Origin of the sequence: Mesorhizobium sp. LSHC412B00, from assembly GCF_000503035.1 — a bacterium.
Lineage (GTDB): Bacteria > Pseudomonadota > Alphaproteobacteria > Rhizobiales > Rhizobiaceae > Mesorhizobium.
This window is the reverse complement of record NZ_AYWB01000008.1, coordinates 168,007-224,236: the sequence shown is the minus strand read 5'-3', so window position 1 is coordinate 224,236 and position 56,230 is coordinate 168,007. Positions and strand designations below refer to the sequence as shown.

Annotated in this window: 59 protein-coding genes (2 of these 59 running past the window's edge); 40 read left to right on the top strand and 19 right to left on the bottom strand. The window is 63.0% G+C overall.

From position 1 onward, the window contains the following. Positions 1-209, bottom strand: the start of a protein-coding gene (locus tag X757_RS147750) for a GntR family transcriptional regulator (protein WP_023726669.1). The gene continues 451 nt to the left of window position 1, outside the view; only the first 209 of its 660 coding nucleotides appear in the window; it begins with the start codon at positions 207-209; its stop codon lies off the left edge, out of view. A 23-nt stretch (positions 210-232) separates the two neighbouring features. Next, positions 233-1,117, bottom strand: a complete 885-nt coding sequence (locus X757_RS147755) for a dihydrodipicolinate synthase family protein (RefSeq protein WP_023726668.1) — start codon at positions 1,115-1,117, stop codon at positions 233-235. 237 nt (positions 1,118-1,354) lie between these two features. Here X757_RS147755 and X757_RS147760 point away from each other — a divergent pair, with 237 nt between their 5' ends. Continuing rightward, positions 1,355-2,497 (top strand): hypothetical protein, encoded by a 1,143-nt coding sequence (locus X757_RS147760; protein WP_023726667.1) that lies wholly within the window; start codon positions 1,355-1,357, stop codon positions 2,495-2,497. Positions 2,498-2,732: 235 nt separating this feature from the next. Here the strand turns inward: X757_RS147760 and dprA are convergent, their stop codons facing one another. From dprA to X757_RS147780, 4 genes are read right to left on the bottom strand one after another with little or no spacing between them, the layout of a single operon-like run. Next, complete coding sequence (dprA, locus tag X757_RS147765) at positions 2,733-3,860, bottom strand: DNA-processing protein DprA (protein WP_023726666.1); 1,128 nt, start codon at positions 3,858-3,860, stop codon at positions 2,733-2,735. After that, positions 3,857-4,462, bottom strand: a complete 606-nt coding sequence (plsY, locus tag X757_RS147770) for a glycerol-3-phosphate 1-O-acyltransferase PlsY (RefSeq protein ID WP_023726665.1) — start codon at positions 4,460-4,462, stop codon at positions 3,857-3,859. Before plsY ends, dprA begins: the two co-directional genes overlap by 4 nt. A gap of 56 nt (positions 4,463-4,518) precedes the next feature. After that, positions 4,519-5,805, bottom strand: a complete 1,287-nt coding sequence (locus X757_RS147775; RefSeq protein ID WP_023688600.1) for a dihydroorotase — start codon at positions 5,803-5,805, stop codon at positions 4,519-4,521. Continuing rightward, positions 5,802-6,764 carry an aspartate carbamoyltransferase catalytic subunit gene (locus tag X757_RS147780; protein ID WP_023696535.1) on the bottom strand — a complete coding sequence of 321 codons (963 nt, stop codon included), beginning with the start codon at positions 6,762-6,764 and terminating at the stop codon, positions 5,802-5,804. Before X757_RS147780 ends, X757_RS147775 begins: the two co-directional genes overlap by 4 nt. Positions 6,765-6,961: 197 nt before the next feature. On the opposite strand from X757_RS147780, the gene X757_RS147785 reads away from it, so the two are divergent. From X757_RS147785 to X757_RS1000000166675, 3 genes are all read left to right on the top strand, one after another. Beyond that, on the top strand, positions 6,962-8,590 hold the full coding sequence (locus X757_RS147785) for a DNA alkylation response protein (RefSeq protein WP_023700749.1): 1,629 nt from the start codon (positions 6,962-6,964) through the stop codon (positions 8,588-8,590). Between the two features lie 124 nt (positions 8,591-8,714). Beyond that, entirely contained in the window at positions 8,715-9,302 is a 588-nt protein-coding gene (locus X757_RS147790) for a hypothetical protein (protein ID WP_023726664.1), read from the top strand. After that, positions 9,302-9,643, top strand: coding sequence for a DUF6105 family protein (locus X757_RS1000000166675; protein WP_084629576.1), 342 nt, complete (start codon positions 9,302-9,304; stop codon positions 9,641-9,643). The genes X757_RS147790 and X757_RS1000000166675 overlap by 1 nt, the downstream gene beginning before the upstream one ends. Here X757_RS1000000166675 and ruvX read toward each other — a convergent pair. Further along, entirely contained in the window at positions 9,561-10,067 is a 507-nt protein-coding gene (gene ruvX, locus X757_RS147795) for a Holliday junction resolvase RuvX (RefSeq protein WP_023726663.1), read from the bottom strand. The genes X757_RS1000000166675 and ruvX overlap by 83 nt on opposite strands. Before the next feature lie 165 nt (positions 10,068-10,232). Between ruvX and X757_RS0134190 the strand changes: the two genes are divergently transcribed. The 7 genes from X757_RS0134190 to X757_RS147825 all read left to right on the top strand — a co-directional run bounded on the left by X757_RS0134190 (position 10,233) and on the right by X757_RS147825 (position 15,164). Next, positions 10,233-10,940 carry a metal-dependent hydrolase gene (locus X757_RS0134190; RefSeq protein WP_023684673.1) on the top strand — a complete coding sequence of 236 codons (708 nt, stop codon included), beginning with the start codon at positions 10,233-10,235 and terminating at the stop codon, positions 10,938-10,940. Positions 10,941-10,984: 44 nt separating this feature from the next. After that, positions 10,985-11,401, top strand: coding sequence for a hypothetical protein (locus X757_RS147800; protein WP_023726662.1), 417 nt, complete (start codon positions 10,985-10,987; stop codon positions 11,399-11,401). A 110-nt stretch (positions 11,402-11,511) separates the two neighbouring features. After that, positions 11,512-11,799, top strand: coding sequence for an Asp-tRNA(Asn)/Glu-tRNA(Gln) amidotransferase subunit GatC (gatC, locus tag X757_RS147805; protein ID WP_023670999.1), 288 nt, complete (start codon positions 11,512-11,514; stop codon positions 11,797-11,799). A gap of 7 nt (positions 11,800-11,806) precedes the next feature. Next, positions 11,807-12,262: a GNAT family N-acetyltransferase gene (locus tag X757_RS147810; RefSeq protein WP_023726661.1), complete on the top strand. Its 456-nt coding sequence runs from the start codon at positions 11,807-11,809 to the stop codon at positions 12,260-12,262. Beyond that, a complete protein-coding gene (locus X757_RS147815; protein ID WP_023726660.1) occupies positions 12,262-13,827 on the top strand; it encodes an amidase in 1,566 nt (521 codons plus the stop codon). The genes X757_RS147810 and X757_RS147815 overlap by 1 nt, the downstream gene beginning before the upstream one ends. Before the next feature lies 1 nt (position 13,828). After that, the gene (locus tag X757_RS147820) at positions 13,829-14,359 is read left to right on the top strand and encodes a hypothetical protein (RefSeq protein ID WP_023671002.1); all 531 of its coding nucleotides are present in this window, start codon (positions 13,829-13,831) and stop codon (positions 14,357-14,359) included. A 7-nt stretch (positions 14,360-14,366) separates the two neighbouring features. Continuing rightward, positions 14,367-15,164, top strand: a complete 798-nt coding sequence (locus X757_RS147825; protein ID WP_023688591.1) for a YdcF family protein — start codon at positions 14,367-14,369, stop codon at positions 15,162-15,164. On the opposite strand, the gene X757_RS147830 is transcribed toward X757_RS147825, so the two are convergent. Next, positions 15,113-15,856: a DUF599 domain-containing protein gene (locus X757_RS147830; RefSeq protein WP_023671004.1), complete on the bottom strand. Its 744-nt coding sequence runs from the start codon at positions 15,854-15,856 to the stop codon at positions 15,113-15,115. The two genes, X757_RS147825 and X757_RS147830, sit on opposite strands and share 52 nt — an antisense overlap. Positions 15,857-16,127: 271 nt before the next feature. On the opposite strand from X757_RS147830, the gene X757_RS147835 reads away from it, so the two are divergent. The 4 genes from X757_RS147835 to X757_RS147850 all read left to right on the top strand — a co-directional run bounded on the left by X757_RS147835 (position 16,128) and on the right by X757_RS147850 (position 19,580). Beyond that, on the top strand, positions 16,128-17,531 hold the full coding sequence (locus X757_RS147835; protein WP_023726659.1) for an L-serine ammonia-lyase: 1,404 nt from the start codon (positions 16,128-16,130) through the stop codon (positions 17,529-17,531). Between the two features lie 78 nt (positions 17,532-17,609). After that, positions 17,610-18,047, top strand: a complete 438-nt coding sequence (locus tag X757_RS147840) for a DUF1489 family protein (RefSeq protein WP_023671006.1) — start codon at positions 17,610-17,612, stop codon at positions 18,045-18,047. 103 nt (positions 18,048-18,150) lie between these two features. Beyond that, positions 18,151-18,882, top strand: a complete 732-nt coding sequence (locus tag X757_RS147845) for a hypothetical protein (RefSeq protein ID WP_023671007.1) — start codon at positions 18,151-18,153, stop codon at positions 18,880-18,882. Next, positions 18,882-19,580, top strand: coding sequence for a DnaJ domain-containing protein (locus tag X757_RS147850; RefSeq protein WP_023671008.1), 699 nt, complete (start codon positions 18,882-18,884; stop codon positions 19,578-19,580). The genes X757_RS147845 and X757_RS147850 overlap by 1 nt, the downstream gene beginning before the upstream one ends. A 46-nt stretch (positions 19,581-19,626) precedes the next feature. Here X757_RS147850 and X757_RS147855 read toward each other — a convergent pair whose 3' ends face one another. Further along, a complete protein-coding gene (locus tag X757_RS147855; RefSeq protein ID WP_373432842.1) occupies positions 19,627-21,021 on the bottom strand; it encodes an SPOR domain-containing protein in 1,395 nt (464 codons plus the stop codon). Positions 21,022-21,089: 68 nt separating this feature from the next. On the opposite strand from X757_RS147855, the gene X757_RS0134185 reads away from it, so the two are divergent. From X757_RS0134185 to clpA, 4 genes are all read left to right on the top strand, one after another. Then, positions 21,090-21,365 (top strand): hypothetical protein, encoded by a 276-nt coding sequence (locus X757_RS0134185; RefSeq protein WP_023726657.1) that lies wholly within the window; start codon positions 21,090-21,092, stop codon positions 21,363-21,365. Beyond that, complete coding sequence (locus X757_RS147860; RefSeq protein WP_023671011.1) at positions 21,362-21,691, top strand: phasin family protein; 330 nt, start codon at positions 21,362-21,364, stop codon at positions 21,689-21,691. Before X757_RS0134185 ends, X757_RS147860 begins: the two co-directional genes overlap by 4 nt. Before the next feature lie 276 nt (positions 21,692-21,967). Further along, positions 21,968-22,294, top strand: coding sequence for an ATP-dependent Clp protease adapter ClpS (gene clpS, locus X757_RS147865; protein WP_023671012.1), 327 nt, complete (start codon positions 21,968-21,970; stop codon positions 22,292-22,294). A gap of 6 nt (positions 22,295-22,300) precedes the next feature. Then, complete coding sequence (gene clpA / locus X757_RS147870; RefSeq protein ID WP_023726656.1) at positions 22,301-24,790, top strand: ATP-dependent Clp protease ATP-binding subunit ClpA; 2,490 nt, start codon at positions 22,301-22,303, stop codon at positions 24,788-24,790. Between the two features lie 103 nt (positions 24,791-24,893). Here the strand turns inward: clpA and X757_RS1000000165775 are convergent, their stop codons facing one another. The 5 genes from X757_RS1000000165775 to X757_RS147890 all read right to left on the bottom strand — a co-directional run bounded on the left by X757_RS1000000165775 (position 24,894) and on the right by X757_RS147890 (position 28,570). After that, a complete protein-coding gene (locus tag X757_RS1000000165775; RefSeq protein ID WP_245275075.1) occupies positions 24,894-25,451 on the bottom strand; it encodes a phosphatase PAP2 family protein in 558 nt (185 codons plus the stop codon). A gap of 116 nt (positions 25,452-25,567) precedes the next feature. Continuing rightward, on the bottom strand, positions 25,568-25,996 hold the full coding sequence (locus X757_RS147875; protein WP_023726654.1) for an HIT family protein: 429 nt from the start codon (positions 25,994-25,996) through the stop codon (positions 25,568-25,570). A gap of 96 nt (positions 25,997-26,092) precedes the next feature. After that, on the bottom strand, positions 26,093-27,307 hold the full coding sequence (locus X757_RS147880; RefSeq protein WP_023726653.1) for a GNAT family N-acetyltransferase: 1,215 nt from the start codon (positions 27,305-27,307) through the stop codon (positions 26,093-26,095). A gap of 55 nt (positions 27,308-27,362) precedes the next feature. Beyond that, positions 27,363-28,091, bottom strand: coding sequence for a glycerophosphodiester phosphodiesterase (locus X757_RS147885; protein ID WP_023700734.1), 729 nt, complete (start codon positions 28,089-28,091; stop codon positions 27,363-27,365). A gap of 14 nt (positions 28,092-28,105) precedes the next feature. After that, positions 28,106-28,570: a RidA family protein gene (locus X757_RS147890; protein WP_023700733.1), complete on the bottom strand. Its 465-nt coding sequence runs from the start codon at positions 28,568-28,570 to the stop codon at positions 28,106-28,108. 138 nt (positions 28,571-28,708) lie between these two features. Between X757_RS147890 and X757_RS147895 the strand changes: the two genes are divergently transcribed. The 5 genes from X757_RS147895 (at position 28,709) to tsf (ending at position 32,464) form a co-directional block, all read left to right on the top strand. Then, entirely contained in the window at positions 28,709-29,539 is an 831-nt protein-coding gene (locus X757_RS147895; RefSeq protein ID WP_023671019.1) for a cell envelope integrity EipB family protein, read from the top strand. A 43-nt stretch (positions 29,540-29,582) separates the two neighbouring features. Continuing rightward, positions 29,583-29,861 (top strand): DUF4031 domain-containing protein, encoded by a 279-nt coding sequence (locus X757_RS147900; protein WP_023671020.1) that lies wholly within the window; start codon positions 29,583-29,585, stop codon positions 29,859-29,861. Further along, the gene (locus tag X757_RS147905) at positions 29,858-30,469 is read left to right on the top strand and encodes a LysE family translocator (protein ID WP_023726652.1); all 612 of its coding nucleotides are present in this window, start codon (positions 29,858-29,860) and stop codon (positions 30,467-30,469) included. The genes X757_RS147900 and X757_RS147905 overlap by 4 nt, the downstream gene beginning before the upstream one ends. A gap of 177 nt (positions 30,470-30,646) precedes the next feature. After that, a complete protein-coding gene (gene rpsB, locus X757_RS147910; RefSeq protein ID WP_023671022.1) occupies positions 30,647-31,435 on the top strand; it encodes a 30S ribosomal protein S2 in 789 nt (262 codons plus the stop codon). Positions 31,436-31,543: 108 nt separating this feature from the next. Continuing rightward, entirely contained in the window at positions 31,544-32,464 is a 921-nt protein-coding gene (gene tsf / locus X757_RS147915; RefSeq protein WP_023706229.1) for a translation elongation factor Ts, read from the top strand. A 33-nt stretch (positions 32,465-32,497) separates the two neighbouring features. Here the strand turns inward: tsf and X757_RS147920 are convergent, their stop codons facing one another. Beyond that, positions 32,498-33,424: a LysR substrate-binding domain-containing protein gene (locus X757_RS147920; RefSeq protein WP_023706230.1), complete on the bottom strand. Its 927-nt coding sequence runs from the start codon at positions 33,422-33,424 to the stop codon at positions 32,498-32,500. A 99-nt stretch (positions 33,425-33,523) separates the two neighbouring features. Here X757_RS147920 and X757_RS147925 point away from each other — a divergent pair, with 99 nt between their 5' ends. From X757_RS147925 to lpxB, 13 genes are all read left to right on the top strand, one after another. After that, on the top strand, positions 33,524-34,051 hold the full coding sequence (locus X757_RS147925) for a nuclear transport factor 2 family protein (RefSeq protein ID WP_023671025.1): 528 nt from the start codon (positions 33,524-33,526) through the stop codon (positions 34,049-34,051). Between the two features lie 34 nt (positions 34,052-34,085). After that, entirely contained in the window at positions 34,086-35,195 is a 1,110-nt protein-coding gene (locus tag X757_RS147930; protein WP_023726651.1) for an aldo/keto reductase, read from the top strand. A gap of 150 nt (positions 35,196-35,345) precedes the next feature. Beyond that, on the top strand, positions 35,346-36,068 hold the full coding sequence (pyrH, locus tag X757_RS147935; RefSeq protein ID WP_023671026.1) for a UMP kinase: 723 nt from the start codon (positions 35,346-35,348) through the stop codon (positions 36,066-36,068). 99 nt (positions 36,069-36,167) lie between these two features. Further along, positions 36,168-36,722 carry a ribosome recycling factor gene (gene frr / locus X757_RS147940; protein ID WP_023671027.1) on the top strand — a complete coding sequence of 185 codons (555 nt, stop codon included), beginning with the start codon at positions 36,168-36,170 and terminating at the stop codon, positions 36,720-36,722. Positions 36,723-36,753: 31 nt separating this feature from the next. Further along, on the top strand, positions 36,754-37,476 hold the full coding sequence (locus X757_RS0134180; protein ID WP_023748403.1) for an isoprenyl transferase: 723 nt from the start codon (positions 36,754-36,756) through the stop codon (positions 37,474-37,476). An 11-nt stretch (positions 37,477-37,487) separates the two neighbouring features. After that, on the top strand, positions 37,488-38,303 hold the full coding sequence (locus X757_RS147945; protein ID WP_023696555.1) for a phosphatidate cytidylyltransferase: 816 nt from the start codon (positions 37,488-37,490) through the stop codon (positions 38,301-38,303). 104 nt (positions 38,304-38,407) lie between these two features. Further along, positions 38,408-39,550 carry an RIP metalloprotease RseP gene (gene rseP, locus X757_RS147950; RefSeq protein WP_023688578.1) on the top strand — a complete coding sequence of 381 codons (1,143 nt, stop codon included), beginning with the start codon at positions 38,408-38,410 and terminating at the stop codon, positions 39,548-39,550. 217 nt (positions 39,551-39,767) lie between these two features. Continuing rightward, the gene (bamA, locus tag X757_RS147955; RefSeq protein ID WP_023726649.1) at positions 39,768-42,134 is read left to right on the top strand and encodes an outer membrane protein assembly factor BamA; all 2,367 of its coding nucleotides are present in this window, start codon (positions 39,768-39,770) and stop codon (positions 42,132-42,134) included. Between the two features lie 77 nt (positions 42,135-42,211). Further along, a complete protein-coding gene (gene lpxD, locus X757_RS147960) occupies positions 42,212-43,270 on the top strand; it encodes a UDP-3-O-(3-hydroxymyristoyl)glucosamine N-acyltransferase (protein ID WP_023671032.1) in 1,059 nt (352 codons plus the stop codon). Between the two features lies 1 nt (position 43,271). Next, positions 43,272-43,724 (top strand): 3-hydroxyacyl-ACP dehydratase FabZ, encoded by a 453-nt coding sequence (gene fabZ, locus X757_RS147965; protein WP_023671033.1) that lies wholly within the window; start codon positions 43,272-43,274, stop codon positions 43,722-43,724. Positions 43,725-43,739: 15 nt separating this feature from the next. Next, positions 43,740-44,573, top strand: a complete 834-nt coding sequence (gene lpxA, locus X757_RS147970) for an acyl-ACP--UDP-N-acetylglucosamine O-acyltransferase (protein ID WP_023726648.1) — start codon at positions 43,740-43,742, stop codon at positions 44,571-44,573. Continuing rightward, positions 44,560-45,462, top strand: coding sequence for an LpxI family protein (locus X757_RS147975; RefSeq protein WP_023726647.1), 903 nt, complete (start codon positions 44,560-44,562; stop codon positions 45,460-45,462). Before lpxA ends, X757_RS147975 begins: the two co-directional genes overlap by 14 nt. Continuing rightward, positions 45,452-46,630: a lipid-A-disaccharide synthase gene (lpxB, locus tag X757_RS147980; protein ID WP_023726646.1), complete on the top strand. Its 1,179-nt coding sequence runs from the start codon at positions 45,452-45,454 to the stop codon at positions 46,628-46,630. The genes X757_RS147975 and lpxB overlap by 11 nt, the downstream gene beginning before the upstream one ends. Positions 46,631-46,728: 98 nt before the next feature. On the opposite strand, the gene gltA is transcribed toward lpxB, so the two are convergent. Together gltA and gltX are read right to left on the bottom strand one after the other, a co-directional pair. Then, positions 46,729-48,060, bottom strand: a complete 1,332-nt coding sequence (gene gltA / locus X757_RS147985; protein ID WP_023671037.1) for a citrate synthase — start codon at positions 48,058-48,060, stop codon at positions 46,729-46,731. 181 nt (positions 48,061-48,241) lie between these two features. After that, positions 48,242-49,666, bottom strand: coding sequence for a glutamate--tRNA ligase (gltX, locus tag X757_RS147990; protein WP_023726645.1), 1,425 nt, complete (start codon positions 49,664-49,666; stop codon positions 48,242-48,244). Positions 49,667-50,130: 464 nt separating this feature from the next. Between gltX and arr the strand changes: the two genes are divergently transcribed. Then, positions 50,131-50,547 (top strand): NAD(+)--rifampin ADP-ribosyltransferase, encoded by a 417-nt coding sequence (gene arr / locus X757_RS147995; RefSeq protein WP_023696562.1) that lies wholly within the window; start codon positions 50,131-50,133, stop codon positions 50,545-50,547. 111 nt (positions 50,548-50,658) lie between these two features. After that, positions 50,659-53,115 (top strand): ComEC/Rec2 family competence protein, encoded by a 2,457-nt coding sequence (locus X757_RS148000; protein ID WP_023726644.1) that lies wholly within the window; start codon positions 50,659-50,661, stop codon positions 53,113-53,115. Here the strand turns inward: X757_RS148000 and lexA are convergent. After that, complete coding sequence (lexA, locus tag X757_RS148005) at positions 53,109-53,891, bottom strand: transcriptional repressor LexA (RefSeq protein ID WP_023726643.1); 783 nt, start codon at positions 53,889-53,891, stop codon at positions 53,109-53,111. The two genes, X757_RS148000 and lexA, sit on opposite strands and share 7 nt — an antisense overlap. 205 nt (positions 53,892-54,096) lie before the next feature. Beyond that, positions 54,097-54,861 carry a GntR family transcriptional regulator gene (locus X757_RS148010; protein WP_023684704.1) on the bottom strand — a complete coding sequence of 255 codons (765 nt, stop codon included), beginning with the start codon at positions 54,859-54,861 and terminating at the stop codon, positions 54,097-54,099. 168 nt (positions 54,862-55,029) lie between these two features. On the opposite strand from X757_RS148010, the gene kynU reads away from it, so the two are divergent. Next, positions 55,030-56,230, top strand: partial view of a kynureninase gene (kynU, locus tag X757_RS148015; protein ID WP_023684705.1) — the 5' portion only. The gene runs 47 nt beyond the window's last position; only the first 1,201 of its 1,248 coding nucleotides appear in the window; the start codon lies at positions 55,030-55,032; its stop codon lies beyond the right edge, outside the window.

The following is a 56,230-nucleotide window of genomic DNA, read 5'->3' as shown; positions in this document are numbered from 1 at the left end:
ATGCCGCGCTGCGGAATGGTCGTCAGCAGTCCTTCCGCCTCGAGACGCGGCACGATCTCGCGAATGGCGCCGAGCGGCAGTCCGGTGAAGGCAACCAGCTCACGTTGCGACACGAACTGGCCCGGCTTGAAGTCGCGCGCCAGCAAATGCCGCGTGAAGCTGGCATAGGCCTTCTCCCTGAGGGTGGTCGGTTCGTTGCCGTCTTCCATTTCGGCGCGCTTCCCTTTGCCGGTCAGGCCGGTTCCCTGGCAAACAAGCTGTCATAGGCTGAGGCAAGCTGCTGCTGCCCTTGCAACGCGATCGGCTCCAGCGGCGGACGGACCGCCAGCCAGCGCTCGTCGCCGGTCTTACGCGCCACCATCACCTTTACCGCCGGGGTGACCGGATATTTGAGCAATTCGAGCACAAAACTCTCGACGCGAGGATCGTCGCGCCCGTCCTCGGCCATGGCGCGGATTTCGCCCGGGACGAAATTGGCCATGCCCGAGATTGCGCCTTGAGCACCCAGTCGCACCGCACGCGCCAGATGCCTTTCATCGCCGATCAGGATCACCAGATCGCCATGGGCGGCAAGCAGCGCCTCGCTGTAGCTCCAATTTCCACCGGAATCCTTGACCCCGGCGACCACGTCGGGAAAAGCAGTGCGCAACCGGCCGATCAGGCCAAGCGAAAGCTGCACCATGGTAACCGAAGGGATGTTGTAGAGCAGCACGTCACGGGCGAGGGGGCCGAGCGCGGCAAAGACGGCGGAGAACCAGCCGAAAAGGCCGTCCTCGCCGACATTCTTGAAGTAGCTCGGCGGGGCCAGCAGAATGTTTCGGGCGCCTCGCTGCAAGGCATGCTGTGCCTGTTCGGCGGCGTCTTCGGCGGCGTCGACCAGCACGCCGGCAACGAGTTGATGCGGCAAGATTCCAGCAGCCAGCATGGCTTCGGTCACCGACCGCCGCTCCGTCGTGCCCACCGACGCGCCTTCCCCTGTGGTGCCGAAAAGCGTCACGCTGCCGCAACCCTGCGCCAGGCAACTTTTGGCCTGAGCGATCATGGGATCGGTGGCGATCTGCCCGCGGGCATCGAAAGGCGTGGCGAGAGCGGCCGAAAGGCCAAAGCGTGATGTCACCGGAAGGTCTCCGAAGTAGGTGTGTATGCCGTGCTAGCACACTAACATGTTAGTCGTAAATTGGGGTGGTGCGCTTTTTTAACGGCGGAGGGCCTTCACAGGTTCGAAGCCCATGGCGGATCGAGACCATTGGCGAAACAGCAGGATGGTCCAGTGTTCGGGCGCGGAGCGGCAGCTCCAAGCTTGTCCCCATTCCAGTCGATGGCTAAACTCAGCCTTCCCAGGGGAGGTTCTGACATGACACTTCAGCTTTCGGCGGATGCTGTCGCTCCTAAGGCGGCGGCGCCTCAAAAATACCTCTTCGGCCCGGTCGCCGATTTCCTCATGCTGGGCGGCAGCGCCTTTCTCATCCTGCCGGTGCTGTTTCTCGTTCCGCTCGAATATGAAGGTCCGGTGGCCGCAACGATGGTCTTCGTGGCCTATCTCGTGAACTATCCCCACTTCGCCCACTCCTACCAGCTCTTCTACCGCAATTTCGGGCGCAAGGTGACGGGCGACGGCTACGACAGGAGCCTGCAGCTCCGCTACATCTTCGCGGGCATTGTCGTGCCCCTGGTCATGGCCGGGTTCTTTGCCTATGGCGCCGCGGCGGCGAACACGCGCCTGCTCGGCTATGCCACCAACGCCATGTTCTTTTTTGTCGGTTGGCACTACGTCAAGCAGGGCTACGGCATGCTGATGGTGGATGCGGTGCTGAAGCGCAAATTCTTCGACGACCGCGACAAGAAGGTGCTGCTGGTGAACTCCTATGCGGTGTGGATCCTGGCATGGCTGCAGACGAATACGGCGGTCACCCAAGGCAAATATTACGGCCTCGACTATTACACCTTCGCGGTCCCTTCCTGGATCACCGACATCGCCTTGCTGGCAGCCATTGCTTCGACGGCGGCTACGCTTTTGATGCTGGTCAATCGCTGGCGAAAGAACGGTGGCAAGCTGCCCTATAACGGCATCGTGGCCTACGTCGCGTCGCTCTATCTCTGGATCCTGATTGTGAGAATAAATCCGCTCTGGCTGCTGATCGTGCCGGCGCTCCACTCGCTGCAGTACCTCGCCGTGGTCTGGCGCTATCAGACCAATGTTGAGCGTGACAGCTCCGATGCCGAACGCGATCCGCAGCCGAAAATCCTGTCCTTTCTTGGCCCCCTCTACAGGTTTCGGCTCCTCGGCTTCATCGTCGGCGGCACGGCCCTTGGCTATCTCGGCTTCTGGCTGATCCCATCCGCGCTGACGGCTTTGATTCCCTATGACAGGCAAGTGCTGGGGTCATCGCTGTTCTTCTTCATCGTGCTCATCTTCATCAATGTGCACCATTATTTTCTCGACAATGTGATGTGGCGCCGTGGCAATCCGGAGGTATCGAAGTATCTGTTCCGCTGACTGATGCGCAGACTGTCGAGCCCGGTTTTCGTCAGCTGTCGAGTATGCCATTGCGAGCGTGATCGTCAGTGCAACGGAGAGCCCTGGAATGGCGGAGTGCTTTTCCGGGAGCCGCCTGGAAAATACCCTACGGTGGCATCTGTACCGGCGTTGGCGACTATACCGAGGTTGGCGCCGCCGGCGTGACCCTCGACGCGTGAGTTGCGGCCGACGTGCGGCGGGATCGGCTGGAACGTCACGAAACCAGTGAGACATTGCCGCCGGCATGGCGCTCGATGCGGCCGGCAAGGTCGAGTTCCAGCAGCACCATGGAGACTTGCGCGGCGTTGAGGCCGGTGTGGCGGATGATCTCGTCCACGCCCACCGGCGTTGGGCCCAGCACCTCGATCACGCCGCTGCGTTCGTCCTCACCGGGCGGGGGAGTTGCCGAATAATCGGGTGCCTTTTCTGGCGGCGCAATGCTTCGCGTTCGCGTGCCCGCCAATGGTGCGATCGCACCGGAAACATCTGCCGCCTCGGTGACCAGGGTGGCGCCGTCCTTGAGCAGGCCGTTGGAGCCGGCGCAGCGCGGATCGAGCGGCGAACCCGGTACGGCAAAGACCAGCCGGCCCATCTCGCCGGCCAGGCGCGCGCTGATCAGCGAGCCGGAGCGTTGCGCAGCTTCGATGACCACCAGTCCGAGGGCGGCGCCCGCGACAAGCCGGTTGCGGCGCGGAAAATCCTGCGCCCGCGGCTGCCAGCCGAACGGCATTTCCGAAATAACGGCGCCGCCACGCTCGGCAATGTCTTCGCACAAGCCGATATTTTCGGGCGGGTAGGGGACATCGAGCCCACCGGCCAGCACACCCACTGTACCAGTCGAGAGACTGCCCTGGTGTGCTGCCGTGTCGATGCCGCGCGCCAGGCCGGAAACGATGACGTAGCCGTCGCGGCCAAGATCCGCCGCCAGCATGCGCGCCATCTTGATGCCGGCGAGCGACGCGTTGCGGGCGCCGACGATGGCCACCGCCGGCAGGCGAAAGACGGCTGCCTCGCCCTTCACGGCAATCAGTGGCGGCGGATTGTCCATGTTTTTCAGCATCGGCGGGTAGTCGGCCTCGCCGATGCCGACGAAGCGGGCGCCGTTTTCACTGGCTGCGTCGAGTTCCGCTTCGGCTTCCTCCACGGAAGGAATGCGCATGATCCTTTTGGCTCCGCCCGAAATCATCAGCTCGGGCAGCATCTCCAACGCCGCCTCCGCCGAACCAAAGCGGTTGATCAATTCGCGAAACGAGGCCGGGCCGACATTTTGTGTGCGGATCAGCCGCAGCCAGCTCAGCCGCTGCCGGTCGCTGAGGCGCGGCCCGGCGGCGGGCTTGCTCAACCCTTGGCTCCGATCTTGCCTTCGGTGCCGGCAAGAAGGCGCGAAATGTTGGCGCGATGTTTGAAGATGACGATCAGGCTCATCACCAGGAACAGCCCGGCGGTCTCAGGTGTGCTCCAGAAATAAAGCGCGATCGGCACGATGACCGCCGCCGTCAGCGCTGCCAGCGAGGAATAGCGAAACAGAAAAGCCATCGCCAGCCAGACGACGATAAAAATCAGCGCCACATGCCAGCCGAGCGCGATCAGCACGCCGAGATAGGTCGCCACGCCCTTGCCGCCCTTGAAACTGAGCCAGACCGGAAACAGATGGCCAAGGAAGGCGCCAAGGCCCGCCCAGAGTCCAAGGCCGGCCCACAGTCCGTAGTCGTGTCCAAAATGGCGCGCGATCATCACCGCCGCCGTACCCTTCAACGCGTCGAGCACCAGCGTCGCGGCGGCGAGGCCCTTGTTGCCGGTGCGCAGAACGTTGGTGGCGCCGATATTGCCGGAGCCGATTTTGCGCACATCGCCGAGGCCGGCCGCGCGGGTGATCAAGAGGCCGAAGGGAATCGAGCCGAGGAGATAGCCGAACAGCAATGCCAGGATAACGTTATAACTCATTGTTTGCCCCCGCATTTCCCCAGCAACATATCGGTCTGCGACGTGGCGCGATCGCTCTAGCTCGAAAACACTGTGCGGCCCGCCACCAGCGTTTGCAAGACCATGCCTTGCAGCCGCGCACCTTCGAAGCAGGTGTTTTTCGAGCGCGAGCGGATGCCGCTTTCACTCACGATCCAGGGTTCTTCAAGGTCGATCAGCGCAAGATCGGCCGGCGCTCCCGGCTTCAGCGTGCCGCCCGGCAGGCCGAACAGCCTTGCTGGTGCGGTGGACAGTGTTTCGACCAGCCGAAGTAGCGGCACGTCGCCATTGTGGTAGAGCCGAAGCGCTGCTCCAAGCAGCGTCTCCAACCCGATCGCGCCGGCAGCTGCATCGGCGAAGGGAAGGCGCTTGGTGTCGACATCCTGCGGGTCGTGCGAGGAGACGATGATGTCGATCGTGCCGTCCTTGACCGCTTCGATCATGGCCAGCCGGTCTTCCTCCGCGCGCAAAGGCGGCGTCAGCCGGAAGAAGGTGCGGTATTCCCCGACATCGTTCTCGTTCAGCGACAGATTGTGGATCGCCACGCCCGCCGTGACATTGGCCTTGTCGGCTTTCGCGCGTGTCATCGCTTGCGCTGCCATCGCCGTCGAGATCTTGGCCGCGTGGTAGGCGCCGCGCGTCAGCCGTGCCAGCGCCAGGTCGCGCTCCAGCGGGATGGACTCGGCCTCACGCGGAATGCCGGCAAGGCCGAGCCAGCTGGCATACAGGCCTTCATTCATCACGCCTGCCGAAGCGAGGTCGCCATCCTGTGTCTCATGTGCGATGACGCCGCCGAAATCGCGGGCATAGGTCAGCGCCCGGCGCATCACCAGCGCGCTGGATATTGTGTGCCGCCCATCTGTGAAGGCGACCGCGCCGGCTTCGCGCAGCAGGCCGAACTCTGTCATCTCGCGGCCGGCCAGCCCCTTGGTGATCGCCGCCGCCGGAAAGATGTTGACGCTTGCCGTGTCCTTGGCGGTGCGCAGCACGAATTCGACCAGCGCGACATTGTCGATCACCGGGTCCGTGTCGGGCATCATAACGACGGAGGTGACGCCGCCGGCCGCCGCCGCAACGCTGGCCGAAGCGATGGTCTCGCGATGTTCGCCGCCCGGTTCCCCGATGAAGACACGCGCGTCGATCAGGCCGGGAATGATCGCCTTGCCGGCGCAGTCGACCACGGTGGCTCCCGCCGGCAGGCCCTGGTTCAGGGCAGCCTTGCCGGCGGCAACGATCTTTTTCCCGTCGACGATGACGGTGCCGATCTCGTCGATGCCGCGTGACGGGTCGACGATGCGGGCGCGCTCAAAGACCGTGGTGCTCATGCGCTCCGGCCCTCGTTGCGGCGCGGGTCGAGCAGCGCTTCCATCACCGCCATACGCACGGCGACACCCATCTCGACCTGTTCCTGGATGACGCTTTGCGGCCCGTCGGCGATTTCGGACGCAATCTCGACGCCGCGGTTCATCGGCCCGGGATGCATCACCAGCGCGCCGTCCTTGGCGGCCTTCAGCTTTTCGGCATCGAGGCCGAAATAGCGGAAATATTCGCGTACCGAAGGCACGAAGGCGCCTTCCATCCGCTCGCGCTGCAGGCGCAGCATCATCACCACGTCGGCGCCCTTGAGGCCCTCGGCCATCGAGCGCGAGACGATGACGCCCATTTTCTCGATGCCGGTGGGCAGCAGCGTCGACGGCGCCACGACCCGCACCTGCGCGCCAAGCGCGTTCAAGAGCATGATGTTGGAACGCGCAACGCGCGAATGCAGGATGTCGCCGCAGATCGCTACGATCAGTTTCGACAGCGGCCCCTTGGCGCGGCGGATGGTCAGCGCGTCGAGCAGCGCCTGCGTCGGGTGTTCATGCGCGCCGTCGCCGGCATTGACCACCGAGCAGCCGACCTTCTGCGCCAAAAGGGCGGCGGCGCCCGCAGACTGGTGGCGGATGATCAGGATGTCGGGGCGCATGGCGTTCAGAGTCATGGCCGTGTCGATCAGCGTCTCGCCCTTCTTCACCGAAGAGCTCGCCACCGACATGTTCATGACGTCGGCGCCGAGCCGTTTCCCGGCCAGTTCGAACGACGACTGCGTGCGCGTCGAGGCTTCGTAGAAGAGGTTGATCTGGGTGCGGCCGCGCAGCGTCGAGGTCTTCTTTTCGGACTGCCGCGAAATGGCGACGGCGCGATCGGCCCGGTCGAGCAGAAGCTCGATGTCACCGGGGGAAAGATCGCGGATGCCCAGAAGATGGCGGTGAGGATAAAGCGGCAGGGACGAAGCGTCGGTCATCTCAAGGCGCTGCTATAGGGGGGAGAATTCCTTGCCGCAAGCGTCAGCTTGGCATTGCGGCCTTTCTCCCCGGTATTTTCGTCGCGCGCGCCGCCTGCCTTGGGCTATATCTAGCCGATTGCTTCGGATTCGAAGCCTTATGATGATAAGTGCCTTTCTAGCGTTAGAAGGCCCTTCTACTTTCAGAAGGATTGGGCGTGACCGACGACGTGACCAACCAGCCGCCGCCGCTGACGGGCGGCAACGCCTGGCGGGGCGATCCGTTGCTGATCCAGCTTGCCGAGCGTTTTTCCGATCCGGTGCGCAAGGACCTCGACGGGCTTGGCCGGTTCGTCCTGACGCAGGAGGCGCAGGAGCTGGCGCGCCTCGCTAATGTCGAGACGCCGAAGCTCCGCACGCATGACCGTCAGGGCCGGCGCATCGACCTCGTCGAATTCCATCCGGCCTATCATGCGCTGATGCGCCGCTCGGTTGCCGGCGGCCTGCATTCCTCGATCTGGGAAAACGGCGATAGCGAGATCGGCCGTCGCCATCAGGTGCGCGCCGCGCGTTTCTACCTGACCGCCGAACTCGAGACCGGGCATCTCTGCCCCATCACCATGACCAGCGCTTCGCTGGCCGCCCTGATGGCCAGCCCAAAGCTGTTTCGCGAATGGGCGCCGCGCGTGACGACGCGCAAATACGACCAGAGTCAGAAGCCGCCGGTCGACAAGACCGGGCTGACGCTCGGCATGGGCATGACCGAAAAGCAGGGCGGCACCGACGTGCGCGCCAACACCACACGGGCCGAACGCGCCGGCAGCGGCTTTTATCGCCTCACCGGCCACAAATGGTTCATGTCGGCGCCGATGTCGGACGCTTTTCTCGTGCTTGGACAGGCGCCTGAAGGGCTTTCCTGCTTTCTCGTCCCGCGCATCCTCGGCGACGGTTCCGGCAACGGCTTCCGCTTTCAGCGGCTGAAGGACAAGCTCGGCAACCGCTCCAACGCCTCATCGGAGGTAGAGTTCGTCAACGCCATCGGCGAGATGGTCGGCGAGCCCGGCGCCGGCATAAAGACGATCATGGACATGGTCACGCTGACCCGGCTCGACTGCGCCGTCGCCTCGTCGGCAATCATGCGGGCGGGGCTGGCTGAGGCCGTGCATCACGCCCGTCACCGCCAGGTGGCCGGCTCGACGCTGATCGAACAGCCGCTTATGCAGCGCGTGCTGGCGGACATGGCGCTCGATGTCGCCGCCGCCACGGCACTCTCGTTCCGACTGGCGCGCTCCTTCGACGAGGCTGCCGGCGACCGCGGCGAGGCTGCTTTTGCCCGCGCCATGACCCCGGTGGTCAAATACTGGGTCTGCAAGATCGCGCCGCCACTGCTCTATGAGGCGATGGAGTGCCTCGGCGGCAATGGCTATGTCGAGGAAGCGCCGCTCGCCCGCTACTACCGCGAAGCCCCGGTCAATGCGATCTGGGAGGGCTCAGGCAATGTCATGGCGCTCGACGTGCTGCGCGTGCTCGGCCGCGCGCCCGGCCTGTTCGAGGAGGTGCTGGCCGGCATCGACCGCGATCTCGGCGCCGGCGGACGCGGAACCATTGGCGTGCTCAAGGCGGCCATGCAGGTCGCCGGCACCGATGAGGGGTCGGCCCGCCTGCTGACCGAACAGCTGGCGCTGTCGGCGGCAGCTGCGGAATTGCGCCGGCTGGGGGCAGGGCGGATTGCGGACGCCTTCGTCGAGACGCGGCTCGCCGGCCAGTGGCGCAACACCTATGGCATGCTCGATTCGCGCCACGATGCGCGCATGATCATCGACACGCTCTATCCGCCGGTGAATTGAGGGCCTTCCGCCAGGCCGTGAACGAATTTGCCTGCCTGTGGACAGCCGTTAACCTTAACGAATGGTTTCCGTTGCAGCCGCAGGCCGCAGACCCCACTGTCTTTGTCACCAAAGCAGGAATGCCATGCGGCACATTTTGACGTCCTTTCTGGCCTTGCACTGGGCGCTGGTTTTCGCCCTGCTGGCGTTCATCTGTGTCGATGGAAACCGCGGCGTTGCGGGCGCTCTGGGCGTGCTCGGCGTCGTCGTGGAAAACACTCGTCTGGCCGATCTCGACAATGCTGCCGTCGTGGCGCCGCTGGCCATCGCCTTGCTGGTCGTGGCGGTGCTGTTTTGCTGGGTCTTCGTCGAGAGCCTGGTTAACGCCGCAGCGAGCCCGGACGAAGCCGACAGTGTGGCGCGGACCGCCTTCATTTCGGCATCCGCGGTGTTGTCGCTCATCCTGATCGGCGGCGCAGCGCGAGGCATCAACGGCCTGTTTTTGGTTGTCGCCGTGCAATTGGCGGCACTTCTGGCCTCCTATGTCGCCATGCTGGCCGAGCGGAGGTCGGTCTTCGCTGTCATGGTTTCTCGGGAGGCAGAGAGCCGCGCCACCGCCCATGCCATGGCCAAGGGTGCCGCGCACGGCTCCTTGCTGTCGCGCATTTCCGGCCGTCCGGACATTGGTCCCAGCGGTCGCAGAGGCGGCTCCAGCCGCAGGGACGGTCACTGATGCGCACGCTGTTCGCATTGTGGGCCGCGCCACTCGCTCTGTTCTGGGGCTGGTTCTTCCTGTCGCTCAACGACATCAATTTCGGCTACGTCATGCTCAGCCGGCAGCTGCATGATTTCGTGTTTCAGCTCTACGGGCAGATGCTGGGCATCGATCCGGCGATCATTCCGGGCATGGTGGCAAGGGCCTGCATCTTCGACGGCTTCCTGCTGATGGCATTGTGGGCGTTTCGCCGCCGCCGCAACATCATGGCCTGGGTCAGGCGGCAGGCGGGGAATCCGGTTCCGTCCGATCGCGTGGATCAAGCGACTGGAGCCGGTCCAGAACTCCCTGCAGAATAAAGGCCGCAGCCGCCGAATCGATCTTGCCGGCGCGCTTTCGGCGCGAGAAATCCATCTCGATCAGCGTCCGCTCCGCCGCCACCGTCGACAGCCGCTCGTCCCACAGCACGAAGGGCAGGTCGGTTATACCTGCCATGTTGCGCACGAAGGCGCGCGACTTCTGGGCGCGGGGACCTTCCGAACCGTCCATGTTGATGGGGAGACCGAGTACAAACGCGCCGACATTGTCCTTCTGCAGTTGGGCGAGCAGCGCTGCCGCATCCAGCGAAAACTTTTTGCGCAGGATGACCGGGCGGGGATGGGCAAAGGACAGGCCGCGGTCGGAAACGGCGACACCGATCGTCTTGTCGCCGAGGTCGAGCCCGGCCAGCGTCCTGCCGCCTTCCAGGCGTGACGGCAGATCCTCGATTGCTATGATGCCCAACGGCTTTCCCCACCAGCTTTACCGTGACCCAGTCTTAACCGTGACCCAGACTTGCCGTAACAAAGACCGCGACACGTTCTTTTGAACCGCGAGCACACTATGTCACTTTAATTTTGCTGTCGGCGTTCTATCTTCCGGCGCAACCAAAATCGAGGAACACGATCGATGAAATTGACCTGGTACGGACATTCCGCCTTCCGCGTCGAGACATCAGGCGCGACCATCCTGATCGACCCCTATCTCGTCGGCAACCCATCATGGACGAGCGGCTGGGAGGGGCCGGCGGAAGGCGTCACCCATGTGCTTTTGACCCACGGCCACAGTGACCATGTCAGCGGCGCGGTGGAGGTGCTGAAGAAGAGCGGCGCCCAGCTGGTCGCCAATTACGAGATCTGCATGTACCTGGTCGGCAAGGGCGTCGACGGCAAGAAGATCAATCCCGGCAATCATGGCGGCACCGTCGATTGCGGTGCCTTCACCACCACCTTCGTGCAGGCACTGCATTCCTCGTCGTTTGGGCTCGATGGCGGCCAGAACGTCTACCTCGGCAATCCCAACGGGCTGGTCCTGCATTTCCCGGAGGACAAGACGCTCTACCATATGGGCGACACCGACATCTTCTCCGATATGGCGCTGATCGAGGAACTGCATGAGCCGAAGATCGGCCTCGTGCCGGTCGGCGACCGCTTCACCATGGGCGGCGCGGTGGCGGCCCTGGCCTGCCGGCGCTTCTTCCACTTCGACACGGTCGTTCCCTGCCATTTCGGCACCTTCCCGATCATCGACGCGACGGCGGAGAAGTTCGTGGCCGGCCTCGAAGGGTCAGGTGTCGACGTAGCCTTGCCAGCGATCGGCCAAACGATCACACTATAAAGCGATCGTTTGAACGATCCCTTGTCGCAAAGGGGAATCAAACCATGGGCTTGAGAGTGACTCTTTGCGTGTCGATGCTGGTTGCGGCGTCGCCCGCATCCGCCGCCGAGGACTTCATCAAGGGCGTTTACCTCCAGACCCAGGAGCTTTGCGCGCAAGCCAAAAAGGACACGCTGCAGACGCTGATTGACACCGGCAATGTCATCTTGTCGGCGGACGGCCTGCAAAGCGTCGAGTATAATTGCGAGTTCGTCCAGGTCGCCAAGGCGACGCGCTCGCCGAGCTGGGCGGTCACTGCCATCTGCCAGGAGCCGGGCTTTCTCTTTCCCGATATACTGTCGATCACGCAGATGAACGCGACCCAAATCGACATCGTCTCGGTGCGCCCGACCGCCGACGAAGGCGAGCAGGCCGGCAATGGCGGCAGCTATTATCTGTGCGAGGGTGTATCGCTGCCCTAGGCTGAAATGCCGCCCTGGCATGAACGGGCTCTATCCCCAAGCACGATCGATGTTGCGCGGCACGCGCCACGCCGCTATAGCGCCATCTGGTTTTCCCAAAGGCTAAAGACATGTCCGTTGATCTGCAAACTGTGAAGCGCGTCGCGCGTCTCGCCCGCATTGCGGTGAGCGAGGAGGATGCCGAGCGCATGACCGGCGAGCTGAACGCCATTCTGGGCTTTGTCGAGCAGCTGAACGAGGTCGATGTCTCCGGCGTCGAACCGATGACATCGGTGACCCCGATGGAGATGAAGAAGCGCCAAGACATCGTCACCGACGGCAACAAGGCTGCCGATATCGTCGCCAACGCGCCGGCCACTGACGAGAATTTCTTCCTCGTGCCGAAGGTCGTGGAGTAGCTGGCCGATGGCAATCGAGATCGCCGTCGAAACGCCGCTGCAGGACGATGTCCGCGCTTTGGTCGAGGAGCTCAACGCGACGCTGCTCGAACTGACGCCGCCGGAGCATTGCTACCATCTGACGGTTGAGCAGATGGCTGGCGACGACACCACCGTGTTCATCGCCCGCGACGACGGGCAAGCCATCGGTTGCGGCGCGCTGAAGCGCCATGACGCCCGCGTCGGTGAGGTCAAGCGCATGTACACGCGGCCCTCGCATCGCGGCAGGAAGATCGGCGCCAAGATCGTCGAGCATGTCGAAACGCTGGCGCGCAGCGAAGGGCTGAAGCGCCTGGTGCTTGAAACCGGCGACCGCCATCCCGCCGCCTGGACCGTCTATGAACGCGCCGGCTTCTCGCGCTGCGGGCCGGTGCTGGATTATCCCGATTCCGAGTGGTCGGTGTTTTACGAAAAGAGCCTTTGATGAGCGAACTGACCCATCTGACAATTTCGCAGGCGCGCGCCAAGCTGCGCGCCAAGGAGATTTCGGCCGTCGAAATCACCGAGGCCTATCTCGGTGCCATCGAGCGCGCCAATCCGGTGCTCAATGCCTACATCGTCGTCACCGGCGACAAGGCGCGCGATATGGCCAAAGCTTCCGACGCCAGGCTCGCCAAGGGCGAGGGCGGTGCGCTGGAAGGCATCCCGCTCGGCATCAAGGACCTGTTCGGCACCGAAGGTATCCACACCCAGGCCTGCAGCCATGTGCTGGACGGCTTCAAGCCGCGCTACGAATCGACCGTCACCGCCAATCTGTGGGCAGACGGCGCCGTCATGCTGGGCAAGCTTAACATGGACGAGTTCGCCATGGGCTCGTCCAACGAGACCTCCTATTACGGCCCTGTCGTCAATCCGTGGCGGCGTTCGCGCCTCGACACGGTGGTGATGCCGACCACGCATCAGGGCGATGGCGGTTTCGTTTCGGCCGGCGGCACGAAGACCGCGCGCACGCTGGACAATGCCCAACTGGTGCCGGGGGGCTCGTCGGGGGGCTCGGCTTCCGCCGTCTCGGCTTTCCTGTGCGCCGGCGCCACCGCCACCGACACCGGCGGCTCGATCCGCCAGCCAGCCGCCTTCACCGGCACCGTCGGCATCAAGCCGACCTATGGCCGCTGCTCGCGCTGGGGCATCGTCGCCTTCGCTTCGTCGCTCGATCAGGCCGGCCCGATCGCCCGGGACGTGCGCGATGCCGCGATCATGCTGAAGTCCATGGCCTCGGTCGACGCCAAGGACACCACTTCCGTCGACCGGCCGGTGCCGGATTACGAGGCGGCGATCGGCAAACCGATCAGGGGCATGAAGGTCGGCATTCCCCGGGAATACCGCGTCGACGGCATGCCGGAAGAGATCGAGGCGCTGTGGCAGAAGGGCATTGCCTGGCTCAGGGATGCCGGCGCCGAGATCGTCGACATCTCGCTGCCGCACACCAAATACGCTTTGCCGGCTTATTATATCGTTGCGCCCGCCGAAGCGTCATCCAATCTGGCGCGCTATGACGGCGTCCGCTACGGCCTGCGCGTGCCGGGCCAGGACATTGTCGACATGTACGAAAAGACCCGAGCCGCCGGGTTCGGTCGGGAGGTCAAGCGTCGCATCATGATCGGCACCTATGTGCTGTCGGCAGGCTATTACGATGCCTACTATCTGCAGGCGCAGAAGGTGCGCAATTTGATCAAGCGCGACTTCGAGACGGTTTTTGCCGACGGCGTCGACGTCATCCTGACGCCGGCGACGCCGTCGGCCGCCTTCGGCATCGCTGACGAGGACATGGCCGCCGATCCGGTCAAAATGTACCTCAACGACATTTTCACGGTGACCGTGAACATGGCCGGACTGCCGGGCATTGCCGTGCCTGCCGGCCTCGATGCCAAGGGCCTGCCGCTCGGCCTGCAGCTGATTGGCCGTCCCTTCGACGAGGAAACCCTGTTCCAGACAGCCGCCGTCATCGAGCAGGCGGCGGGAACCTTCCAGCCGGAGAAGTGGTGGTAGCATGCCGCCTCCGTCTCGCATTTCCATCGTCGAGACGGGAAACGAACTGCTGATCACGAACCCGCCACGCACCTCGGATTTCAGGACAGTCTTTGTCCTGATCGGGGCCGCGATCGTCGCCTACACCGGCTACATGGGATTGACAGATATGTCGTCCGCAACGCTCACCAGCGGCACGCTCGGCCTGCTGTCCTTCGTGGCGGTCATTGCCCTCTTCACCTATTTCCTGGGCAAGGATTTCATCTGGCGGGTGTTCGGCAGGGAAACCCTGCGGCTGACCGACACCGCAGCCGTGCGCTCGGTGAGGGGTTCTTTGCGAAATCGGTGGTCACTGCCTTTGAAAGGGCATCTTAGGGTCGAAATCCTCGACCATACCTATCCCACGGACGAAGTGGGACTGTCGGAAGTCATCAGCTTAACCAACGCGAACGGCGTCCTTGTTTTCGGCAGGGAGTTAAGCCGCCTCGAAGCGGAAGCGGTAGCGAGTGCGGTCGAGCACTTCACCGGCCGTCACAATTTGAGCTGGAGATAGGCAGGCAATGTTCTTCTATCTCTCCAAGGTATTCTGGTTCTTCGTCCAACCACTCAACCTGGCGATCTTCCTGCTGCTTGCCGGCTTGCTCGCGGCGCTGATCGGCCGCCGGCGATTGGCGGCGACGGGCAGTGTGTTCGCCTTCCTGATTCTGGCGCTGTCGGCCTGGACGTCGCTTGGCGCCATGATGCTCAATCCGCTCGAAGAGCGCTTCCCAAAGCCGCCGCTGCCGCGGAAGGTCGACGGCATTGTCGTGCTCGGCGGCGGCTTCGAGGGCGCCATCAACTTGGCGCGCGGCGGCTATGAGCTGAATTCCGGCGGCGACCGCATGGTGGAGGCGGCGATCCTTGCCCGGCGCTTTCCCGAGGCGAAAGTGGTTATCTCGGGCGGCACCGGTGAACTGTTCATCGATGGCGAGGGGGATGCGGCCACCGCGCCGCGGCTGCTCGGTGCGCTTGGCGTCGACGCCGATCGCCTGATGCTCGAGAGCAAATCCCGCAACACCTATGAGAATGCGGTCTTCACCAAGGAACTGGTAACACCGAAACCGGGCGAGACCTGGCTGCTTGTCACCTCCGCCTTCCACATGCCGCGCGCCAAGGCGCTGTTCGACAAGGCCGGCTTTCAGACGGTCCCGTGGCCGGTCGACTATCGCACCTCGGGCAAGGAAGGCTTTGGCCTGTTTCGCGACAACGCACCCGATTCGCTGCAGACCACCACCATTGCGATCCGCGAATGGATCGGCCTCGCCGCCTATTGGCTATCGGGCCGGATCGACCAGCTTTTCCCCGGCCCGGGCGGCTGACCGATCACCGCTTGTCGCGCCGCTGAAAAGAACTGGCGCCGCACCAGCACCGCCAGAAGCAGCAGCGTCGACAGCACGAACACGATCGGGTCGACGAACCAGCCGAGATAGCCGATCGAGAAGAACACCGCGCGCAGGCCTGAATTGAAATGCTTGCCGGCCAGCATGTTCATGCGCGCCGCGCGCCACACCGCCGTTTCGCTGACCGGGTTGCGTGACGCCTCGCCATAGGGGATCGGCACCGCGCCGATCAGGATCGTGCAGTAGTTGAAGAGACGGTAGGCCCAGCCGAACTTGAAGAAGGCGAAGGCCAGGATCAGCACCAGGCCAAAGACCTTGATCTGAAAGGCGGAGCGCGATGAGGTCGCGTTCAACGGCAGGTCGTTCAGCACGGCAAGGACCTGATCCGAGGCGCCAAGCAGCGCGAAACAGCCACCGAGCGCAATCAGCGAACTGGAGGCGAAAAAGGCGGTGCCTTGCTGCAGGCCGCTCATGATGGCGGTGTCGACGATGCGGATTTCGCGCTCGGCCATGGTGCGCATCCAGGCCTCGCGCTGCACGTTCATGGCCATCGTCAACGACACCCGGCTGACCAGTCTGCCGTCGGACGCCAGCGTATGCAGCAACCATGCGAGCAGGAAGAAAGCCAGCGCCGCCAGATCAGCCGTCGACAGATGGAAGGAATCGCCCATGCCCCCTTTTACCACAGGCAAAGCGGTCAGTTCGATGCTCAATGCATGCCGCCCAGAGGTGAGCTGCGGTTCTGGGACAACGACATGCATTGAAACAAGAACTTAAAGCGCGTCGCATGAATCCGTTTCAGCGCGACGCGCTTTCAGCCGGTGATGTCGCTGCCGGAGCAAACAAGGTCGGCAGGTGCAGCGCCGCAATCCGCAAAACAGCACAAACATCATGGAAAGTCCTATATGTAGGTCTTGATCCCATTCCCGGAGACGGCGCAGCGTGTTTCTTTCGGTTTTCGACCTGTTCAAGATCGGCATCGGACCGTCTAGTTCGCACACGATGGGACCGATGACAGCGGCGCGGCGGTTTCTCGACGAGATCGCCGGCGATGACTGGCCGCGCCCGGCCGGCGTCAAGGTCGATCGCATTGGCGCCAGCCTGCACGGCTCGCTCGCCTATACCGGTATCGGCCATGGCTCGGATCGCGCCGTTGTCCTCGGACTTGCTGGCCTGACACCGCAGACGGTCGATCCCGATCAGGCCGAGGGAATCGCCACGCGCATCGCCGCCGAGAAGCGGATATCGCCACGCGGCCATCCCTCCTATCGCTTCGATCCGGCGACGGATCTGGTGCTCGACCGCAAGACGCCGCTCACCGGCCACGCCAACGGCATGGCCTTCTACGCTTACGATGCCGGCGACCGGCTGCTGCTCAAGCGCATCTACTATTCCATCGGCGGCGGCTTCGTGGTGTCCGAGGAAGAGCTGCAGCGGATGAAGGTGAAGGGCTCGGTGACCACAGAAGGCAAGAAGGTGCCCTATCCCTTCAAGAATGCCGTCGAGATGCTGAAGATGGCAGGCAAAAGCGGCCTGTCTATCGCCGACATGAAGCGCGTCAATGAAGAGACACATATGTCGCGCGAGGAGCTCGACAACGGCCTTGATGCGATCTGGGGCGCCATGAAGGGCTGCATCGACCGCGGCCTGTCGCAGGACGGCATCATGCCGGGCGGGCTGAAAGTGCGCCGTCGTGCCCGCATGCTGCACGACAAGCTGCAGGAGCAATGGCAGCAGAACAAGCCCAACCCTTTGCTGGCCAATGACTGGCTGTCGATCTACGCCATGGCGGTGAACGAAGAGAACGCCGCCGGTGGACGCGTCGTCACCGCGCCGACCAATGGCGCGGCCGGCACATTGCCGGCGGTGCTGCGTTACTGGCTGCATTTCCACCCCGAGGCCGACCAGCCGAGCATCCGCGACTTCCTGCTCACGGCCGCCGCCGTCGGCGGCATCATCAAGACCAATGCCTCGATCTCCGGCGCCGAGGTCGGCTGCCAGGGCGAGGTCGGTTCGGCCTCGGCGATGGCTGCCGCGGGTCTCTGCGCCGTCATGGGCGGCACGCCCGAGCAGGTCGAGAACGCCGCCGAAATCGCGCTCGAACATCATCTCGGCATGACTTGCGATCCGGTCGGCGGTCTGGTCCAGGTGCCTTGCATCGAGCGCAATGCGCTCGGCGCCGTCAAGGCGGTCACCGCCGCCTCTCTGGCGATCAAAGGCGACGGCGTCCATTTCGTGCCGCTCGACGCCGCGATCGAAACAATGCGCCAGACGGGCCTCGACATGAACGAGAAGTACAAGGAAACCAGCCTTGGTGGGCTCGCCGTCAATGTCGTGGAATGCTGACCGCGCAACGCCACTGGCACTGTGGAGAAGTCGGGCAGGGCCGTTGACGCAATCGCGCGCCGGACTAAACCTTAAGCGATGGCACTCAATCTCCTAAAACTGTGCGTCGGTTGCGACAGCGTCGAGGACCTCGAAGAATGGATCGCCTTCCGCCTCGATGAGCGCCGCCGCGCCGGCGAACCCGCCGAGCACTGGCACACAACCCGCATGGTGCCGACGCGCGGCGCCGAGGTCACCGATGGCGGTTCGCTTTATTGGGTGATCAAGGGCAGCGTGCAATGCCGCCAGCTGATCACTGATATCAGGCCCTTCACCGACGACGAAGGCATCGGCCGTTGCCGCCTGATGCTCGACCTCGACGTGGTGCGCACCGACTGGCAGCCGCGCCGCGCCTTCCAGGGCTGGCGTTATCTCAAACCGTCGGATGCGCCCGCAGATATCGGCAAGGGTAAGGCCGGAATGGTCGAGATGCCGCCAAAACTGAAGCGCGAGCTCGCCGATCTGGGCTTGCTGTAGAGCCAAGGGCGCGGCCGCTTCTCCCAGAGCGTCGAGCGCTGGCCCTTCATCTTGTCCAAGGCTGGACTTGCAAGGGGGCCGACAACGCCACATCTTGCTTCCTATGAGCGACAAGAAGCAGCGCGTGCCCGCCAGGGCCGATCCTGCGCCGGTCAAGCCTCAATCCAATGCCGGCGAGATCGACGCCTTTATCCGTCAGGCCCGGACGCTTGCCGCGTCCGCGACCGGCTCCGGGCGGCTGATCCTTGCGCTCGACGCCACGATGAGCCGCCAGCCGACCTGGGATCTCGCCACCAAGCTGCAGGGCGAAATGTTCGACGCCGTCGGCAAGGCCGGAACTCTCAGCGTCCAACTGGCCTATTTTCGCGGGTTGGGCGAGTGCCGCTCGTCGGCTTTTGTCGCCGACACCAATGCCCTGAAGCAGCTGATGACGCGGATCGACTGCCGTGCCGGCCACACCCAGATCGGCAAGGTGCTGGCGCATGCGCTGAAGGAAACGGCGGCGGCCAAGGTCAACGCTCTGGTCTATATCGGCGACGCCATGGAAGAGGATATCGACGACCTGGCGCAGAGGGCCGGCAGCCTCGGTCTGCACGGCGTTCCCGTCTTCGTCTTCCAGGAAGGCCATGATCCCGGCGCAGAAAAGGCGTTCAAGGAGATTGCGCGGCTGTCCAAAGGGGCTTGGTTCCGATTTGATCGGCGGGCTGCCGCGACCTTGGCCGGGCTGCTTTCAGCGGTCGCCGTCTATGCGACGGGTGGATTGAAGGCGCTCGAGGCAAGGGACAGGCCGGGAGACCGGCTGCTGATCGAGCATCTCAGGGGCGGCGGGAATTGATGGGCGCTATCATTGCACTTGTTGCACTGTTTCTGGTGCTGCTCGGCGCGGCGACGATCTTTGTCCGCGCCGATGCGCAAAAACTGGCAAGCGGCATGCGCACGCTCGGGCCGGTGCTTCTGGCGCTGGTCGGGCTCGCCGTGCTGGTGGTCGGGCGCGAAGGCATTGCCGGCCTCATTCTGGCCGCGGCCCTTGCCTGGTACGGTTCGGTGCGAATGAAGCAGCCGTCGGTCGGGCCGGCGCCCGGCAAGCGCTCGACGGTGCGGACCGCCGCACTGGAAATGGAGCTTGATCACGATACGGGCGGGCTTGAAGGCCTGGTTCTGGCCGGCCGCCATGAAGGCAAGATGCTGGGCGCGATGGGCCTGGCCGAGCTGCAGCAGCTTTACCGCGAACTCCCCGGCGACCCGGAGAGCCGCCAGCTCCTAGAGACGTATCTTGACGGCCGTTTTCCCGTCTGGCGCAAAGACGCTGAGGCGAACGGTGGCGAAGGGTTGGGTGTTGCGCCAGGTGCGGGCGCCATGACTAAGGAGGAGGCCTACAAGATCCTTGGTCTTGAAGCGGGGGCCGCCGCGGCGGATGTCCGCAAGGCGCACCGCCGCCTGATGCAGCGCCTGCACCCCGACATCGGCGGCACGTCTTTCCTGGCGGCGCGGATCAACGAAGCCAAGGACGTCTTGCTCTCCAATCACAACTAGTCTCCTTCGACGCAGTAAATTTCCGGGAGATGGTTCCGACGCCGCCCTACTGTTGGACTGCGTAGCAGGCGATTTTCTTTTTCTTCAGGGCATTGCAGGCGTTCCAGGCCGCGTCCTTCGAGCCGAAGCCGCCGAACCGGGCGCGGTAATAGGTCTCGCCATCCTTCTCGAAGGCGACGGTGAAACCGGAAGCAGCCGCAAGAACCTTGGGCGCCTGCTTGGCGGTCTTGTCGAGGAAAGCCTGGGCTTCGGACTGCTTGGGCGACGACGCCACCTGCACCGCCCAACCAGCCGGCACCGAGGCCGTGTTGACCGGGTCGACCGCCTGTGGGGATGCAGGCGTGGGTTCGGCGTAGGCAGCCACAATCTGCGCAGTTTCGACCTTCGGCGCCGTCACGATGACGGTCTTGACCTTCCTGGTCTTGACGGCGGGGGCGGGCTCTTCGACCGCGGCCACCGTCTGTTCGTCGGCAGACTGCCCTTCAGCAGACTGCTCGTCAGCGGATGTCGGATCGTCATTGGACGCTACGGCATCGTCTTCAACCATCGGCTTGTCATCCGGCGTCGGCGCGTCATGCTTGGGCAGGAAGACCTTGGCCAGCGCCTTGACCGGATTGTCGCCGCCGGCCTTGGCGACCAGTGCGCCGCCGCCGCGGGTCGATGCGCGCGGCATGTAGGCGTTGATCAGGCCGGCCATCTGGTTGTCGCGGCTGCGCCCCGAAGTGCCGCCCATGACGACGGCGACGAGGCGGCGGTTGCCATCCGAAACCGACGAGACGAGGTTGAAGCCGGAGGCGCGGGTATAGCCGGTCTTGATGCCGTCGACGCCCTTGATGCGGCCGAGCAGACGGTTGTGGCCATTGATGCGCTGGCGGCCGTAAAGGAAGGAGCGCTGCGAGAAATAGCCGTAATACTGCGGATAATGTTCCCTGAGCGCTATGCCAAGCATCGCCATGTCGTGGGCGGTTGTGAACTGGCCGGGATCGGGCAGGCCGTTGGCATTGCGAAACACGGTGCCGTCCATGCCGAGCGCGCGCGCCTTGGCGGTCATCATGCGGGCGAAATTGCTTTCGCTGCCGCCGAGCAGTTCGCCGAGCGCGGTCGCCGAATCATTGGCCGACTTGGTCACCATCGACAGGATGGCGGTCTCGACCGAAACCGCTCCGCCCGCCTTGACGCCAAGCTTGGTCGGCGGTTCGGCCGCCGCTTTGGCCGAGAACGGCACCGGCGTGTTCCTGCTGATCCGGCCCTTCGCCATGGCCTCGAAGGTCAGATAGAGCGTCATCATCTTGGTCAACGACGCCGGGTAGCGCCGGCCGTTGGCATCGGAGGAATAAAGCACCTTGCCGGTCTTGGCGTCGACGACGATCGCCGAAGACCTAGCGGCCATCGAGGACGCGGCATCCGCAACGACAAATGACATCGCCAAAGCGAGGATCATGATCGTTTTGAGGGAAGATGCGGATTTTGAACCGAAGACCGACAACGCCTGACGCACTGATAGTTCCTTTGAAACTCATTGCTCTGGAGGCGGCAAAGGGATCCGACCTCACTTGTCGTCAAACTATCGCGGCCAGCGTTACCAATCCGTTTATGGTAACCGGCGCGTTCACCATTTTCCTCGGGCTTGAGCCTTTCTTTATTCGAATTTTAGCTGTTGCCGGCGCAGCGCGGCCTGATGCCGCTGAAATCTTGACTTTTGTGCAGCGCACAATATATTCTCGTGCATTGCACAACCGCGCTCAGGCAAGGGCGCTTCAAAACGCCAAGGGAAACGTCAAATGACCCAGACCTACGAGGACTTCTCGAAATACGGCAAGGAGTTTGCCGATACCGGATTGAAGAGCTTCACCTCGCTCTCTAAGGGCGCGCAGGCGATCGCCACCGAAGCTGGCGAATACACCAAGAAGAGCTTCGAGGCCGGCAGCGCCGCGGTCGAAAAGCTGTTCTCCGCCAAGTCGCTGGAAAAGGCGGTCGAGATCCAGTCCGACTTCGCCAAGCAGAGCTATGAGAGCTTCGTCGCCGAGGCGACCAAGTTCGGCGATCTCTATGCCGATCTCGCCAAGGAGGCTTACAAGCCCTTCGAATCGATTGTCGCCAAGGCGAAGTAATTTCGCTCGAGAATACCAGGCACGGCCTTTCGGGCTTGCAAAACAGACCCGGTCGCAGATGCGCGGCCGGGTTTTTTCATGCCTGTTTCAATTCCGGGGCTTTGGCGGTTCACGATTTTGAAAATCGCCTCGGTTTGCCCACCTAGCCATATTGTCAGCTAACAAGAAGGGCTTAAAATCGTCCATCGAACACCTACATATCGAACTCGCATGGGGATTCGAAAGAGGCAGGATTACGTGACTTCAGGTTTGACTGCCACAACAAGCGTGGTGCGGATGCAAAGTGACGGCGACGGCAATGAGGCCGGTCGCGGCACAGCCGTCATTACGCGCACCAAGACCAAGACCAAGAAGCCCAGCCTTTACAGGGTCCTCATCCTCAACGACGACTATACGCCCATGGAGTTCGTGGTTCACGTCCTGGAGCGTTTTTTTCAAAAGGACCGCGAAGCCGCCACACGCATCATGCTTCATGTTCACAATCATGGGGTGGGCGAGTGCGGGGTCTATACATTCGAGGTGGCCGAGACCAAAGTGTCTCAGGTCATGGATTTCGCCCGACAGAATCAGCATCCGCTGCAATGCGTGATGGAGAAGAAGTGAGGTAACATGCCGGCTTTCTCCCAAGGCCTGGAAAAGGCGCTTCACCAGGCGCTGACGCTCGCCAATGAGCGGCACCATGAATATGCAACCCTAGAACATCTGCTGCTCGCCCTCATCGACGACACCGAGGCGGCCGCCGTTATGCGCGCCTGCAACGTCGATCTGGACGAGCTGAAGCACACCGTTCTGACCTATATCGACACCGAACTCGACAATCTGGTCACCGGTTACGATGAGGATTCCAAGCCGACCGCCGGCTTCCAGCGCGTCATCCAGCGCGCCGTGATCCATGTACAGTCATCCGGCCGCGAGGAAGTGTCCGGCGCCAACGTGCTCGTCGCCATCTTTGCCGAGCGCGAGAGCCATGCCGCTTATTTCCTGCAGGAACAGCAGATGACCCGCTACGACGCGGTCAACTACATCTCGCACGGCATCGCCAAGCGCCCCGGCGCATCGGAGACGCGCTCGCCGCGCGGCGCCGATGACGAGCAGGGCGGCCCGAACGGCGCCGAGCCGCAGGAGGAAGGCGGCAAGAAGAAGCAGCAGCAGGATGCGCTGACGGCTTATTGCGTCAACCTCAACAACAAGGCCAAGGCCGGCAAGATCGATCCGCTGATCGGCCGCGAGAGCGAAATCAACCGCACCATCCAGGTGCTGTGCCGCCGTTCCAAGAACAACCCGCTCTATGTCGGCGATCCCGGCGTTGGCAAGACGGCGATTGCCGAAGGCCTGGCCAAGCGCATCGTTGAAGGCGATGTGCCCGAAGTGCTGCAGGACGCCACCATCTTCGCGCTCGACATGGGCACGCTGTTGGCCGGCACGCGCTATCGCGGCGATTTCGAAGAGCGGCTGAAGCAGGTCGTCAAGGAGCTCGAGGATTATCCCGGCGCCGTGCTGTTCATCGACGAGATCCACACGGTGATCGGGGCCGGCGCCACGTCAGGCGGCGCGATGGATGCGTCGAACCTGTTGAAGCCGGCGCTGTCTTCGGGTGCCATCCGCTGCATCGGCTCGACCACTTACAAGGAGTTCCGCCAGTTCTTCGAGAAGGACCGCGCTCTGGTGCGGCGCTTCCAGAAGATCGACGTCAACGAGCCGACCATCGAGGACGCCATCGAGATCATGAAGGGCCTCAAGCCCTATTATGAGGAATTCCACAAGGTGAAGTTCACCAACGAGGCGATCAAGGCTTCGGTGGAACTGTCGGCCCGCTACATCAACGACCGCAAGCTGCCGGACAAGGCGATCGACGTGATCGACGAGACCGGCGCCTCGCAGATGCTGGTGCCGGAAGCCAAGCGCAAGAAGACGATCGGCATCAAGGAGATCGAAGCCACGATCGCCACGATGGCCCGCATCCCGCCGAAGACGGTTTCGGCAGACGACGAGAAGGTGCTGCAAGGCCTCGACATCGAGCTGAAGCGCGTCGTCTATGGCCAGGACACCGCCATCACCGCGCTGACCTCGGCGATCAAGCTGGCGCGTGCCGGCCTGCGCGAACCGGAAAAGCCGATCGGCTCCTACCTGTTCTCAGGCCCGACCGGCGTCGGCAAGACCGAAGTCGCCAAGCAGTTGGCTGCCTCGCTCGGCGTCGAGCTGATCCGCTTCGACATGTCGGAATATATGGAACGCCACACCGTCTCGCGGTTGATCGGCGCGCCTCCCGGCTATGTCGGCTTCGACCAGGGCGGTCTGCTCACCGACGGGGTCGACCAGCATCCGCACTGCGTGCTCTTGCTGGATGAAGTTGAGAAGGCGCATCCGGACCTGTTCAACATCCTGTTGCAGGTCATGGACCACGGCAAGCTGACCGACCACAACGGCAAGCAGATCGACTTCCGCAATGTCATCCTTATCATGACCACCAATGCGGGCGCATCCGATGCGCAGCGCGCGGCGATCGGTTTCGGATCGACCAAGCGCGAAGGCGACGATGTCGAGGCCATCAACCGGTTGTTCACGCCGGAGTTCCGCAACCGTCTCGATGCGATCATCCCGTTCGGCTCGCTGCCGGTGCCGGTTATCCATCAGGTGGTGCAGAAGTTCGTCATGCAGCTCGAGGCCCAGCTCTCCGAGCGGGGCGTCACCTTCGACCTGTCGCCGGACGCGATCGCCTGGCTGGCCGACAAGGGCTACGATGAACGCATGGGTGCGCGGCCGCTCGGCCGGGTCATCCAGGAGCACATCAAGAAGCCGTTGGCCGACGAGGTGCTGTTCGGCAAGCTCAAGAAGGGCGGCACGGTGCGCGTCACTGTCGAGAAGAAGGAAACCGGCGAAACCGGCCTGAAGCTCGAATCGCTGGCCGACGAAGCCCCGGTGCAGCCGAAGCAGGAGCCGGAAGAGGCGCCGAAAGCCCGCAAGGCGGTGGCCAAGAAGCCCGTCGCCAAGAAGGCGGTGTCGCAGAAGCCTCAACCCAAGGGCAAGGACGAGCCCGAGCCGAAGGGCAAGGATGGCGGCAAGCGCAGCCTGGTGCCGCAACTGCCGCGCAAGAGCTAAAAAGTTCGCCTATGAAAAAAGGGCCCGGTGACGGGCCCTTTTTTCATTGGCTGGCCGGTTTGCCGACACAGCGCCCCTGCTTTTCAGGTCAGATGTTGTTAGGTCAGGCGGCGACGCCCTCGGGTGCAAACTTGCCCAGGAAGTACCCGCACGCCTTCCAGATGGCGATCGAAATCAGAACGCTCGCATAGCCATCCACGGCATAATGCCAGCCAAGGACGACCGAGCCGACCATGATGATTGCGGCGAATGCCCACATCAAAAGGCCGGCCAACCGTGAGCGGCGTGTTGCATAAAGCGCGAAAAGCACCGCCATCGCCACATGCATGGACGGGAAGGCGGATATGCCGAGACTGCCTCGCGTCGCCCCGATATAGCCGCTCCACACAATGTCCTGCGCAAGGTGAAAAAAGCTGCCGAGTGCGAAGGCGCAGCCACCGATCCAGAAAGCGAAAAGAAGGTATTGGGCATAGTCTTCCAGCACGCCGAAATCCGGCATGTTTCCGGTGCGCAGGCCGACCGCGGCTGCCAAAAGCAGGGCAGCGATGGCCATCGCGTGCAGCAGGCGGTGTCGCCGGTAGGCGTCCGCCAAGGTGCGCAGAAAGGCCCGGCCGGCAGCTGCTTTTACCAACGGCTCTGATGTCGCAACCGAATGTTCCACGATTTTTAAAACCCAAACGCATCCCGGTACGGCACTTTATCACGGGGTGGTTTGATATTTTCCTAACCGACGTGGTGGATTGTGGCTGAGCGCATCGCCCTGAGGCGCGCGCCACCTCAATCGTTCAGCGCTGCTCGGATCTTCGCCGCGTTCTCCGTCAGCACTTCGGGCTTCTCCATCTGCCCCGTATGCGGCTTGAGCGCGATGCCTTCGAACCGCGGGATGACATGGACATGTAGGTGGTAGACGGTCTGGCCGGACGCCGGTTCGTTGAACTGCAGGATGGTGACCCCGTCAGCGCCGAAAGCCTTTTTGACCGCCAGCGCGACCGTCTGGACCGTGGTGAACAGCCGGCCGAGCGTCGCCGGATCGGCATCGAGCAGATTGCGCGACGGTACTTTGGGCACCACCAGCGTGTGACCGGGGCCTTGCGGCATCACATCCATGAAGGCGACCACGGCATCATCCTCGTAGATGCGGTGCGAGGGGATTTCGCCGCGCAGGATCTTCGCGAAGATATTGCTGGGGTCGTAGGCCTCGGTCATGGCGGCGCTCCGGGAGTATGCTCCCGGTGTAGCGAAGCTGTCCCGGACCGGCAAGATGGTCCGGCGATATCGACAGGCGAGGGCAGGGGCGGATCGCTATTCCTCAAGATCCTTGCGGAACGGCGTATGCTCTTCCAGGATTTCGCCCATCCGCTCGACCTCGCGGCGTTCCCGCCGGAGATAGTCGGCCACAGCATTGCGCAGGCCGGGATGTCCGATGTAGTGCGCCGAATGCATGGTCACGGGACGATAGCCGCGCGCCAGCTTGTGCTCACCCTGCGCGCCGGCCTCGACCACCTTCAGCTTACGCTCGATGGCGAAGTCGATGGCCTGATGGTAGCAAACTTCGAAATGCAGGAACGGGTGGTCCTCGATGCAGCCCCAATTGCGGCCGTAGAGCGCATCGGAGCCGATGAAGTTGATGGCGCCGGCGACATAGCGGCCATTGCGCTTGGCCATTACCAACAGGATATCCTGGGACATGCGCTCGCCGATCAGCGAGAAGAACTTGCGGTTGAGATAGGGCCGGCCCCATTTGCGGCTGCCGGTGTCCATATAGAAGGCGAAGAAATCGTCCCAGGCCCTTTCGCTCAGGTCCTTGCCGGTCAGCCAGTCGATCGAGATATCGTTGGCGAGCGCCTCGCGCCGCTCCTTCTTCATCGCCTTGCGCTTGCGCGATGCCAGCGTAGCGAGGAAATCGTCATAGGTCGAAAAGCCTTCGTTGAAGAAGTGGAACTGCTGGTCGGTGCGGTGCAGGAAGCCGGCTGCTTCCAGCGTTGCAACGTCGCTTTCACTGGCGAAGGTGACATGCGCGGACGACACGCCGAGCTTTTCCGTCACCGCCTTCAGGCCCGCTGCGAGACCGGCCTTCACAATGGCGCTGTCCTCGCCTTTGCTGACCAGCAGGCGAGGGCCGGTGACCGGAGAGAACGGCACGGCGCATTGCAGTTTCGGATAGTAGTTGCCGCCGGCGCGTTCGAACGCATCCGACCAGCCGTGGTCGAAGACATATTCGCCCTGGCTGTGCGATTTGAGATAGCAGGGCACGGCGCCCAGCAATCTGCCTTGGGCATTTTCCAGTCTGAGATGATGACCTTGCCAGCCGGTACGCCGCACGGCGCAGCCGGAATCTTCAAGCGCGCTCAGAAAAGCATATGAAACGAGAGGGTTATAGCCATTTTCTGTGTCGCTGCGGGTTGTGCCGGTAAAGCCGTTCCACTCGTCGCAGGTGAAGGCATTGATGCCGGCGGCAACGCGGATGGAAAACTCCGCATTCGCCGGTTGCCCGTCACCTTCATCACCCTGATCCATGGGGCTTATTTAAGCTCTGTCGGGGCCGCTACAAGTCACGTTTCAGGCACTTCCATCAGGCGACATTGACCAGATCGGGTTCGAACCCTTCGAACGTCATCTGGTCGGCGTATTTGAAGGTGAGATCCACCGCCGGCTGGTCATGCACCGTCCAGGTGATGACAGGCATTTTAAGCCTTTCGCGCACGAAGCTGACGAACGGGTTCGGCAGATCGCCCGCGGCATAGGAGGTGAAGGCGAGGTCATGTGCCAGCATGGCAAAATGCGCCTCGATCAACTGGTTGTCCCTGCCATAGGCGGTCAGCCCACCCGGAATGCCAGGCGCATCCCTGGGGAAATCGCGGACCAGCCAGTGGTCGAACGACATGATCGCCGCCTTGCCCTTGTAGCGCTCCAGCATCTTGCCGACGCTTGCCACCAGGCCCTCGTCGTAACCGGGCACGCCCTTCAGTTCGACCACCAAAGGCACGCGGCCGTCGACCAGGTCGAGCACCTCCTGAAGTGAAGGCACATGGTCCTTGGTGCCGCCGATCCTGAGCGCCGCCAGTTCCGCTGCCGTGCGCTGCCAGACAAAGCCGTCCTGGCCGGTCAACCGCCTGAGATCGCCGTCATGAATGATGACGGGGACGCGGTCGGACGACAAATGCACGTCGCATTCGATCGCATAGCCGCGCTCGGCGGCAGCAGCGAAGGCCGACAGCGTGTTTTCCCAGCGCGTCTTGTTCATGTCGTGAAAGCCGCGATGCGCCACCGGGCGGGCGGTCAGCCAGGAAAGGTCGGTCATTGTCTTGGTCCTGCTCATGCGACCTCGAAGACGGCTTCGATTTCCACTGCGGCATTAAGCGGCAGACAGGCGGTGCCGACGGCGGAGCGGGCATGCTTGCCGCGCTCGCCAAGGGCCGCGACCAGGAAATCGGAGGCGCCATTGGCGACCAGATGCTGCTCGACGAAATCCGGCACTGATGCAACAAACACGGTAATCTTGACCAAACGCTGGATTTTTTCGAGATCGCCAAGTGCTGCTTTTGCTTGGGCCAAGACATTGATTGCGCAGTATTTTGCGCCTTCCTTGCCGGTTTCGGTATCGACGTCGCGGCCGAGCAGGCCGCTTGCCTGCAGCTTGCCGTCCTTGAGCGGCAACTGCCCGGCGGTGAACAAAAGATTGCCGGACCTGCAATAGGGCACATAGTTCGCGGCGGGCGCTGCGGCGGCAGGTATCGTCACGCCGAGATCGCTTAGCCGCTTTTCGATTGTTTCACTCATCGTATTTCCCTATTGCTTGGAGACGCCGCGCTGGCCGGGCCGAAATTGCTATTTTTGCCTCGCTTCCGCCACGACTTTTTTTAAGCTGGACCATCTTTACCTGCGGCCTGCCATCAGCTGCGACGATCGGAGCCCCTTATGCGCGCAACGCGCCTTGCCTTCCACGCCGTTCTCGTTCCGGTGCTGTTCTCGATGGCTCCAGCCTTTGCCGTGCCGGCGCTGCAGGCGCATCGCGCCGTCTACGATCTTACCCTCGACAAGGCGTCGGACCGCTCGGGCATCACCGGGATTTCCGGCCGCATGGTCTATGAGTTCAACGGCTCGCCCTGCGAGGGCTATACGGTAAAATTCCGTTTCGTCACCCAGATCGCCACCGGCGACAACACCAGGCTGACCGACCAGCAGACGACCACGTTCGAGGACGCCGAAGGCAAGACCTTCTCGTTCGTGACCAAATCCTTCGTCGACCAGAACCTCGACAAGGAGGTCAAGGGCACCGCCACGAAAGAGACCAAGGGCCTCAAGGTCGACATCGACAAGCCCGAGAAGAACAGCCTGGAACTCGCCGCCACTCAGTTCCCGACCCAGCATCTGGTCGAACTGATCGGCAAGGCCGAGAAGGGCGAGAATTTCTACGAAACCAGCCTGTTCGACGGTTCGGAGGATGCCAACAAGGTGATGACCACCACCGTCATCGTCGGCAAGAAGGCCGAGGGCGACAAGGCCGACCCCGAAGCGCCGGCGCTGGCCAAGCTTGCCGGCGACAAATACTGGCCGGTCGACATCGCCTATTTCGACGAGACCGACAAATCGGGCGAAGAGGTGCCAGAATACCGCATCAGCTTCAAGCTGCACGAGAACGGCATCACCCGCGACCTCACAATGGACTATGGCGAGTTCTCGATGACCGGAAAGCTGGTCAACCTGTCGCTGTTCGATCAGACCAAGCCTTGCCCGGTCTCGAAATAGCAACAATGCGGCGCTGGCACGGCAGGCTTGATGGCAGTTCCCGATGGCGGTCTATGTCGATGCGGCGATCTGGAAATGGGCCGGCCATCGCTGGTGCCACCTGATGGCCGACGATACGGACGAACTGCATCGTTTCGCCGCCGAGCTTGGTGTCAAGCGTTCGTCCTACCAGGGGCCGCCCAGGACATCGGCGCCGCACTATGACATAACCGGCTTCGAGCGCGACCGGGCGGTGCGGCTCGGCGCCATCGAATGCAGCCGCGAGGAGATCGTTGCGATCTTCAGGCGCGTACGGGTACCCAACGGAAAGGGCCGATCGTGACGCTAACGGCATTCCTGGCTTATTGCCTTGCCATCACACTTGCCGCCGCCACGCCGGGACCGGCGATGTTCACGGTGATCACCAACGGCGTGGCACGCGGCTTCCTGCGTGCGTTCGTCGCCGGAATGGGCATTGCCGCCGGTGATGCCGTGCTGGTCACCCTGGCACTGCTCGGGCTGGTGGCGCTGGCCCAGACCTTCGAATGGGTGTTTCTCCTGTTGAAATACGCCGGTGCGGCCTACCTGATTTTCCTCGGCATCAAGATGTGGCGGGCCGCGGCCGCGCAATCGGCCGCGCAAGGAATCCCCCAAACCGGATTGTCGCGTTCGTTCCTGCTTGGCGCCTCCGTGGCGCTCGGCAACCCGAAGGCGATCCTGTTCCACGCCTCGATCATGCCGCTGATCCTCAACCTCGACACCATGACGTTTGCCGACGGCCTGCTGGTCGTGGCAGTCGTCGTCGGCGCCAATATGCTCACCATGGGCATCTACGCCGCGCTGGCGGGCAGGGCATCCGGCTGGTTCAGGACGCCCGAACGCATGCGGCTGATGAACCGGTTCGCCGGCAGCGCCATGATCGGCACCGGAGCGCTGATTGCCGCACGCTGAGCGATGAAGCACCTCACCGCTTGCGTTTGCAGCGCTTCCCCTCTATATGCGCGCTCATTCCACACACGGACTTTGGTGTCTGCCCGGGAGAAATCCGGCTGAAACCTCCGGTGGCGTTCGAGGACAAAGTCCAAAAATGCCTGTGTCCGTGGAGGCTAACCGGAAAAGGAACTAAGAATGGCACTGCCTGATTTCAGCATGCGCCAGCTTTTGGAAGCTGGCATTCACTTCGGCCACCAGACCCACCGCTGGAACCCGAAGATGGCGCCTTACATCTACGGCGCCCGCAACAACATCCACATCATCGACCTGTCGCAGACGGTGCCTTTGCTGCACCAGGCTCTGAAGCAGGTTTCCGACACCGTTGCCAAGGGCGGCCGCGTGCTGTTCGTCGGCACCAAGCGCCAGGCGTCCGACATCGTCGCCGACGCCGCACAGCGTTCGGCCCAATACTATGTCAATTCGCGTTGGCTCGGCGGCATGCTGACCAACTGGAAGACGATCTCGAATTCGATCCAGCGCCTGCGCAAGCTCGACGAGATGCTGGCCGGCGAAGCCCAGGGCCTGACCAAGAAGGAACGCCTGAACCTCGACCGCGAGCGCGAGAAGCTCGACAAGGCGCTCGGCGGTATCAAGGACATGGGCTCGACGCCCGACCTGATGTTCGTCATCGACACCAACAAGGAAGCGATCGCCATTCTCGAGGCCAAGCGCCTCGGCATTCCGGTCGTTGCCATCATCGATTCGAACTGCGATCCGGACAAGATCGACTTCCCGATCCCCGGTAATGACGACGCGGCGCGCGCCATCCAGCTCTATTGCGACCTGATCGCCAAGGCTGCCATCGACGGCATCGCCCGCCAGCAGGGCGCGCTCGGCGTCGACATCGGCGCCTCGGTCGAAGCTCCGGTCGAACCGGCGCTTGATCCGGCTCCGGCCCCGGCTGCGGACGCTCCGGAAGCTTGACAATCGAAGGCCGGTTGCGGCCTTCATCATTCTCATATTTGGCACGCTAGACGGACGCATCACCGAGTACCGGTGGTGCGTCGGTGCATTTAAAACAAAGAGGCGACAATGAGCATTTCGGCTGCACAGGTCAAAGAACTCCGCGACTTGACCGGCGCGGGCATGATGGACTGCAAGGCGGCGTTGACCGAGACCAACGGCAACATCGAAGAGGCCGTCGACTGGCTGCGCAAGAAGGGCATTTCCAAGGCCGACAAGAAGGCTGGCCGTACTGCCGCCGAAGGCCTGATCGGCGTCGACTCCGGCGTCCGCGAGGCCGCCATCGTCGAGGTTAACTCCGAGACCGATTTCGTGGCCCGCAACGAGCAGTTCCAGGAGATCGTTCGCAATGTCGCCAAGGTCGCGCTTGCTTATGGCACGACGGAGGCTGTCTCTGCCGCAAAGTATCCGGGTTCGGACAAGTCGGTCACTGACACCATCAAGGACGCCGTTGGCACCATTGGCGAGAACATGAGCTTCCGCCGTTCGGCCAAGCTCACCGTCCCGCACGGTGCTGTCGCAACCTACGTCCACAATGCGGTTGCCGATGGTCTTGGCAAGCTCGGCGTTCTGGTCGCGATCGAGACGACGGGCAATGAGCATGCCGCCAACGCCTTTGGCCGCCATGTCGCCATGCATGTCGCCGCCACCAACCCGCTGGCGTTGACCGCCGAGCAGATCGATCCGGCAGCGGTCGAGCGCGAGAAGGCGATCTTCGCCGACCAGGCGCGCCAGTCCGGCAAGCCGGAAGCGATCATCGAAAAGATGGTCGAAGGCCGCCTGCGCAAGTTCTACGAGGAAGTCGTGCTCCTCAAGCAGGCCTTCGTGCTCAATCCCGACATCACTGTCGAGCAGGCGCTGAAGGATGCCGAGAAGGACATCGGCGCTCCGGCCAAGATCTCCGCCTATCTGCGCTTTGCGCTGGGCGAAGGCATCGAAAAGGAAGAGACCGATTTCGCGGCGGAAGTCGCGGCGGCGGTGAAGAAGTAGTTTTAAAAATAGCCCCGAAAAGGGCTTCTCAGCTCAGGCAACTCGGCCGGGTGTCCGCAAGGATGCTCGGCCGATTTCTTGTGCGGTGTCGATGAAGGCCCTGAGCTTTGGCGCCATCGACGCCCTGCGCGGGAAGTAGAGGAAGAGGCCGGGCTCCTCGATCGCCGTTTGCGGCAGGATCTGAACGAGGCGGCCGGCGGCCAATTCCGCGCGCACCAGCGGCTCGAACACATAGATCAGCCCGACGCCGGCAAGCGCAAGGTCGATCGCGGCCAGCGAATCGGTAACGATGACCGTACCCTTCGTCTCGGCCACGACATCCTTGCCGTCCTCGGTCAGGTCCCAGCGATAGAGTGCGCCGGAGCGCACAAGCCGGTAGCCGACGCAATTGTGGTCCGAAAGATCCGTCACACCGCGCGGACGGCCATGCCGGCCGACATAGGCGGGGGAGGCGACGATCACGGCGTTGAATGGCGGCGTCAGCCGGACCGTGACCATGTCCTGTGCGATCATCTCGCCCAGCCGGATGCCGGCATCAAAACCCTCGCCGACAATGTCCACCAGCCCCTGGTCGATGAGCAATTCGATGGTCACATCAGGATAGCGTTCAGCCATCGCGGCGACCACGGGAGTGACGGCAAGTGGAACGGCGATGTTGGGAACGTTCAACCTGAGCAAGCCGGAGGGCCGGCCCTTGATGGCTCGGATGCGGTCCATCCGGTCGGCGATATCCTGGAGAGCAGGGGCTGCCGTCTCCACCAGCGCCTTGCCGGCTTCCGTCAGCGAGACGCTGCGCGTGGTGCGCGCAAACAGCGGCTGGCCGATCCGCTCCTCCACGAGGCGCACCGCATGGCTGACGGCGGATGGGGACATGCCCAGTTCGGCCGCGGCAAGCGCAAAGCCGCCGCGTCGGGCAACGGCGACGATGACAGGCAGATGACTGAGCAGATCCCGGTCCATTCATGCATGATATCGCATAGTCCTTGCAAACACTTCAATCTTCTCGATGCCGACAGGCTGACCCATATTGCCATCACCGATGCACAAAGGAGAAGAGAGATGGATGCCTTGAAACACGCTACCTTCGCCGCAGGCCTTGCCCTAGCGCCGGTCGATGCCGGCGGCGCCGAGCCGTCCGGTTGGCGCGCGCTCGCCGACGAACGCGCCGTCATCCGCATCGCCGATGCCATCGACCGTGCCGTCGATGCGCAGGACTGGAAGCTTGCCCGCTCCTATTTCGCCGACCGTGTCACCGTCGACTTCAGCAGCCTGTCAGGACAGCCTGCCGCCACCATCCCCTCCGACAATCTGATCGGTACCTGGGCCGGCAACCTCAGGGGCAGCAAGACCAGCCTGCATCTGCGCACCAATCACCAGGTGATCTTTGAGGCGGACGCGGCGACCGTCTCTTCGAACGGCTATGCCTGGAACCGGATGGAAGGCAATGGCGACCCGCTGTGGGAAGTCTGGGGCACCTACGAGCACCATCTGGTTCGCTCCGGGACCGGCTGGAAAGTCGACGGCTTCGTTTTCCGCGCCACGCATGAGCGCGGCAATCCCTGGGTCAAGATGACGCCTGGCCAGTGAGCCGGCGTCAAGAAATCAGGATAGGAAAAACACCATGACCATGAGCTATTACACACTGGGCAACAGCGGCCTGCGCGTCAGCCGGCTGGCACTGGGCACCATGACCTTTGGCACCGAATGGGGCTGGGGCGCGGACAGGGAAACCGCGCGCGCCATGGCCGACGCCTATGTCGAGGCCGGCGGCAATTTCTTTGACACCGCCGACCTCTACACCGGCGGCACAGCCGAAACCTGGCTCGGCGAATTCATCGCCGAGCGAGGCTTGCGCGACAGAGCGGTGATCGCCACGAAATTCACCTTCAACGCGGAGCCCGGCAATCCGAACGCCGGTGGCAATGGCCGCAAGAACATCTTGCGCGCCGTGGACGCCTCGCTGAAGCGGTTGGGCACTGACTATATCGACCTCTACCTCCTCCATGTCTGGGACGGGCTGACGCCGGCCGAGGAGGTCATGCGCACGATGGATGATCTCGTGCGTGCGGGCAAAATTCGCCATGTCGGCCTGTCCGATGTGCCGGCCTGGTATGCTGCCCGCGCGCAGACGATCGCCGAGTGGCGCGGCTACGAGCCGGTGTCGGCCCTGCAGCTTGAATATTCGCTGGCGGAGCGTTCGATCGACAATGAGTTCGTGCCCTTCGGCATCCGCCATGGCGCAGGAATCATGGTGTGGAGCCCGCTGGCCAGCGGGCTGCTCAGCGGCAAGTACCGGCCGACGCAGGACGGCCATGTCGGCCGGCTCGACGGCTTTCGCAACACCACTCATCCGGGGTTCCAGAAGTTCACCGAGCGCAACTGGGAGATTGTGGCGGAACTCGAAAAAGTTGCCGCCGAACTCGGACGCAGCATGGCGCAGGTCGCGCTCAACTGGGTGGCAACGCAACCGGGCATTGCCGCCGTGATTCTTGGCGCCACCAAGCTGGCGCAGTTGCAGGACAATCTGGCGGCGTCGGATTTCACGTTACCCGCCGAGCTTCGCGCGCGGCTGGATACGGTCAGCAAGACACCGCCGCCATTCCCGTACGCCTATTTCGGGTCCGACATACAAGCCCGGGTTACCGGCGGCGCCGTAACCGGCGACAAGCCGTTGGGTTATGCGCCGCCGCTGCTGGTCGAGGGCGACGCCGTCAGCATCACCAGCAACTGACGGGCCGCGACGGGAAGGCGGAATTGGGCGAGGGGCGCCGCGTGACATCGCGGCGCCCTTCGTGTATCGGAACTCGGCATCGCGCCAGCGGCGGCGCCCGCGCGAGGGCGGCCTGCCCAGGCTGCCACACGCAACAATGACGAGGTCCAGATGACGGCAAAGCCCCTCTATCGACGTGTCCTGCTGAAAGCGTCGGGCGAAGCGTTGATGGGCGAGCAGCATTTCGGCATCGATGTCTCGGTGGTCGACCGAATCGCCGCCGACATCGCCGAAGCCCGCGCACTTGGCATCGAGGTCGGCGTCGTCATTGGCGGCGGCAATATCTTTCGCGGCGTGGCGGTGGCATCCAAGGGCGGCGACCGTGTCACCGGCGACCACATGGGCATGCTGGCCACCGTCATCAACTCGCTGGCGCTGCGCACCTCGCTGAACAAGATCGGCGTCGACGCCGTCGTGCTGTCGGCTATAGCCATGCCCGAACTTTGCGAGAGTTTTTCCCAGCGCCAGGCCACCGCCTATATGAACCAGGGCAAGGTCGTCATTTTCGCCGGCGGCACCGGCAATCCGTTCTTCACCACCGATTCGGCCGCGGCCTTGCGCGCCGCCGAGATCGGCGCCGACGCGCTGTTCAAGGGCACCCAGGTCGACGGCGTCTATTCGGCCGATCCCAAGAAGGATCCGAATGCGACCCGCTTCGAGCGCATCAGCCATGCCGAAGTCATCAACAAGGGCCTTTCGATCATGGATACCGCCGCAATTGCACTTGCGCGCGAAAACAACATCCCGATAATCGTCTATTCGATCCACGAAAAAGGTGGTTTCGGCGATATTCTGCGGGGCGGCGGCCGTTGCACGATCGTCGCCGACGAATAATCCGGAGTATACTCTCCTAAAAAGGCTCAGTTTTCGAAAGAGGGTCCGGATATAGGCCCTAAGCAGTGAACCCGGATCAAACGGGTCGAGGAGACTAAGATGAGTGGTGAGTTCGACGACCTCAAGCGGCGCATGGATGGCGCGATCGCCGCCTTCAAGCACGATCTGGCTTCGCTGCGCACCGGCCGTGCCTCCAGCAATCTGCTCGACGCCATCCAGGTCCAGGCCTACGGCACCACCATGCCCATCAACCAGGTGGCGAACGTGTCGGTGCCGGAGCCGCGCATGATCTCGGTTTCGGTATGGGACAAGTCGATGGTCGGCGCGGTCGACCGTGCCATCAGAGAATCCAATCTCGGCTTCAATCCGATCGTCGACGGCACCAATCTCAGAATTCCGCTGCCCGAGCTCAACGAGCAGCGCCGCAAGGAACTGGTCAAGATTTCGCATGGCTACGCCGAGAACGCCCGCGTCGCGGTGCGCCATGTCCGTCGCGACGGCATGGACTTCTTGAAGAAGGCGGAAAAGGACGGCGACATCAGCGAGGACGATCAGCGCAAGCGCTCCGATCAGGTCCAGAAGCTGACCGACGAAACGATCAGCACCATCGATCACCTGCTTTCCGATAAGGAAGCTGAAATCATGCAGGTCTAGGGTCGGCCCACACCGGCCCGAAAGCGAGACAATGGCAACGCCCGCGCATGTCGCGATCATCATGGATGGAAACGGACGCTGGGCCAAGGCGCGCGGCATGCCGCGGCTTGCCGGCCATCGCGCCGGCGTCGAAGCGCTGCGCAAGACGGTGCGCGCCGCGCCCGGTCTCGGCATTTCCTTCCTGACCGTCTACGCCTTTTCGTCGGAAAACTGGTCGCGGCCCAAGGCCGAAGTCAGCGACCTGATGGGGCTTTTGAAGCTGTTCATCCGCCGCGATCTGGCCGAACTGCACCAGAACGGCGTGCGCGTCAGGATCATCGGTGACAGGGCGGGGCTGCAGCCGGACATCAGGGGCCTGCTCGAAGAGGCCGAATCGCTGACTGCGCGCAATGAATCGCTGACCTTGGTCATCGCCTTCAACTATGGCGGGCGCGACGAGATCGTGCGCACGGCACGCAAGCTCGCAGCCGCAGTGGCGCGCGGCGAGATCGACGCAGAGGCGATCACGGCAGACACTTTTGCCGGCGCCCTCGACACCGCAGGCATTCCCGATCCGGAGCTGGTCATCCGCACCAGTGGCGAGCTTCGGCTGTCGAACTTCCTTCTGTGGCAGGCAGCCTACAGCGAACTGGTTTTTCTGCCTTGCTACTGGCCTGACTTCAGCCGCGAACACCTGGCCGACGCATTGCGCGATTTTGCTGGCCGCGAGCGCCGTTTTGGCGGGCTTGCCGCTCAAGATGTCGCTGCCTCGTGATCGGCGGCGGGATGAACAATCTTCAGCTTCGCATCGTCTCGGCGCTGGTGCTGGCCGCAATAGCGCTTGGCCTGACCTGGTTGGGAGGGCTGTGGTTCCGCCTGCTTTGCGCCGGGATATCGGCGGTCATCTTCTATGAATGGGCGCGCATGTCGCGCCCCTTGGCCGGTGCGACCCTCGGCTTCATTCCCGAAGCGCTGCTTCTGGTTTTCGTCGTCGCCCTGGTTGCAGGCGTGCCGGCATCGTGGCTTCTGTCTCTTGTCCTGGCCATGGTTGTGGTCGCTGCTGTCGGCGCCCGTATGCGTGGAGCGGCGCAATGGGATGCAGCCGGTCTTGCCTACGCGGCTTTGTCCGGCTTATCGCTGGCGCTGCTGCGCGGCGGCGACCATCCCGGCCTGGTCGCAATCCTGTTTCTGTTCGCCGTGGTCTGGGCGACCGACATCTTCGCCTATTTCGTCGGCCGCTCCGTCGGTGGGCCCAAGCTCGCGCCATCTATATCCCCCGGCAAGACGCAGAGCGGCGCGCTTGGCGGCGCTGTCGGCGGCGTGGCCGCCGGCGTGCTTCTGGCTGCCGCCGCCGGGGCCGGCAATCTTGGCGTCCTCGCCTTGGTTGCGCTGGTGCTGTCGATTGTTGCCCAGGCTGGCGATCTCTTCGAATCCTGGGTCAAGCGCCGCCACGGCCGCAAGGATTCAAGCGCGTTGATACCCGGGCATGGCGGTGTCATGGACAGGGTGGACGGGCTTGTCGCGGCGGCTTTTGCCCTATACGTGATCGGCTGGATTTCGGCGGGCGCCGATCATCCGGCGCAGGGGCTGTTTCCGGCTTGAGTGATATTTCACGGCGAAGAAATGGCGCACGCCACGGATTCGCCTGGATTGATGTCACAGTCGCGGCGACACCTTTATGCCGCAGGTGAATTTGAGGGCATGACTTGAACGAAATTCTTCACGCGTTTTTCAGCACTGAAGGCTTTGTCCTCGGCACGCTGGTGCCGTTTCTGTTCGTGCTGACCGTGGTCGTCTTCATTCACGAAATGGGACATTACCTCGTCGGCCGCTGGTGCGGCATTGGCGTGAAGGCCTTTTCGATCGGCTTCGGCCCCGAACTTCTCGGCTTCAACGACAGCCACGGCACGCGCTGGAAGCTCTGCGCCATACCGCTCGGCGGTTATGTCAAATTCGTCGGCGACATGAGCGCCACGTCGAGCCAGCCGAGTTCGGAAGATCTGGAAACGCTGACTGACGCTGAACGCAAGGTCGCCTTCCACACGCAACCCATCTGGAAACGCGCCGCCACGGTGGTGGCCGGACCGCTGTTCAACTTCCTTTTGACCATTGCCGTCTTTGCCGTGCTGTTTTCCCTCTATGGCCGCCCTGTGTTTGAGCCGATGGTGGCGGCGGTCACCGCCGGCAGTCCAGCCGAAAGGGCCGGCATTTTGCCAGGCGACCGATTCGTCGCCGTCGACGGCAGCAAGGTTGAGACCTTCGCCGACGTCCAACGCCTGGTCTCAGGCCGCGGCGGCGACGCCATCACCTTCACCATGTTGCGCGACGGCAAGGAGGTCACCGTCGTCGCGACGCCGGAGCCGATGGAGCAGCTGGACGCGCTGGGCAACAAGGTCAAGGTGGCCGTCATCGGCGTCGTCAACAACAAGGATGTCGGCCAGCCCAGGCTGATCACCTACAGCCCTGTCGGAGCAGTCGGCGCCGCGGTCGAGGAGACGGGGCACGTCATTCAGCGCACCGGCCAGTTCCTGCAGCGATTCGTTGTCGGCCGCGAAGACAAATGCCAGCTGGGCGGCCCGATCAAGATCGCCAAGATGTCGGGGCAGGCGGCAAAGCTGGGCTTCCTATGGCTGGTGCAACTCGTCGCCGGGCTGTCGGTCGGGATCGGAATTCTGAACCTTTTGCCGATTCCCCCCCTCGACGGCGGCCACCTCCTGTTCTACGCACTCGAAGCCGTTTTCCGGCGTCCGGTATCGGAGCGGATGATGGAAATGGGATACCGGGCCGGCCTCTTTCTGGTGCTGGGATTTATGGGCTTCGTCTTCTGGAACGATCTGTTTGGGTGCTGAAATCATGAAGAAATTTGGCTTCAGCACCGGCAATGTTGAGACGCCGTTTACCATGCAGGGGGGTATGCGTGACGCGAAAGCCACGCATCAGGGTTAAGTAATTACAAATTAACCAGAAGCCTTGCGTGTAGGGAAAATCCGGTTAATACGGTAGGAGAAATTACCGCACGTCCGGTTTTCTCGCCGTGGGGACTTCGAGAAAAGGTACAAAAGCCCGATGAAGGCAGCATCCAAATTTTTGAGCGCCGCGTCCGCGGTGGCTATGTCCGCCGCTCTGGTTGTACCAGGTGCGCTCGCCGTGCAGTTCGTTGCCACATCTGCGGCGCAGGCAGCCGTTGTCTCGAGAGTCGAGGTCAGCGGCAACCAGCGTGTCGACGCCGACACCATCCGCAACTACATCACGATCAAGCCGGGCAAGGCGTTTTCCAGCGCCGATATCGACGATGCGGTCAAGGCGCTGTTCGGCACCGGGCTGTTCTCGGACGTGCAGATCAATCAGGTCGGTTCGACGCTGGTGGTCAAGGTTGCCGAATATCAGGTCGTCAACCAGGTTCTGTTCCAGGGCAACAAGAAGCTCAAGGACAATGCGCTGGCAGTCGCCGTGCAGTTGAAGCCGCGCGGGACGTTCTCGCAGGCAACGCTGGACTCCGATGTCGAGGCGGTGAAGGCTGCCTACAGGCGGATTGGCCGCGATGACGCCACTGTCACGACGCAGATCATGGATCTCGGCGACAACCGGGTGAACGTGGTCTTCAACATCAACGAAGGCGGCCGCACCAAGATCGCCGCTGTCAATTTCGTCGGCAACAGCGCCTATTCGAGCCGCCGCCTGTCTGACGTCATCGCCACCAAGCGCTCGAGCTTCCTGTCCTTCGTGCTGCGTGACGACGTCTATGACGAGGACAAGCTCCGCGCAGACCAAGAATCGCTGCGCCGCTTCTATTACAATCACGGCTATGCCGACTTCCAGGTGGTCTCAGCTGTCGGCGAGCTCGACGACACGACCAACCAGTACACCGTTACCATTACCGTGCAGGAAGGCGACCGCTATACGTTCGGCGACGTCAGCGTCGAGAGCACCATTCCCGAAGTCGACTCGAAGGCGCTGGAATCGGTGGTTCAGACCCACAAGGGCGACGTCTACAACGCCAAGGATGTCGAAGACACCATCATCGCGCTGACCGAAAAGGTCGCGGGTTCGGGCTATGCCTTCGCCCAGGTGACGCCGCGCGGCGATCGCAACTTCGAGAACCACACCATTTCGGTCGTCTATACGATCGACCAGGGCACCAAGGCCTATATCGAGCGCATCGAAATCCGCGGCAACGACCGCACGCGCGACTATGTCATTCGTCGTGAGTTCGATGTGAGCGAAGGCGACGCCTTCAACCAGGTTCTCATCCAGCGCGCGAAGAAGCGGCTGGAAAAGCTGGATTACTTTGAGAAAGTCGACGTTTCGACTGTCCCGGGTTCTGAGCCAGACCAGGTCGTGCTCGTGGTTGACGTAGTCGAGAAATCGACCGGCGAGTTCTCGGTTGGCGCAGGATATTCGACCGGTGGCGACACTGCCGGTCCGTCCGTCGAAGGTTCGGTCGCGGAGCGCAACTTCCTCGGTCGTGGCCAGTACATCAAGGTTTCGGCCGGTGGCGGCAAGAATTCGCGCGACTACAGCCTGTCCTTCACCGAACCCTATTTCCTCGGGCGCCGTATCGCTGCCGGCTTCGACATCTTCCAGCAGACGCGCAACTACGACCACTATGACAGCGAGACGCTGGGTGCGACGGTGCGCTTCGGCCTGCCGATCACCGACAATATCTCGACGCAGCTGGCGTATAATATCGCCCAGGAGAAGTACAAGTTCGACGACGACTGCGATGACAACGACGACGGCACGCTGGGCGATTGCGACGTCTCGGAAGCGATTAAGCAAGGTATTGCGGAGAGCCCGTGGATCAAGTCGTCCGTCAGTCTTGGCTTGGTCTACAACACCATCGACGACATGAAGAGCCCGCATGAAGGCATTTACGCCACCACGACTGTGGAAGTGGCCGGCCTTGGTGGTGATGCCAAATTCGTCAAGGTTACCGGTCGTGGCACTGTCTATCAGACCTTGTCCGAACAGTTGGATCTGGTCGGCCTGATCTCGGGCGGCGCCGGCCACATCCAGGGCTTCGGCGGTGACGGCTTGCGTATCTTCGATCAGTTCCAGAGCAGCGACCGCATGATCCGCGGCTTCGAGTATGGTGGCATTGGCCCTGTGGACCTCAACACAGGTGACCACCTCGGCGGAACCACCTATTTCAATGCGTCGGCGGAAGCCCAGTTCCCGATACCGGTCATTCCGGAAAGCTTTGGTGTGCGCGGCGCCGTGTTTGCCGATGCCGCAACGCTGTATGGCAGCAAGATTAACACTCCTTTGGTCAATCAGGGGTCAGTCGACTTGGAACTGCGCGCTTCGGTTGGTGTCGGCTTGTTGTGGTCATCGCCTTTTGGCCCGATCCGCATTGACTACGCGATGCCCGTCAAGAAGGAAAAGACCGACGACGTGCAGGAATTCAACTTCGGCATGTCGAGCCGCTTCTGATCTTGCGGTAACGATGCTTCCGGGCCGTTGGGGTCCGGAAGAGAATTGATCCGACCTAGCTGGATATTGCTTCTGGAATGACCGATCCGGTGTTCTTCGCGCCATCACGCCGGTATACGGCCGGCGAAGTCGCGAATCTGACCGGCGCATCGCTCGTCGATTCCGATCTTGCCCACATATCGATCGACGCTTTGGCGCCAGCCAATGAAGGCGGCGAGGGTGCGCTCGTCTTCGTCGACGGCAAGCGCAATTTCGCGCTGATGCAGTCGCTGAAGGCGGCGGCCGTGTTTTGTCCCGCCGAGTTCGCCGGCAAGGCGCCGGCCGGCATTGCGGTTCTGGTGCATCCGCGCCCGCAGCAGGCCTTCGCCATGATCGGCCGGCTGCTGTTCCCGACGGCGGCGACGCCGGGACCGATGACCAGCGAAACCGGGGTCTCGCCGCAAGCTCATGTCGATACCACGGCGCATATCGAGGCAGGCGCGATCATCGAGGCCGGAGCCGTCGTCGGCCCGCGTGCTTCCATCGGCAGCGGAACGGTCATTGCCCCCCACGCCGTTATCGGTCCGTCATGCCAGATCGGCCGCGACGGCTATATCGGACCAGGTGTCAGCGTCCAGTACGCGCTGATCGGCAACCGCGTCATCATTCATGGCGGCGCCAGGATCGGCCAGGACGGCTTCGGCTTTGTCGGCGGCGCCAAAGGCCCTGAGCGTGTGCCGCAGGTCGGCCGCGTTATCATTCAGGACGATGTCGAAATCGGCTCGAACACGACCGTCGATCGCGGCGCCATGTCGGATACGGTCATCGGTCAGGGGACCAAGATCGACAATCTGGTGCAGATCGCCCATAACGTTCGCATCGGCCGCAATTGCATTATTGCCGGGCTCTCTGGTATTTCCGGCTCCGTCACCGTCGGCGACGGTGTCACCATGGGGGGCGGCGTTGGCCTTGCCGATCATTTGACCATCGGATCAGGGGCCAAGCTTGCTGCAAGAAGCGGGTTCATGAGCAACGTGCCGGCGGGCGAGATCTGGGGAGGCTATCCGGCGCAGCCGATGGCGGAAGCCATGCGTGAGATCGCCATGCTGAGGAAGCTTGCCAGGACGCGCAAGCAGGGCGAAGGGGGAAGTAGCTGAGATGGTGCCGGCGACGCTCGAAGCGGTCGATATATTGGGGTTGATGAAGCTTTTGCCGCATCGCTATCCCTTCCTGATGATCGACCGCATCATCGATATCGACGGCAATGATTCTGCCATCGGCATCAAGAACGTGACCATCAATGAGCCGCATTTCCAGGGCCATTTCCCGGATCAGCCGGTGATGCCGGGCGTGCTCATCGTCGAGGCTATGGCGCAGACGGCCGGCGCGATCTGCATCCGTAACCTCAACACGGAAAAGCCGTCGCTGGTCTATTTCCTGACCATCGACAACGCGAAATTCCGCAAACCGGTCGTCCCGGGCGACCAGTTGAAGATCCACGTCAAGAAAATCAAGATGCGCGGCAACCTGCTCAAATTCGCCTGCGAGGCCATGGTGGAGGGCACAAAGGCCGCCGAAGCCGAGATCTCGGCAATGATGGTTACCGGCTGACGGTTCGAAATGCTCATGAAAATACAGACTTCAATCCACCCCTCGGCCGTCATCGAGGCCGGCGCGCAGATCGGCGAAGGCGCCTCCATAGGACCTTTCTGCTACGTCGGCGCTGACGCCGTGATCGGTGACCGCGTCGAACTGGTCAGCCATGTCTCGGTGCTGGGCGCGACAACCATTGGCGCCGCGACCAAGGTCTATCCGATGGCGACACTGGGCGGACCGCCGCAGAACACCAAGCACAAGGGCGGCCGCACCACTTTGGTCATCGGCCAGAACTGCACGATCCGCGAAGGCGTGACCATGCATCTCGGCACCGATTCCAGCCGCGGCGAGACGACCGTCGGCGACAACGGCAATTTCCTTGCCTATGCCCACATTGCCCATGATTGCGTCGTCGGTAAAAACGCCACCTTCGCCAATGGCGCGACCCTGGGCGGCCATTGCGAGGTCGGTGACAGCGTTTATATTGGCGGCCTCAGCGCCGTTCATCAGTTCGTGCGTGTTGGTGACAACGCCTTTCTCGGCGGCTGCTCGGCTTTCGTCGGCGATGTCATTCCCTACGCCATTGCGGTGGGCAATCGCGCCAGCCTGCGTGGACTCAACATCATCGGCCTGAAGCGCGCCGGGTTGCCGCGCGCCGAAATCTACCTGCTGCGCAAGGCTTACAAGACCATCTTCGACCGCTCCCGCACTGTCGGCGAGAACATCGAATTCGCCAGGGCCGAGTTTGCGTCGTCGCCGACGGCCATGAAAATCATCGATTTCATCACCAGTCGCGGCAAGCGGCATTTTGCCGTCCCGTCGCTTAAGGGTGGCGACGGCGACGATGCCGATGACGAAGGCTGAGGCCACTTCAACGGGCCTCGATCTTGCGCCGGACGCCAGGGTCGGCATCATTGCCGGCGGCGGTAGCTTGCCGGTCGAAGTTGCCGCCGGCCTGGCGGAGGCCGGACATCCGCCCGTCATCATCCTGGTCGAAGGTCAGGCCGACCGTCAGTCCGACCTCACAATCTATGAGCATGAAAGCCTTGCGCTGGAAGACATCGGCTCGCTGGTTGCGTTGCTGAGGCGCCGGCGGATCACCCATCTTGTGCTTGCCGGCGAGATCAGGCGCAGGCCGCGGTTGGTCGACATGCGTCCGAACCTTGGGCTACTGGCACTTATACCCTCGCTCGCCATGGCGCTTGCCCGCGGCGATGACGGGCTGTTGAAGATATTGACCCGCGGCCTGGAGGCACGGGGCGTCAAGGTTGTCGGTGCGCATGAAGTCGTGCCCCGGCTCGTCGCGGCCGAAGGGCCGCTGACCAAAGCAGTGCCGCGAAAGTCCGACTGGCGCGATATCGAGGCGGCACATGCGGCGGCAAAGGCCATCGGCGCGCTCGACATTGGTCAGGCGGCAATTGCCATCGGTGGCCGCACTGTTGCCCTGGAAGGCGTCGAGGGCACCCACGGACTGCTCGAGCGGACGCAGCAGTTGCGCGGCCATGGCAGGCTGGCCGGCAAGACGCGCGGTGTCCTGGTCAAATGCGCCAAGCCTGGCCAGGAATTGCGTGCCGATCTGCCATCTATCGGCCCCCGGACCGTCGAGGCGGCGCATGCCGCGGGGCTCGCCGGCATTGCCGTCGAAGCCGGCCGTTCGCTCATCCTCGAAGGCCCCGCCGTTCTCGCGCGCGCCAATGCGCTCGGCCTGTTCGTGTTCGGCCTGCCGGCTGCGGAGTCTGTCCATGGCAGCTGAGAAGCCGCTGAAGATTGCCATCGTCGCCGGCGAAGAATCCGGCGACCTGCTGGGCGCCGACATCGTGCAGGCGCTGAAGCGCATGACCGGGCGCGAGGTGCAACTCGTCGGCACTGGCGGGCGGCATCTGCAGGCGCTCGGACTGGCGCCGCTGTTCGACGGCGCCGAGATCGCGCTGATGGGGCTCAGCGCGATCCTGCGTGACCTGCCGCGCCTGATGCGGCGGATCAGCCAGACGGCAAGTGCTGTCGCCGCCGAAAAACCCGACTGTCTGATCACCATCGACAGCCCCGATTTCTCGCTGCGCGTCGCCAAAAAGGTCCGCGCCACCGATACGTCGATCCCGATCGTCCATTATGTCTGCCCGAGCGTCTGGGCGTGGCGGCCGGGTAGGGCGGCCGCGATGAAGCCCTATGTCGACCACATACTGTGCATCCTGCCTTTCGAGGTAAAGGAGCTCAGCCGTCTCGGCGGCCCGCCCGGCACTTACGTCGGACATCGCCTCACGCATGATCCAGGCGTGCTGGGCGCGGCCAGGGCGCAAGCCCAGCCACGCGATCTCTCGGCCGATCACGTCAAGACGCTGCTCGTCCTGCCAGGGTCGCGGCGCGGCGAGGTGAGCCGGCTTATCGGTCCGTTCGGCGAGACGGTGTCGGCGCTGCGCGCGCGTGGCCACCGGCTGCGGCTGTTGCTGCCGACGGTGCCGCATGTCGCCGAACTGGTCAAAACATCCGTGGCGCGCTGGGATCAGGAGCCGGAAGTCATCCTCGATCCCGAGCGCAAGTGGCAGGCCTTCGGCAAGGCCGATGCGGCGCTGATCGCGTCTGGAACGGTGTCACTGGAACTGGCGATGTCGGGTGTCCCGATGATCTCTTGCTACAAGTTCGATCCGATCATGCTGATGGCGCAGAGCCTGATCACGGTGTGGAGCGCTGCTTTGCCCAACCTTATTGCCGACCGGCCGGTCGTGCCGGAAAGCTACAACCAGTATGTGCGGCCGCACTATCTGGCGCGGCAGCTCGAGGCACTGTTCTCAGACACCGCCTACCGCGCTTGGCAAAAGGACGGCTTTGGCGAGGTTGCCAGACGCATGGCCACCGACAGGCCCTCCGGCGACATCGCCGCCGATGTCGTTCTTCGCCACATCGGGAGAGCGAATAGGGCTTAGCGAGTGAATAGTGAATAGTGAATAACGAGCTCTCGACTATAATCAAGCTGCTACTTACTACCTGCTATTCACTACTTACCATTCACCATTCACTCTCTTCACCTTTTCGCAATCGGCACGTAGTCGCGTTCCGGGGCGCCGGTATAGAGCTGGCGCGGGCGGCCGATCTTCTGGTGCGGGTCCTCGATCATTTCCTTCCACTGCGCGATCCAGCCGACGGTGCGCGCGACCGCGAACAGCACGGTGAACATGGTGGTGGGGAAGCCCAGCGCCTTCAGCGTGATGCCGGAATAGAAATCGACGTTCGGATAGAGCTTCTTTTCGATGAAGTAGGAATCGGTCAGCGCGATCTTTTCCAGCTCCATGGCGATGTCGAGCAGCGGATCGTCCTTGATGCCGAGTTCGCCGAGCACCTCATGCGCCGTCTTCTGCATGATTTTCGCACGAGGATCGTAGTTCTTGTAGACGCGATGGCCGAAGCCCATCAGCCGGAACGGATCGTTCTTGTCCTTGGCGCGGGCGATGAATTCCGGGATGTGGTCGACATGGCCGATTTCTCCCAGCATGTTGAGCGCCGCCTCATTGGCGCCGCCATGCGCCGGGCCCCACAGGCAGGCGATGCCGGCGGCGATGCAGGCGAACGGATTGGCGCCCGACGAGCCGGCAAGCCGCACCGTCGAGGTCGAGGCGTTCTGCTCGTGGTCGGCATGCAGGATGAAGATGCGCTCCATGGCGCGCGCCAGCACCGGGTTGATCTTGTATTCCTCGCACGGCACCGCAAAGCACATATGCAGGAAGTTGGCGGCGAAGTTCAGCTCGTTCTTCGGGTAAATGAAGGGCTGGCCGATATGGTATTTGTAGGCCATGGCCGCAATCGTCGGCATCTTGGCAATCAGCCGCATCGAGGCGACCATGCGCTGATACGGATCCGAAATATCGGTGGAGTCGTGATAGAAGGCCGACAGCGCGCCGACCACGCCGCACATCACAGCCATCGGATGCGCGTCGCGGCGAAAGCCGGTGAAGAAGCGCGACATCTGCTCGTGCACCATGGTGTGGCGCGTTACCCGGTAGTCGAAATCGTCCTTCTGCGCCTTGGTCGGCAGTTCGCCGTAAAGCAGGAGGTAGCAGACTTCGAGGAAGTCGCCATGCTCGGCCAGCTGGTCGATGGGGTACCCGCGGTGAAGCAGGATGCCGGCATCGCCGTCGATGAAGGTTATCGCCGACTCGCAGCTCGCCGTCGAGGTGAAGCCGGGATCGTAGGTGAAGGCGCCGGTGGTGTTGTAGAGCGCACCGATGTCGATGACGTCGGGCCCGACCGAGCCGCTTCGCACCTTGAATTCATGCGTCTTGCCGGCCAGTTCGAGCGTGGCAGTCGACGGGTGCGTCGTCTTGCTGCCGGTTTCCAGTCTTGTCGCAGCTTCGCTCATTCTCAAACTCCTTCATGTTCCTCATGCCGGCAAGGCAATTCCTGCAAACGACACGTCGAAATCACCGGAATGCGCGAACTCGCCACCGCATTTTAGGAGGTGCGTGCCAGATTGGGCCAAGGCCTAATGTTGCACTGCGAAACCCGCCTTTCAATGCCAATCTTTTTGGGCCAGCTCGCTCCTAATCGATTTGATCCGCAATCCGCGCCAGGCTTTCCTCGCGGCCAAGCACGGCAAGCACGTCGAACACGCCGGGCGAGGTGCTACGGCCGGTAAGGGCCGCCCGGAGCGGTTGGGCCACGGCGCCGAGCTTGTGGCCGCCGGCCGCTGCGAACTCGCGCACCGCGGCTTCAGCCGCGGCAGCCGACCAATCACCCGAAACAGTCTGCAAAGCGGCATGTGCGCCGCGCAGGATCGCGCGCGCGTCGGCACTGAGCAGTGCTGCCGCCTTCTCGTCGATCGGCAGCGGCCGCTCGACGAACAGGAAGGCCGCGCCATCGGCCAGTTCCACCAGCGTCTTGGCGCGCTCTTTCAGGCCCGGCAAGGCGGCCAGCAGCTGCGCCTTCCTGGCGTCGTCGAGACGGGCGGCGATAGCAGATCCGCCTTCGAGGTATGGCAGAGTGGCGACGAAAATGTCGAACAGCTCGGTATCGGCCATCTTGCGCATATGCGCGCCGTTGATCGACTCGAGCTTGGCGAAGTCGAAGCGCGCCGCACCCTTGTTGACATCGCCGATGTCGAACCACGAGATCATGTCCTTGATCGACATGATCTCGTCGTCGCCATGGCTCCAGCCGAGCCTTGCCAGATAGTTGAGCAGTGCCTCGGGCAGATAGCCCATGGCGCGATAAGCCTCGACACCGAGTGCGCCGTGCCGCTTCGACAGCTTGGCGCCGTCGGCGCCGTGGATCAGCGGGATATGCGACATCGACGGGACGTCCCAGCCCATGGCGTTGTAGATCACCGTCTGGCGCGCGGCGTTGGTCAGATGGTCGTCGCCGCGGATGATGTGGGTGACGCCCATGTCATGGTCGTCGACGACGACGGCATGCATGTAGGTCGGATTGCCGTCCGAGCGCAGGATGATGAAATCGTCGAGGTCCTTGTTGGGGAAGCGCACCTCGCCCTGCACACGGTCGTGCACCACGGTTTCGCCCTCGGTCGGCGCCTTGATGCGGATGGCGCCCTTGACGCCGGGAGGCGCCTCCGAGGGGGCACGATCGCGCCACTGGCCGTTGTAGCGCGGCGGCAGGCCCTTGGCGCGTGCGGCCTCGCGCATCGCCTCGAGCTCGGCAGGCGTCTCGTAGCTGTAATAGGCCTTGCCCAGGCGCACCAGCTCCTCGGCCACCTCACGGTGGCGCGGCGCGCGCTCGAACTGCGATATGGCCTCACCGTCCCAGGAAAGGCCGAGCCAGGTCAGCCCATCCAGAATGGCCTGTGTCGCCGCCTCGTTGAAGCGTTCGCGGTCGGTGTCCTCGATGCGCAGCACCATCGTGCCGCCGGTGTGCTTGGCGTACAGCCAGTTGAACAGCGCCGTGCGCGCGCCGCCGATATGCAGATAGCCGGTGGGCGAGGGGGCAAAACGGGTGACGACCGTGTCGGACATGGAACTCTCGGGAAGCCTTGGAAAACGGAGCGTGATCGCGCGGACTCTCGCGCTTTGCGCGTTCATGTAGCATAGGCGGTCTGGGGCGCAAGGGGCAGACCCGATGGCTGGATGAGGCCGGGGGCACGTCGGCAATTATCGGTTGCGTCAACTGGCGGTGGAGCCTTGTAGCACAAAAATCTGTTCGCACCTCCGCGCAACCTCATTTGGCAGCAGCGTCAATGTCTGGGTTTCATTCGGCTGCAGCGCCCGTCACAGTGCCTGGAACATCGCTGCGACGGTGGTAGCCCCCTCTGACGAGCGGACATTTCTTCACGGATGCGGCACTGCCCGACACAACGCCGCCGTGACAGCGTTGGCTTGGTCACGCATATTGACCTTTCTGCAATCATTATCGTGAACACCGCAACTGTGTGCGGTCCGGCCTCGCCACGAAGGAGGAATGATTGAAAGAAGGACTACCGATGACCAGAAACGCCGACCATACGGAGGGTGATCCGTTCTACCATGGTACCCGGGCGGATTTGAAACCCGGGGATCTGCTGAGCGTCGGCCACCCTTCCAATTTCAGAGGTAAACCACTGTCATGGATCTATTTCACCCAGACACTGGAAGCCGCCATCTGGGGAGCAGAGCTTGCAACGGGTGACGGTCGTCAAAGGATTTACATCGTAAAGCCGACGGGGTTTTTTATGGATGACCCTAACCTGACCGATAAAAAATTTCCCGGTAATCCGACGAAATCCTACCGCTCCCGTGATCCGTTGCTCATCCTGGGGGAGCTCGCTGAATGGCAGGGTCATACACCGGAACAATTGAAGGCAATGCACGATGGGCTTGCTCGCCTGAGGGCGGAGGGCCGGGATATGATTGAGGATTGAGCGTCCTTGGCGAGTGATCGTCAATTCCGGCGCGGTGGACGCGACCGCACGGACTTTCGCACTTTGCGCGTTCATGTAGCATAGGGGTCTGGGGCGCAAGGGGCAGACCCGATGGCTGGACGTGGCCGGGGCACGAAGGAAGGCGAAGGCGCCGAGGCAAGCGTCAGCGAACGCTCGCTGTTTGCCGATAGTCCCTATGCCCAGCCGCTGCCCCTCGCGCTGCCTGAGCCGCATCCCGGCGTCGCGCCTGCGCTGCCCGGTCACGCCTTGCCGGCGCAAGTCACAGCGCCCGGATCTATCGCCCGTCTGCGCAGACGGCTTCGCCGTCCGTCATGGCCCGCGCTCCGCCGCAGCCTTGCCGTGGCCGCCAACACGGAGCTCGACCGGGGCGTCGCCTTCCTGCTGGTGCCGGTTTTCCTGGCGGCCGGCGTCATCATTTATTTCTCGCTGGCCGGCGAGCCCGGCTTTGCGCAGCCAATCGCCATTGTGGTGCTGGCGACATGTTGCGCCCTCGCCACGCGATCGCGGCCGAGGACGCATCTGTTCTGCATGGCCGCGATGCTGTGCGCGCTCGGCGTCGTCGCCGCCAAGGTCGAGACTTGGCGCGCCGGAACGCAGATGCTCGGCTCCGAGATTCAGACACGGCTGACCGGCCGCGTCGTCAGTCTCGAACAGATGGAAAGCGGCCGCATCAGGCTGACGCTCGATGTGGTTTCGACCGCTTACCCCGAGCTGCGCTACGCCCCGGAGCGGGTCAGGCTCTCGGCGCGGACCGTTCCCGCCGATATGACCGCCGGCTCCCTGATCACCGGCTATGCCAGGCTGTTGCCGCCGACCGGTCCGGTGCGGCCGGAGAGCTACGATTTCTCCTTCGACAGCTATTTCACCGGTATCGGCGGCAGCGGCTTCTTTCTCGGCAATCCGAAAACCATTGCTACGCAGGGACCGCCGCCGCTGACCGCGCGGCTCTCCTCGGCAATCGAGAACGCGCGCGAAAACATTGCCGACCATATCAGGGGCAAGATCGGCGGCGCCGAAGGCGAGATTGCCGCGGCGTTGATTGTCGGCGTGCGCGCCGGCATCCCGGACGAGGTCAACGAAGCGATGCGGCGCACCGGCATCTACCACATCATCTCCATCTCCGGCCTGCACATGGCGCTGGTTGCCGGCACCATCATGGCGTTGCTGCGTGGCGCCTTTGCGCTGTTTCCCGATTTCTCTTCGCGCCGCCCAGTCAAGAAATATGCAGCAGTGGCAGCACTCGTCTCCATCGCCGCCTATCTCGTCATTTCAGGCGTCGTGGTTGCCGCCGAGCGCAGCTTCATCATGCTGGCGGTCATGCTTGTCGCCGTGCTGTTTGATCGCGCCGCACTCACCATGCGCAATCTGGCGATCTCCGCCATTGCCGTCATCCTGGTGTCGCCGCACGAGGTGGTCGGTCCCAGCTTCCAGATGTCGTTTGCTGCCACCGCCGCCCTTGTCGGCGCCTATGCCGGCTGGGCCGATTACCGCGCCGACAAGGTGAGAACGCCGCCGGCAAAGCGCTCCTTCGTCGGCTTCCTGTCGCGAAAATTCGCGCTGGCCATGGGCGGCCTCGCCATGACCTCGATCATCGCCGGCAGTGCAACCTTGCTGTTCGCCATCTGGCATTTTCAGCGTGTGTCGCCGCTCAGCCTGATCGCCAATCTGGCCGTGATGCCGATTGTTTCGTTGATCGTCATGCCCTTTGCCGTGCTCAGCGCACTGGCGATGCCGTTCGGCGCCGACGGGCCGTTCCTCTATGTGATGGGCAAGGGTCTGATGGCGATGATCGCCATATCGGCCTGGATTTCCGAGCGCTCGCCGGTCGACGCCGTCGGGCTGATCTCCATCCGCTCGGTGCTGTTGGTGGCGGTCGCCCTCGTCATCGCCACCATGGCCACCACCTGGCTCAGGCTGGCGGCCGTGCCTTTCGCGCTGGCCGGCCTGTTGACGGTGCCGCAGGTGCTTACGCCCGACGTGCTCATATCCGAGGACGCACATCTGGTGGCCATGCCGATAGGTGGCGGCGAACTCGCCCTCAACCGCGAACGCTCCAACGAATTCACCACGGACAATTGGAAACGGGCGCTGCGGGCCGAAACCATTATCCCGCCCGAGATTTTCGAGGCAACAGATACGCGGTTCGATCTCGATCCGCTCGATCTGCCGCCCGGGTCGCCCTTCTATTGCATGGGCGATCTCTGTATCGCCCGACACCCTTCCGGAGCCATTGTAGCCCTTGCCAAAGACCGCAAGACGGCGCGGCCGGCCTGTGCCTTCGCTAGCCTGATCGTCATCGATGACGCCACGGCCTACAATCCGTGCCGCGACCCGCTGGTGCTGGTCGTGACGAAGAAACAGCTGGCCCGCGACGGCAGCGCCGCCGTCTTCTTCGATCCGCAATCGGCAGCTGCAGCGCCAACCATCCGCTTCGCCGTCGACAAGCCGTATCGCCCCTGGCACGAGCAGCGCCGCTTCTCCCGCGAAGCGCGCGGCCTGCCGCCTTACAACCAGCGTGAAAAGTACAAACCCAAGCCGGCTCAGTAGCGCCGGATCAATCCGACAAGCTTGCCCTGCACCTTCACCCTGTCCGGTCCAAAAATGCGGGTCTCGTAGGCCGGGTTGGCGGCTTCCAGGGCGATCGAGGCGCCCTTGCGGCGGAAGCGTTTCAGGGTCGCTTCCTCATCGTCGACCAACGCCACCACGATCTCGCCGGGGCTGGCTGTGTCGGCATTGCGGATGATGACCGTGTCGCCATCGAAAATGCCGGCCTCGATCATCGAATCGCCCTTGACCTCGAGCGCGTAGTGTTCGCCGCCCATGATCATGTCGGGCGGCACCGAGATCGAATGGGTCTGATGCTGGATGGCGTCGATCGGCACGCCGGCGGCGATGCGTCCCATAACCGGGATTGAAATCGCGGAAACGGCATCGTCATTGCCGGCCGACATCGAACGCGACGGCGAGCCCGGCTTGATCTGGCGGCCGAGACCGCCTTGGCCCATCCCGCCTTGTCCTTGGCCGCCTTGCCCTTGGCCGGTTTGACCAAGACTGCCCTGAATGACGCTCGGCGAAAACTTCCTCGCCGCATTGAGGCCTGGTGCGATCGAGTCGGGCAGCCGCAGCACTTCCAGCGCGCGCGCCCGGTTCGGCAGCCGGCGAATGAAACCGCGCTCCTCAAGCGCCGTGATCAGGCGGTGGATGCCGGACTTGGAGGCGAGGTCGAGCGCTTCCTTCATCTCGTCGAAGGACGGCGGGATTCCGCTCTCCTTCAGGCGTTCATGGATGAACATCAGAAGCTCATGTTGTTTGCGCGTCAGCATCGCGGCCCCCAGGGGTTCTGAAACCAGAATCAGAAAAAACAAACCCAGAACAAACACTATCTGTTCCAGTTGTGTTCCGCAACCTTTTAAAGTTTAATGAATGTGTTGACGTTTTGTTCAGCGTAACGTTCGGCGCTGCGAGCGCCGCCTGCGCCCAGTTGCCAGCAACGGGGTGAAACGAAGACAAAGTGCCCTGCGTCGTCGGCTACGATCGCCGCTTCCTTTTCGGACGGGGCTGCGCAGCATCCGCGCGGGGTTCTCTCTGGGCATAGACCCGCAGCGTGTAGCCGATGTGAGCGGTCATCAGAGTTTTCGCACGTTCGACGTCGCGATCGAGGGCCGCTTCCATCAGGGCGGTATGGTGTTCGATCGCCACGGCGTCGCGCAGGGCCGCCACGGCCTTCCGGTGTCCGTCCGTGCGGCCGGCGGCGGCGCGCAGCGTCGGGGCCAGACCCAGAAAGCGGTGATGGCGATGCAATTGGTCGGAAATCGTTGCATTGAAGCGCAGCAGCCAGCTGGATGTCGCGGCACTGAGCAGCGCCGCATGGAAGGCATCGTGTTTTTCGTACCACGCGTCGACCGCATCATCCGATGGATCGTCGAGAACAGACCCGCACCGTGAGAGACGATAGTGGGCGGCAACGACCGCGTCTTCCCACTCACGGTCGCCCTTCTCGATCGATTCCACCAGCAGGGGCAGTTCGACCACCAGCCGCGCACGCGCCAGATCCTCGAGCTCCGCCCGAGAGACGGGAGCGACCGCAAACCCGCGGTTGCTGATGGCGGTCACAAGCCGTTCCGCCTCCAGCCGCGACAGCGCCTCGCGCAACGGCGTCCAGCCGATGCCGTAGGTGTTGCGCAGCGTGCTCAGCTTCAACGGCGCGGCAGGCGCCAGCCGGGTCGCAAGAATATCGCGCCTGAGCAGGCGATAGGCCACTTCCGTCTTCGAGGTCTGCTCGTCATCCAGCATCGTGATCCATCAGACATAAACGCTCGGGCGGATCATTATATATCAAAGCCTTTCAATGGGTGAATTATATATAATGTTTGACAGTTCAAGGGCGACCACTCAAGATCGCCGGCATGTTTGGGCGGCAGGCTCCGCCGCGCGCGTTTGTCCATGGAGGGGCGCCGGATCATGAGCACGACACCCGATCTCGCTACAATCGAAGCGATGGATGCCGCCGATCCGCTGCGCTCCATGCGTGAACGCTTTGTCTTGCCGCAAGGCGTGATTTATCTCGACGGCAATTCCCTGGGCGCCGCGTCAGCGGTCGTCTTCAGCGAACTGCAGCAGGCCGCCACGCAGGAATGGGCGCACGACCTCATTCGCGCCTGGAACACCGCCGGCTGGTTCAACATGCCGGTGGAACTGGGAGATCAGCTCGGGCGACTGATCGGCGCGGCTGATGGGCAGACGGTGGTCTGCGACACAACCTCGATCAACATCTACAAGCTGCTGCACGCAGCGCTCGGCATGCGGCCGGATCGGTCGGTCATCGTTGCCGAGGGCGACAGTTTCCCGACCGACCTCTACATGGCCGAAGGCGTCGCCTCGACCCGGCCGGGAACGCGGCTGCGGCTGGAGGGCGTCGACGCGGCCGCAATCGAGGAGCTGATCGACGACAGCGTTGCCGTCATCCTGGTCAACCACGTCAACTACAAATCCGGCCAGTTGCGCGACATGGCGGCGCTGACGCGCAAGGCACATGACGCCGGCGCGCTGATCATCTGGGATCTCTGCCACACGGCCGGCGCCTTGCCGGTCGAACTTGACCGTGCCAATGCCGATTTCGCCGTCGGCTGCACCTACAAATACCTCAATGGCGGCCCGGGCTCGCCAGCCTTCATCTACGCGGCCGAGCGCCACCATGACGATGCCCACCAGCCGCTCAGCGGCTGGTGGGGCCATGCGCGGCCCTTTGCCTTCGAGCAGGGCTTTGCCGTCGGCAGCGGCATTCGCCGCTTCCTGTGCGGAACGCAGCCGGTGCTGTCGATGCGGGCGCTCAAGGGCGCGCTCGATATCTGGAACGACGTCGATATGGCGGCGGTGCGCAGAAAAAGCATCGCGCTGACCGACCTGTTTATCCAGCTCGTCGAAGCCAGATGCGGCGCCTACCGGCTTGAACTGGAAAGTCCTCGCGACGGCAGCCAGCGCGGCAGCCAGGTGTCGTTCCTCCATCCGCATGGCTATCAGGTGATGCGCGCGCTGATCGAGCGCGGCGTGATCGGCGATTTCCGGGCGCCGTCGACCATCCGTTTCGGCTTCACGCCGCTCTATGTCGGATATGGCGATGTCTGGCAGGCGGTCGAAGTCCTGGAGGATATTCTGCGCACCG

Coding starts and splice junctions, on each gene's coding strand:
- X757_RS147760 (WP_023726667.1), top strand. CDS start 1,355: ATGACACTTCAGCTTTCGGCGGATGCTGTCGCTCCTAAGGCGGCGGCG.
- plsY (WP_023726665.1), bottom strand. CDS start 4,462: ATGAGTTATAACGTTATCCTGGCATTGCTGTTCGGCTATCTCCTCGGC.
- X757_RS147775 (WP_023688600.1), bottom strand. CDS start 5,805: ATGAGCACCACGGTCTTTGAGCGCGCCCGCATCGTCGACCCGTCACGC.
- X757_RS147780 (WP_023696535.1), bottom strand. CDS start 6,764: ATGACCGACGCTTCGTCCCTGCCGCTTTATCCTCACCGCCATCTTCTG.
- X757_RS147790 (WP_023726664.1), top strand. CDS start 8,715: ATGCGGCACATTTTGACGTCCTTTCTGGCCTTGCACTGGGCGCTGGTT.
- X757_RS1000000166675 (WP_084629576.1), top strand. CDS start 9,302: ATGCGCACGCTGTTCGCATTGTGGGCCGCGCCACTCGCTCTGTTCTGG.
- X757_RS0134190 (WP_023684673.1), top strand. CDS start 10,233: ATGAAATTGACCTGGTACGGACATTCCGCCTTCCGCGTCGAGACATCA.
- X757_RS147800 (WP_023726662.1), top strand. CDS start 10,985: ATGGGCTTGAGAGTGACTCTTTGCGTGTCGATGCTGGTTGCGGCGTCG.
- gatC (WP_023670999.1), top strand. CDS start 11,512: ATGTCCGTTGATCTGCAAACTGTGAAGCGCGTCGCGCGTCTCGCCCGC.
- X757_RS147810 (WP_023726661.1), top strand. CDS start 11,807: ATGGCAATCGAGATCGCCGTCGAAACGCCGCTGCAGGACGATGTCCGC.
- X757_RS147815 (WP_023726660.1), top strand. CDS start 12,262: ATGAGCGAACTGACCCATCTGACAATTTCGCAGGCGCGCGCCAAGCTG.
- X757_RS147820 (WP_023671002.1), top strand. CDS start 13,829: ATGCCGCCTCCGTCTCGCATTTCCATCGTCGAGACGGGAAACGAACTG.
- X757_RS147825 (WP_023688591.1), top strand. CDS start 14,367: ATGTTCTTCTATCTCTCCAAGGTATTCTGGTTCTTCGTCCAACCACTC.
- X757_RS147830 (WP_023671004.1), bottom strand. CDS start 15,856: ATGGGCGATTCCTTCCATCTGTCGACGGCTGATCTGGCGGCGCTGGCT.
- X757_RS147840 (WP_023671006.1), top strand. CDS start 17,610: ATGGCACTCAATCTCCTAAAACTGTGCGTCGGTTGCGACAGCGTCGAG.
- X757_RS147845 (WP_023671007.1), top strand. CDS start 18,151: ATGAGCGACAAGAAGCAGCGCGTGCCCGCCAGGGCCGATCCTGCGCCG.
- X757_RS147850 (WP_023671008.1), top strand. CDS start 18,882: ATGGGCGCTATCATTGCACTTGTTGCACTGTTTCTGGTGCTGCTCGGC.
- X757_RS147855 (WP_373432842.1), bottom strand. CDS start 21,021: ATGATCCTCGCTTTGGCGATGTCATTTGTCGTTGCGGATGCCGCGTCC.
- X757_RS147860 (WP_023671011.1), top strand. CDS start 21,362: ATGACCCAGACCTACGAGGACTTCTCGAAATACGGCAAGGAGTTTGCC.
- clpS (WP_023671012.1), top strand. CDS start 21,968: ATGCAAAGTGACGGCGACGGCAATGAGGCCGGTCGCGGCACAGCCGTC.
- clpA (WP_023726656.1), top strand. CDS start 22,301: ATGCCGGCTTTCTCCCAAGGCCTGGAAAAGGCGCTTCACCAGGCGCTG.
- X757_RS147875 (WP_023726654.1), bottom strand. CDS start 25,996: ATGACCGAGGCCTACGACCCCAGCAATATCTTCGCGAAGATCCTGCGC.
- X757_RS147880 (WP_023726653.1), bottom strand. CDS start 27,307: ATGGATCAGGGTGATGAAGGTGACGGGCAACCGGCGAATGCGGAGTTT.
- X757_RS147885 (WP_023700734.1), bottom strand. CDS start 28,091: ATGACCGACCTTTCCTGGCTGACCGCCCGCCCGGTGGCGCATCGCGGC.
- X757_RS147890 (WP_023700733.1), bottom strand. CDS start 28,570: ATGAGTGAAACAATCGAAAAGCGGCTAAGCGATCTCGGCGTGACGATA.
- X757_RS147895 (WP_023671019.1), top strand. CDS start 28,709: ATGCGCGCAACGCGCCTTGCCTTCCACGCCGTTCTCGTTCCGGTGCTG.
- X757_RS147900 (WP_023671020.1), top strand. CDS start 29,583: ATGGCGGTCTATGTCGATGCGGCGATCTGGAAATGGGCCGGCCATCGC.
- rpsB (WP_023671022.1), top strand. CDS start 30,647: ATGGCACTGCCTGATTTCAGCATGCGCCAGCTTTTGGAAGCTGGCATT.
- tsf (WP_023706229.1), top strand. CDS start 31,544: ATGAGCATTTCGGCTGCACAGGTCAAAGAACTCCGCGACTTGACCGGC.
- X757_RS147920 (WP_023706230.1), bottom strand. CDS start 33,424: ATGGACCGGGATCTGCTCAGTCATCTGCCTGTCATCGTCGCCGTTGCC.
- X757_RS147925 (WP_023671025.1), top strand. CDS start 33,524: ATGGATGCCTTGAAACACGCTACCTTCGCCGCAGGCCTTGCCCTAGCG.
- X757_RS147930 (WP_023726651.1), top strand. CDS start 34,086: ATGACCATGAGCTATTACACACTGGGCAACAGCGGCCTGCGCGTCAGC.
- pyrH (WP_023671026.1), top strand. CDS start 35,346: ATGACGGCAAAGCCCCTCTATCGACGTGTCCTGCTGAAAGCGTCGGGC.
- frr (WP_023671027.1), top strand. CDS start 36,168: ATGAGTGGTGAGTTCGACGACCTCAAGCGGCGCATGGATGGCGCGATC.
- X757_RS0134180 (WP_023748403.1), top strand. CDS start 36,754: ATGGCAACGCCCGCGCATGTCGCGATCATCATGGATGGAAACGGACGC.
- X757_RS147945 (WP_023696555.1), top strand. CDS start 37,488: ATGAACAATCTTCAGCTTCGCATCGTCTCGGCGCTGGTGCTGGCCGCA.
- bamA (WP_023726649.1), top strand. CDS start 39,768: ATGAAGGCAGCATCCAAATTTTTGAGCGCCGCGTCCGCGGTGGCTATG.
- lpxD (WP_023671032.1), top strand. CDS start 42,212: ATGACCGATCCGGTGTTCTTCGCGCCATCACGCCGGTATACGGCCGGC.
- fabZ (WP_023671033.1), top strand. CDS start 43,272: ATGGTGCCGGCGACGCTCGAAGCGGTCGATATATTGGGGTTGATGAAG.
- lpxA (WP_023726648.1), top strand. CDS start 43,740: ATGAAAATACAGACTTCAATCCACCCCTCGGCCGTCATCGAGGCCGGC.
- X757_RS147975 (WP_023726647.1), top strand. CDS start 44,560: ATGACGAAGGCTGAGGCCACTTCAACGGGCCTCGATCTTGCGCCGGAC.
- lpxB (WP_023726646.1), top strand. CDS start 45,452: ATGGCAGCTGAGAAGCCGCTGAAGATTGCCATCGTCGCCGGCGAAGAA.
- gltA (WP_023671037.1), bottom strand. CDS start 48,060: ATGAGCGAAGCTGCGACAAGACTGGAAACCGGCAGCAAGACGACGCAC.
- gltX (WP_023726645.1), bottom strand. CDS start 49,666: ATGTCCGACACGGTCGTCACCCGTTTTGCCCCCTCGCCCACCGGCTAT.
- arr (WP_023696562.1), top strand. CDS start 50,131: ATGACCAGAAACGCCGACCATACGGAGGGTGATCCGTTCTACCATGGT.
- X757_RS148000 (WP_023726644.1), top strand. CDS start 50,659: ATGGCTGGACGTGGCCGGGGCACGAAGGAAGGCGAAGGCGCCGAGGCA.
- lexA (WP_023726643.1), bottom strand. CDS start 53,891: ATGCTGACGCGCAAACAACATGAGCTTCTGATGTTCATCCATGAACGC.
- X757_RS148010 (WP_023684704.1), bottom strand. CDS start 54,861: ATGCTGGATGACGAGCAGACCTCGAAGACGGAAGTGGCCTATCGCCTG.